Source organism: Streptomyces sp. NPDC051172 (assembly GCF_040682555.1).
Taxonomy (GTDB): domain Bacteria; phylum Actinomycetota; class Actinomycetes; order Streptomycetales; family Streptomycetaceae; genus Streptomyces.
In genome coordinates this window covers 87061-142654 of the sequence record NZ_JBFBBE010000014.1, presented here as the reverse complement: position 1 = coordinate 142654, position 55594 = coordinate 87061, and the positions used below count along the sequence as shown (strand labels likewise).

55 protein-coding genes and 1 pseudogene (1 of these 56 cut by a window edge) are annotated in these 55594 nt (G+C 71.5%); 22 read left to right on the top strand and 34 right to left on the bottom strand.

Annotated elements, in window-relative coordinates; translation table 11 throughout:
* The 5 genes in view from AB0N07_RS11600 to AB0N07_RS11580 are tightly spaced (at most 5 nt apart) and all read right to left on the bottom strand, a layout consistent with a single transcriptional unit that may run on beyond the window.
* On the bottom strand, positions 1 to 292 hold the start of the coding sequence (locus tag AB0N07_RS11600) for a cytochrome P450 (RefSeq protein WP_365834044.1). 956 nt of this gene lie to the left of the window's left edge; 292 of the gene's 1248 nt are visible here — the first part of the coding sequence; it begins with the start codon at positions 290 to 292; the stop codon falls past the left edge of the window.
* Positions 289 to 894 (bottom strand): ATP/GTP-binding protein, encoded by a 606-nt coding sequence (locus AB0N07_RS11595; protein WP_365834043.1) that lies wholly within the window; start codon positions 892 to 894, stop codon positions 289 to 291. Before AB0N07_RS11595 ends, AB0N07_RS11600 begins: the two co-directional genes overlap by 4 nt.
* On the bottom strand, positions 875 to 1246 hold the full coding sequence (locus tag AB0N07_RS11590) for a DUF742 domain-containing protein (RefSeq protein WP_365834042.1): 372 nt from the start codon (positions 1244 to 1246) through the stop codon (positions 875 to 877). The genes AB0N07_RS11595 and AB0N07_RS11590 overlap by 20 nt, the downstream gene beginning before the upstream one ends.
* Entirely contained in the window at positions 1243 to 1653 is a 411-nt protein-coding gene (locus AB0N07_RS11585) for a roadblock/LC7 domain-containing protein (RefSeq protein WP_099933429.1), read from the bottom strand. Before AB0N07_RS11585 ends, AB0N07_RS11590 begins: the two co-directional genes overlap by 4 nt.
* Before the next feature lie 5 nt (positions 1654 to 1658).
* Positions 1659 to 3395: an ATP-binding protein gene (locus AB0N07_RS11580; protein WP_365834041.1), complete on the bottom strand. Its 1737-nt coding sequence runs from the start codon at positions 3393 to 3395 to the stop codon at positions 1659 to 1661.
* A 318-nt stretch (positions 3396 to 3713) separates the two neighbouring features.
* On the opposite strand from AB0N07_RS11580, the gene AB0N07_RS11575 reads away from it, so the two are divergent.
* Entirely contained in the window at positions 3714 to 4940 is a 1227-nt protein-coding gene (locus AB0N07_RS11575; protein ID WP_365834040.1) for a helix-turn-helix domain-containing protein, read from the top strand.
* On the opposite strand, the gene AB0N07_RS11570 is transcribed toward AB0N07_RS11575, so the two are convergent.
* The gene (locus tag AB0N07_RS11570) at positions 4918 to 5394 is read right to left on the bottom strand and encodes a GNAT family N-acetyltransferase (RefSeq protein ID WP_365834039.1); all 477 of its coding nucleotides are present in this window, start codon (positions 5392 to 5394) and stop codon (positions 4918 to 4920) included. The two genes, AB0N07_RS11575 and AB0N07_RS11570, sit on opposite strands and share 23 nt — an antisense overlap.
* 106 nt (positions 5395 to 5500) lie before the next feature.
* Here AB0N07_RS11570 and AB0N07_RS11565 point away from each other — a divergent pair, with 106 nt between their 5' ends.
* Together AB0N07_RS11565 and AB0N07_RS11560 are read left to right on the top strand one after the other, a co-directional pair.
* The gene (locus AB0N07_RS11565; RefSeq protein ID WP_365834038.1) at positions 5501 to 5863 is read left to right on the top strand and encodes a DUF1304 domain-containing protein; all 363 of its coding nucleotides are present in this window, start codon (positions 5501 to 5503) and stop codon (positions 5861 to 5863) included.
* Positions 5860 to 6423, top strand: coding sequence for a TetR/AcrR family transcriptional regulator (locus AB0N07_RS11560; protein WP_365834037.1), 564 nt, complete (start codon positions 5860 to 5862; stop codon positions 6421 to 6423). The genes AB0N07_RS11565 and AB0N07_RS11560 overlap by 4 nt, the downstream gene beginning before the upstream one ends.
* 348 nt (positions 6424 to 6771) lie before the next feature.
* Here AB0N07_RS11560 and AB0N07_RS11555 read toward each other — a convergent pair whose 3' ends face one another.
* The gene (locus tag AB0N07_RS11555; RefSeq protein ID WP_365834036.1) at positions 6772 to 7731 is read right to left on the bottom strand and encodes a helix-turn-helix domain-containing protein; all 960 of its coding nucleotides are present in this window, start codon (positions 7729 to 7731) and stop codon (positions 6772 to 6774) included.
* A 71-nt stretch (positions 7732 to 7802) separates the two neighbouring features.
* Between AB0N07_RS11555 and AB0N07_RS11550 the strand changes: the two genes are divergently transcribed.
* Positions 7803 to 8753, top strand: coding sequence for an NADP-dependent oxidoreductase (locus AB0N07_RS11550; RefSeq protein WP_365834035.1), 951 nt, complete (start codon positions 7803 to 7805; stop codon positions 8751 to 8753).
* Between the two features lies 1 nt (position 8754).
* Here AB0N07_RS11550 and AB0N07_RS11545 read toward each other — a convergent pair whose 3' ends face one another.
* Both AB0N07_RS11545 and AB0N07_RS11540 read right to left on the bottom strand, forming a co-directional pair.
* A complete protein-coding gene (locus AB0N07_RS11545) occupies positions 8755 to 9861 on the bottom strand; it encodes an NAD(P)-dependent alcohol dehydrogenase (protein ID WP_365834034.1) in 1107 nt (368 codons plus the stop codon).
* A 50-nt stretch (positions 9862 to 9911) separates the two neighbouring features.
* Positions 9912 to 11366 (bottom strand): aldehyde dehydrogenase family protein, encoded by a 1455-nt coding sequence (locus tag AB0N07_RS11540; protein ID WP_365834033.1) that lies wholly within the window; start codon positions 11364 to 11366, stop codon positions 9912 to 9914.
* Between the two features lie 103 nt (positions 11367 to 11469).
* Between AB0N07_RS11540 and AB0N07_RS11535 the strand changes: the two genes are divergently transcribed.
* Together AB0N07_RS11535 and AB0N07_RS11530 are read left to right on the top strand one after the other, a co-directional pair.
* Positions 11470 to 11907, top strand: coding sequence for a MarR family transcriptional regulator (locus AB0N07_RS11535; protein ID WP_365834032.1), 438 nt, complete (start codon positions 11470 to 11472; stop codon positions 11905 to 11907).
* A 229-nt stretch (positions 11908 to 12136) separates the two neighbouring features.
* The gene (locus tag AB0N07_RS11530; RefSeq protein ID WP_365834031.1) at positions 12137 to 12517 is read left to right on the top strand and encodes an anti-sigma factor antagonist; all 381 of its coding nucleotides are present in this window, start codon (positions 12137 to 12139) and stop codon (positions 12515 to 12517) included.
* 6 nt (positions 12518 to 12523) lie between these two features.
* Here the strand turns inward: AB0N07_RS11530 and tuf are convergent, their stop codons facing one another.
* Both tuf and AB0N07_RS11520 read right to left on the bottom strand, forming a co-directional pair.
* Complete coding sequence (tuf, locus tag AB0N07_RS11525; protein ID WP_365834030.1) at positions 12524 to 13717, bottom strand: elongation factor Tu; 1194 nt, start codon at positions 13715 to 13717, stop codon at positions 12524 to 12526.
* Positions 13718 to 13771: 54 nt separating this feature from the next.
* A complete protein-coding gene (locus tag AB0N07_RS11520) occupies positions 13772 to 14725 on the bottom strand; it encodes a ribose-phosphate pyrophosphokinase (protein ID WP_365834029.1) in 954 nt (317 codons plus the stop codon).
* A gap of 194 nt (positions 14726 to 14919) precedes the next feature.
* Here AB0N07_RS11520 and otr(A) point away from each other — a divergent pair, with 194 nt between their 5' ends.
* Both otr(A) and AB0N07_RS11510 read left to right on the top strand, forming a co-directional pair.
* Positions 14920 to 16782 carry a tetracycline resistance ribosomal protection protein Otr(A) gene (gene otr(A) / locus AB0N07_RS11515; RefSeq protein WP_365834028.1) on the top strand — a complete coding sequence of 621 codons (1863 nt, stop codon included), beginning with the start codon at positions 14920 to 14922 and terminating at the stop codon, positions 16780 to 16782.
* Positions 16783 to 16820: 38 nt separating this feature from the next.
* Positions 16821 to 17213: an LUD domain-containing protein gene (locus tag AB0N07_RS11510; protein ID WP_365834027.1), complete on the top strand. Its 393-nt coding sequence runs from the start codon at positions 16821 to 16823 to the stop codon at positions 17211 to 17213.
* A gap of 21 nt (positions 17214 to 17234) precedes the next feature.
* Here AB0N07_RS11510 and AB0N07_RS11505 read toward each other — a convergent pair.
* Positions 17235 to 18426 (bottom strand): annotated as a pseudogene (locus AB0N07_RS11505) (cytochrome P450).
* Between the two features lie 143 nt (positions 18427 to 18569).
* Between AB0N07_RS11505 and AB0N07_RS11500 the strand changes: the two are divergent.
* A complete protein-coding gene (locus tag AB0N07_RS11500; protein ID WP_365834026.1) occupies positions 18570 to 19232 on the top strand; it encodes a DUF4230 domain-containing protein in 663 nt (220 codons plus the stop codon).
* Here the strand turns inward: AB0N07_RS11500 and AB0N07_RS11495 are convergent, their stop codons facing one another.
* Genes AB0N07_RS11495 through AB0N07_RS11470 form a run of 6 tightly spaced genes read right to left on the bottom strand, consistent with a single transcriptional unit; the run spans position 19233 to position 22976 of the window.
* Positions 19233 to 20999: a complex I subunit 5 family protein gene (locus AB0N07_RS11495; protein ID WP_365834025.1), complete on the bottom strand. Its 1767-nt coding sequence runs from the start codon at positions 20997 to 20999 to the stop codon at positions 19233 to 19235.
* The gene (locus AB0N07_RS11490) at positions 20999 to 21346 is read right to left on the bottom strand and encodes a sodium:proton antiporter (RefSeq protein WP_365834054.1); all 348 of its coding nucleotides are present in this window, start codon (positions 21344 to 21346) and stop codon (positions 20999 to 21001) included. Before AB0N07_RS11490 ends, AB0N07_RS11495 begins: the two co-directional genes overlap by 1 nt.
* Positions 21347 to 21354: 8 nt before the next feature.
* Complete coding sequence (locus AB0N07_RS11485; protein ID WP_365834024.1) at positions 21355 to 22095, bottom strand: MnhB domain-containing protein; 741 nt, start codon at positions 22093 to 22095, stop codon at positions 21355 to 21357.
* The gene (locus AB0N07_RS11480; RefSeq protein WP_365834023.1) at positions 22092 to 22352 is read right to left on the bottom strand and encodes a hydrogenase subunit MbhD domain-containing protein; all 261 of its coding nucleotides are present in this window, start codon (positions 22350 to 22352) and stop codon (positions 22092 to 22094) included. The genes AB0N07_RS11485 and AB0N07_RS11480 overlap by 4 nt, the downstream gene beginning before the upstream one ends.
* Positions 22345 to 22797, bottom strand: coding sequence for a monovalent cation/H+ antiporter complex subunit F (locus AB0N07_RS11475; RefSeq protein ID WP_365834022.1), 453 nt, complete (start codon positions 22795 to 22797; stop codon positions 22345 to 22347). The genes AB0N07_RS11480 and AB0N07_RS11475 overlap by 8 nt, the downstream gene beginning before the upstream one ends.
* On the bottom strand, positions 22794 to 22976 hold the full coding sequence (locus AB0N07_RS11470; RefSeq protein WP_365834021.1) for a hypothetical protein: 183 nt from the start codon (positions 22974 to 22976) through the stop codon (positions 22794 to 22796). Before AB0N07_RS11470 ends, AB0N07_RS11475 begins: the two co-directional genes overlap by 4 nt.
* A gap of 249 nt (positions 22977 to 23225) precedes the next feature.
* Here AB0N07_RS11470 and AB0N07_RS11465 point away from each other — a divergent pair, with 249 nt between their 5' ends.
* The gene (locus AB0N07_RS11465; protein ID WP_365834020.1) at positions 23226 to 23876 is read left to right on the top strand and encodes a VanZ family protein; all 651 of its coding nucleotides are present in this window, start codon (positions 23226 to 23228) and stop codon (positions 23874 to 23876) included.
* A gap of 138 nt (positions 23877 to 24014) precedes the next feature.
* Positions 24015 to 25244, top strand: a complete 1230-nt coding sequence (locus AB0N07_RS11460) for a family 16 glycosylhydrolase (protein WP_365834019.1) — start codon at positions 24015 to 24017, stop codon at positions 25242 to 25244.
* A gap of 9 nt (positions 25245 to 25253) precedes the next feature.
* Here AB0N07_RS11460 and AB0N07_RS11455 read toward each other — a convergent pair whose 3' ends face one another.
* The 3 genes from AB0N07_RS11455 to AB0N07_RS11445 all read right to left on the bottom strand — a co-directional run bounded on the left by AB0N07_RS11455 (position 25254) and on the right by AB0N07_RS11445 (position 27128).
* Positions 25254 to 25490 carry a hypothetical protein gene (locus tag AB0N07_RS11455; RefSeq protein ID WP_365834018.1) on the bottom strand — a complete coding sequence of 79 codons (237 nt, stop codon included), beginning with the start codon at positions 25488 to 25490 and terminating at the stop codon, positions 25254 to 25256.
* Positions 25491 to 25534: 44 nt separating this feature from the next.
* Positions 25535 to 25663, bottom strand: a complete 129-nt coding sequence (locus AB0N07_RS11450) for a hypothetical protein (RefSeq protein ID WP_365834055.1) — start codon at positions 25661 to 25663, stop codon at positions 25535 to 25537.
* Between the two features lie 661 nt (positions 25664 to 26324).
* Positions 26325 to 27128, bottom strand: a complete 804-nt coding sequence (locus AB0N07_RS11445; protein ID WP_365834017.1) for an SDR family oxidoreductase — start codon at positions 27126 to 27128, stop codon at positions 26325 to 26327.
* Between the two features lie 110 nt (positions 27129 to 27238).
* Between AB0N07_RS11445 and AB0N07_RS11440 the strand changes: the two genes are divergently transcribed.
* The 3 genes from AB0N07_RS11440 to AB0N07_RS11430 all read left to right on the top strand — a co-directional run bounded on the left by AB0N07_RS11440 (position 27239) and on the right by AB0N07_RS11430 (position 30248).
* Positions 27239 to 28279, top strand: coding sequence for a PHP domain-containing protein (locus tag AB0N07_RS11440; protein ID WP_365834016.1), 1041 nt, complete (start codon positions 27239 to 27241; stop codon positions 28277 to 28279).
* A 38-nt stretch (positions 28280 to 28317) separates the two neighbouring features.
* Complete coding sequence (locus AB0N07_RS11435) at positions 28318 to 28974, top strand: HAD family hydrolase (RefSeq protein WP_365834015.1); 657 nt, start codon at positions 28318 to 28320, stop codon at positions 28972 to 28974.
* Between the two features lie 311 nt (positions 28975 to 29285).
* Entirely contained in the window at positions 29286 to 30248 is a 963-nt protein-coding gene (locus tag AB0N07_RS11430; RefSeq protein ID WP_365834014.1) for an SDR family NAD(P)-dependent oxidoreductase, read from the top strand.
* Here the strand turns inward: AB0N07_RS11430 and AB0N07_RS11425 are convergent.
* Positions 30245 to 30901, bottom strand: a complete 657-nt coding sequence (locus tag AB0N07_RS11425) for a M15 family metallopeptidase (RefSeq protein WP_365834013.1) — start codon at positions 30899 to 30901, stop codon at positions 30245 to 30247. The genes AB0N07_RS11430 and AB0N07_RS11425 overlap by 4 nt on opposite strands.
* Positions 30902 to 30945: 44 nt before the next feature.
* Entirely contained in the window at positions 30946 to 31782 is an 837-nt protein-coding gene (locus AB0N07_RS11420) for an alpha/beta hydrolase (RefSeq protein WP_365834012.1), read from the bottom strand.
* A gap of 167 nt (positions 31783 to 31949) precedes the next feature.
* Here AB0N07_RS11420 and AB0N07_RS11415 point away from each other — a divergent pair, with 167 nt between their 5' ends.
* Positions 31950 to 32978, top strand: a complete 1029-nt coding sequence (locus AB0N07_RS11415; RefSeq protein WP_365834011.1) for an SDR family oxidoreductase — start codon at positions 31950 to 31952, stop codon at positions 32976 to 32978.
* 11 nt (positions 32979 to 32989) lie between these two features.
* Here the strand turns inward: AB0N07_RS11415 and nrfD are convergent, their stop codons facing one another.
* The 8 genes from nrfD to AB0N07_RS11375 form a co-directional block, all read right to left on the bottom strand.
* A complete protein-coding gene (nrfD, locus tag AB0N07_RS11410; RefSeq protein ID WP_365834010.1) occupies positions 32990 to 33961 on the bottom strand; it encodes an NrfD/PsrC family molybdoenzyme membrane anchor subunit in 972 nt (323 codons plus the stop codon).
* Positions 33958 to 34800 (bottom strand): 4Fe-4S dicluster domain-containing protein, encoded by an 843-nt coding sequence (locus AB0N07_RS11405; RefSeq protein WP_365834009.1) that lies wholly within the window; start codon positions 34798 to 34800, stop codon positions 33958 to 33960. Before AB0N07_RS11405 ends, nrfD begins: the two co-directional genes overlap by 4 nt.
* On the bottom strand, positions 34797 to 38042 hold the full coding sequence (fdh, locus tag AB0N07_RS11400; RefSeq protein ID WP_365834008.1) for a formate dehydrogenase: 3246 nt from the start codon (positions 38040 to 38042) through the stop codon (positions 34797 to 34799). Before fdh ends, AB0N07_RS11405 begins: the two co-directional genes overlap by 4 nt.
* Positions 38043 to 38060: 18 nt before the next feature.
* The gene (locus tag AB0N07_RS11395) at positions 38061 to 38294 is read right to left on the bottom strand and encodes a hypothetical protein (RefSeq protein WP_365834007.1); all 234 of its coding nucleotides are present in this window, start codon (positions 38292 to 38294) and stop codon (positions 38061 to 38063) included.
* Between the two features lie 175 nt (positions 38295 to 38469).
* Positions 38470 to 39753, bottom strand: coding sequence for an ROK family protein (locus AB0N07_RS11390; protein ID WP_365834006.1), 1284 nt, complete (start codon positions 39751 to 39753; stop codon positions 38470 to 38472).
* 91 nt (positions 39754 to 39844) lie between these two features.
* Positions 39845 to 40810, bottom strand: coding sequence for an aminoglycoside phosphotransferase family protein (locus AB0N07_RS11385; RefSeq protein ID WP_365834005.1), 966 nt, complete (start codon positions 40808 to 40810; stop codon positions 39845 to 39847).
* Positions 40811 to 40833: 23 nt separating this feature from the next.
* The gene (locus AB0N07_RS11380) at positions 40834 to 44001 is read right to left on the bottom strand and encodes a cytochrome P450 (protein WP_365834004.1); all 3168 of its coding nucleotides are present in this window, start codon (positions 43999 to 44001) and stop codon (positions 40834 to 40836) included.
* A 128-nt stretch (positions 44002 to 44129) separates the two neighbouring features.
* On the bottom strand, positions 44130 to 45182 hold the full coding sequence (locus AB0N07_RS11375; protein WP_365834003.1) for a LacI family DNA-binding transcriptional regulator: 1053 nt from the start codon (positions 45180 to 45182) through the stop codon (positions 44130 to 44132).
* 211 nt (positions 45183 to 45393) lie between these two features.
* On the opposite strand from AB0N07_RS11375, the gene AB0N07_RS11370 reads away from it, so the two are divergent.
* Genes AB0N07_RS11370 through AB0N07_RS11350 form a run of 5 tightly spaced genes read left to right on the top strand, consistent with a single transcriptional unit; the run spans position 45394 to position 50898 of the window.
* Positions 45394 to 46683: an ABC transporter substrate-binding protein gene (locus AB0N07_RS11370; RefSeq protein WP_365834002.1), complete on the top strand. Its 1290-nt coding sequence runs from the start codon at positions 45394 to 45396 to the stop codon at positions 46681 to 46683.
* A gap of 11 nt (positions 46684 to 46694) precedes the next feature.
* Complete coding sequence (locus tag AB0N07_RS11365; RefSeq protein WP_365834001.1) at positions 46695 to 47684, top strand: sugar ABC transporter permease; 990 nt, start codon at positions 46695 to 46697, stop codon at positions 47682 to 47684.
* Positions 47681 to 48523 (top strand): carbohydrate ABC transporter permease, encoded by an 843-nt coding sequence (locus tag AB0N07_RS11360; RefSeq protein ID WP_365834000.1) that lies wholly within the window; start codon positions 47681 to 47683, stop codon positions 48521 to 48523. The genes AB0N07_RS11365 and AB0N07_RS11360 overlap by 4 nt, the downstream gene beginning before the upstream one ends.
* Positions 48524 to 48577: 54 nt before the next feature.
* On the top strand, positions 48578 to 50221 hold the full coding sequence (locus AB0N07_RS11355; protein WP_365833999.1) for a glycoside hydrolase family 13 protein: 1644 nt from the start codon (positions 48578 to 48580) through the stop codon (positions 50219 to 50221).
* A gap of 53 nt (positions 50222 to 50274) precedes the next feature.
* Complete coding sequence (locus tag AB0N07_RS11350; protein ID WP_365833998.1) at positions 50275 to 50898, top strand: PAS domain-containing protein; 624 nt, start codon at positions 50275 to 50277, stop codon at positions 50896 to 50898.
* On the opposite strand, the gene AB0N07_RS11345 is transcribed toward AB0N07_RS11350, so the two are convergent.
* Both AB0N07_RS11345 and AB0N07_RS11340 read right to left on the bottom strand, forming a co-directional pair.
* Entirely contained in the window at positions 50850 to 51752 is a 903-nt protein-coding gene (locus AB0N07_RS11345; RefSeq protein ID WP_365833997.1) for a DUF3626 domain-containing protein, read from the bottom strand. The two genes, AB0N07_RS11350 and AB0N07_RS11345, sit on opposite strands and share 49 nt — an antisense overlap.
* Before the next feature lie 69 nt (positions 51753 to 51821).
* On the bottom strand, positions 51822 to 52820 hold the full coding sequence (locus AB0N07_RS11340; protein ID WP_365833996.1) for a zinc-binding dehydrogenase: 999 nt from the start codon (positions 52818 to 52820) through the stop codon (positions 51822 to 51824).
* Positions 52821 to 52958: 138 nt separating this feature from the next.
* On the opposite strand from AB0N07_RS11340, the gene AB0N07_RS11335 reads away from it, so the two are divergent.
* Positions 52959 to 53552 carry an ABATE domain-containing protein gene (locus tag AB0N07_RS11335; protein WP_365833995.1) on the top strand — a complete coding sequence of 198 codons (594 nt, stop codon included), beginning with the start codon at positions 52959 to 52961 and terminating at the stop codon, positions 53550 to 53552.
* Between the two features lie 275 nt (positions 53553 to 53827).
* Here the strand turns inward: AB0N07_RS11335 and AB0N07_RS11330 are convergent, their stop codons facing one another.
* Entirely contained in the window at positions 53828 to 54421 is a 594-nt protein-coding gene (locus AB0N07_RS11330; protein ID WP_365833994.1) for a TIGR03086 family metal-binding protein, read from the bottom strand.
* Between the two features lie 128 nt (positions 54422 to 54549).
* On the opposite strand from AB0N07_RS11330, the gene AB0N07_RS11325 reads away from it, so the two are divergent.
* Positions 54550 to 55594 (top strand): FUSC family protein (locus AB0N07_RS11325; protein WP_365833993.1); only part of this gene is annotated, 1045 nt, incomplete at its 3' end.

Genomic DNA, 55594 nt, shown 5'->3' with positions numbered 1-55594 from the left:
GCGTCTCCGGGATGTGGCCCTCCCGCCAGTCGCGCCAGATCCGCGCGTCCCGGCTGAACTGGCGCGGATTGTCCAGTACCCGCCGGTTGTCGCGGTAGCCGAGGACCAGCCAGGCGGGGACGTCGCCCTCGAGGAGCACCGGCGCCACCGACCCGTGTTCCTTGCGCAACCGCTCGTAGATGGCGTACGGGTCGGTCGACGCCTCCGGCCCGAACAGCCGGGTGAGGTCGGCCCCGTGGGCGACCGGGCAGCCGCGCGGGGCGTCGGGATCGTTTAAGGGCTGGGCGTTCATCGGGACTCCAGTGCGACGGCGGAGCGGTCCTTCAGGTGGCGTATCAGCGCGACGAGCACGTCACGGCTGGAGGCACGGTCGCGGGCGTCGCAGGCCACGACCGGGATGCTGTCGGGAATGTCCAGGGCGTCGCGGATCTCCTCGACCGGATAGTCCTTGGAGTCGGGGAAGACGTTCAGGGCGACGACGAACGGGACGTTCTGCCGCTCCATCTCCTCGATGGCCCGGAAGCTGGAGGCCAGGCGCCGCGTGTCGACCAGGACCACCGCGCCGAGCGCGCCCTTGAACAGTCCGTTCCACAGGAACCAGAAGCGCTCCTGCCCCGGCGTGCCGAACAGGTACAGCATCAGGCTCTCGTTGAGGCTGATCTTGCCGAAGTCCAGGCTGACGGTGGTCTCCGTCTTGTCGGCGACGCCGATGAGATGGTCGACGTCGGCGCTTGCCTGCGTGAGCGTCTCCTCGGTGGTCAGCGGCTTGATGTCGCTGACCGAGCGGACCATGGTGGTCTTCCCGGTGCCGAAGCCGCCGGCGATCATCACCTTCACCGAGCGGGTGCCGCCGGCTGCCGGGCGGCCGGGGTGATCAAAGCCGTTCAAGTCCACTGAGTACCTCCTCAAGGAGCGCGAGGTCGGGCCCGCGACCGGCACCGTGCGCCGGGATGGGGTCACGGGCTTCGACGCGGCCTGCCTCGAGCAGATCCGCCAGCAGCACCGCAAGAATGTTGAAGGGCAGTCCCAGATGGGCGCCGAGTTCGGCCACCGACAGCGGATCGCGGCAGCGCCGGAGGATGTCCTCGTGTTCGTGCTGCATACCCGGTGCGGGGGCGGTCAGGGAGACGATGAGGGTCGCCACGTCGAGACTCGACGCCGAACCGCCCGGTCCGCTGCGCCCCCCGGTGAGGACGTAGTAGCGCTCGAGACCGGACGGGTCCGTGGGCCTGCGGGGAGCACTCATCCAGAGTGCTCCTCCAGGCGCGGAGTGGTGCCGAGGAGCTCGCCCATCCTCCGGGCCAGGTCCCTCATCTGGTGACCGAGCAGCCCCTGGTCGAGGCCTTCGCGGGCCAGCACCCCGAGATATGTCTCCACACCGGCCCGTACGACGAAGAGGTGGCCGCCGTCGACCTCGATCATGGCCAGCCGCAGTTGCCCGGCGTACCTGGGGAACTGCTCGGCGACCGGCTGGGCCAGCGCCTGCAGGCCGGCCACCACGGCCGCGAACCGGTCCACGTCGTCGGGGTCTTCGGCGCCAAATGAGGTGATGGCCTTGCCGTCGCTGGAGGCCACGAGGGCGAAGCGGATCTCCGGGATGGACTCCACCAGATCGCGCAGCGCCCAGCTCACGTCGGTTCCCTGTTGCGTCATGTGGACTAGTCGCTCTCTTCAGTGCGGTGCTCGGTGGACCGGCGGCCGAAAGAGGCCGTGTCCTCCGTGGTGGACTCCTCGTCTGCCTCGCGGCCGGCGGTGGCAAAGGCAGCCAGGCCGGTGAACGAGGCGTCCGGCGGGACGGCGGAGACCGTGGTCTCCTCGCTGCGCTCGACCGGCTGGGGCCGCGCCGTGCCCTCCCCCTCGTGCCGTTTGCTGCGGCGCCGGGGCAGTCCGCCGGGAGTGGTGTCCACCGCCTCGGAGGGCTCGGCCACCGGCTGGGCGGACGACGCCGCCGACACCGGCGCAGCCGCCGTGGGCGGGGCCGCCGAGGTCGACGCCGTGGTCGTGGCAGTGGTCGCAGCAACCGTGGGAAGCGGGCTGAAGTACTTGTGCGGGACCACGACCACCACCGAAGTGCCGAGCCAGGGCGAGTCCGCGAAGGTGACGCGGATGCCGTAGCGGCGAGCGAGGGCGCCCACCACGCGCAGACCGATGTTGGCGTCCTCGGAGATTCCGCCGATGCCGGGTCCGGCCGCGGTGCCGGTGAGGGCCTCCTCGGCCTCGCGCTTCTTCTCCTCGCTCAGGCCCTTGCCGGAGTCCTGGATCTCGATGCCGACGCCGTTGGGCACCTCCTTGCCGGAGACGAGCACAGGCTCGCTGGGCGGCGAGTAGCGGGCCGCGTTGTCCAGCAGCTGGGCGAAGATCAGCGTCAGGTGGTCCACCAGGCCGCCGTCGACGCCGAGTTCGGGCAGATGACGGACCTCGACGCGGTGGAAGTCCTTGATCCGGCCGATACCACCGCGCACCACGCTGAGCAGGCGCTGCGGCTCCTGCCACTGCCGGCCCGGGCGGTCCGAGCCGCCGAGCACGCCGATGCTCGCGGCGAGCGAGTCGGCGGGGCCGAGTTGCTGGTCCAGCTCCATCAGACCGCGGGCGACGGCCGGCAGCCGGCCGTGCTCGCCCTGCATCTCGTGCAGCCGGCCGCGGAGCTTGCTGGTCAGCACGTGGATGCGGTTGCCGATGCTGATCACGGCCTGCTCGGCGGTGGTGGAGCGGTTGAACTCCTCCTCGACGCCGATCAGAGCGGTGCGCAGCACCTTGCGCAGTTCGGCCTGCAGGTCGGCGCTGACCTTGGCGCACTGGCCGGGCTCGGGCAGCAGGTCGTCGATGGCCTCACCGGCGCGCAGCTGCTTGAGCGCGTCGGGCAGCTGCTCGTTGGCGAGCCGGGCCACCGCGTCGTGCTGGTGGGCGAGCTGCTCCCGCCAGACCTCGGCCTGGTCGGCGAGCTGGGCCTCGTACGACTTGGCCTGGTCGGCGAGGCGTCCCTCGAAGGCCCGTGCCTGTTCGGTCAGTTGGGCCTCGTACGTCGAGCTCTGTTCCGCCAGCCGCGCCTCGTAGGCGCCGGACTGGTCGCCCAGCTGGGCCTCCAGCGAGCCGCGTTCGGCGGCGTACTTCCGCTCCAGGCCCGCGACATGCTGCTGCCACTGCTGCGAGTGCTCGGCCTGCGTGGCCCGGAAGGAGCCCTCGCTGGCGCTCAGCTGCGTGCGGGTGCGGATCAGCAGCCGTACGCACACGGCGCTTGCGGCAGTGGCCGCGACGCCCGCGACACCGGCGGCGATTCGCTCGGAGCTCATGAACGTGGCGGCAACCGTCCCGCCTCCTAAGGCCAGCGGCATCAGCCACCAGCTGTACCAGGCGACAGGGGCCCGCGCCGCCGGCGGCGGAGTGGCGAGTTCCATCTGCATCCTTACAAGCAACACGAACGAACAGGGGGGTGTGCCAAGGGGGAGCGCACTGATGCATGAAGCACCACGGGACGACCGATCGCGATCGAGTCAACTCGCAGCGCCGCACAGGAGCTTATCGGGTTTGAACCCGAAAGGATCAACCTCGAACACCGGGCGGAAGTGAGGGTTCCATCACTCTCAGCCAGCGGCCCACACGTCGACAAATCCCTTTGCGGACCTGCGATCTTGTCAGGTGATGACAATTCACCTGTCCATGACTGTCCGCCGTTGATAAGCCCTGACGGATTACCGACGGGTATCGTCGCGGCCGTGCCGAAGAGAGCCGCTGTGCCGGTGGAGGAGCCGGGCGGTCCGTTCAATGCGTTGCCGACGGGCCTGCACCACCACCTCAGACCGTTCTTCGCCGACATCACCGAGGAGGTCGTACGGGCGATCAGGACCGAGATCCCCGAGTACGCGCGCCCCGCGGACGACACGTACATGCAGGGTGTGCACCGCGGCGTGGACCATGCGCTGCAGGGCTTCCTGGAGCGGATGGCCAAGCCGGACACGGACTGGGAGCCGGTGAAGGCGACGTATCAGCGCATCGGCCGCGGGGAGGCCGAGGAGGGGCGCAGCCTCGACTCGTTCCAGTCGGCGCTGCGGCTGGGTGCGCGGGTGACATGGCGTCGGGTGAACGCGCTGGTCGACGCGGATCTGCTGCCGCGCAATGTGCTGGCGGCCTTCGGCGAGGCGCTGTTCCTGCACCTGGACGAGATGGCGGCGGCGACGACCGCCGGCTACACGGAGGCGCGGCTGCACGCGGCCGGTGAGCTGCAGCAGCGGCGTACCCGGCTGCTCGACCTGCTCACCGCGGATCCGCCCGCATCCGCGGAGGCCATCGCGGAACTGGCGCACAGCGCACGCTGGCCGGTGCCGCGCGCGCTCGCGGTGGTGGCGATCGACCACCGCCCGCAGGCGGACGGGCAGCCGATCGTGGCGCCGGAGTTCCTCGCCCGCTTCGACGTCCAGCCGGCCGTGCTGGTCGTGCCGGACCCGGAGGGTCCCGGCCGGGCGCGGGCGGTGGCCGGGACGCTGCACGGACGACGGGCCGCGATGGGCCCGACGGTGGCCCTGCAGCAGGGGGCGCGGTCACTGCGCTGGGCGTCCGAGGCGCTGGACCTGGTGCGGCGGGGCGTGCTTCCGGGAGGTGAAATGGCGCGCTGCCAGGACCACTTGGCCACGCTGCTGCTCCTGCGCGACGACGCCCTGATCGACGCCATGACCGAACATCGGCTGCGCCCGCTGGAGCAGGTGCGGTCACCGCAGCGCGAACGCCTGGCGGAGACCCTGCTGAGCTGGCTGCAGTGCGGCCACAACGCCAGCGAGGTCGCCGTCCGGCTGGCCGTGCACCCCCAGACGGTGCGCTACCGCATGCGCCAGCTGGACGAGCTGTTCGGCTCCCGACTGCACGACCCGGCGGCCCAGTTCGAGATGCAGCTGGCCCTGCGCGCCCTGGAGCTGCGCCGCGGCGCTACAGGGACTGGCGCAGGGTGACCGTCATGACCGTGAAGCCGCCCCGCTCGTAGAACCGGAGGGCGTCCGCGTTCGCCGCGTAGGCGGTCACCTCGGCGTGCTCGGCTCCCTGCCGCCTGGCCCAGTCCAGGAACTCCTCCACCAGCCGGTCCCCGGCCCGGGCGCGCCGGCGCTCGGGGCGGACGTAGATGCTGACCAGGGTCGCGGAGGTGACGGTCCGCTTCTCCGTGGGCCCGGTGACGGATCCCGTCAGGTGTCCGACGACCTGTCCGTCGTGCTCCACCACGAGGACGAGTCGTGCCGGGTCCTCCAGGGCCGCGGCGAACGACTGCGCGCCGTGCTCGCGCGGCCAGTCGACGTTCACGCTCCTGTCCCGCGTGCCGCCGTCCTCGGCGAACAACCCGGCGCTGGAGGCGACGAGGCCCGGTATGTCCTCGGCGCGGGCGCGTCGCACGATCACCTGTCGATCAGTCATGCGCGCAGGCTACCGGCGGGCACTGACAGTGACACTTCCTGGACACCTGTCCCGCTATAGTGGACACCTGTCCAGGAAATCGAAACAAGAATGACGGAGCCCTGCAATGGAGACGCTCGCGAACGTACTGGTCGGCCTGGTGGCCGCCCTGCACGCCTACATCCTGGTGATGGAGATGTTCCTGTGGCAGAAGAAGCCCGGCCGGGCGCTGCACGGGTTCGACCAGGAGATGGCGCGGGCCACCGCGCCGATGGCCGCCAACCAGGGCCTGTACAACGGCTTTCTCGCGGCCGGTCTGGTCTGGGGCCTGATCGCGGCGGACCCGACCGGCTTCCGTGCCCAGGTGTTCTTCCTGTGCTGCGTCGTGGTCGCAGGCGTCTACGGCGCCGTGACAGCCAACCGTCGCATCCTGTTCGCGCAGGCACTGCCCGGCGCGCTCGCCCTGGCCGCAGTCCTGATCGCGCAGTGACCCGCCGCGCGCCCGATGACCCGCGGGCCGCGCGCACCCGGGCGCGGCTGCGGGAGGCGCTGCTCGCGGAGTGCGCCGAGCGGCCCCTCGCGGAGGTGGGGGTGGCGGCGCTGGTACGGCGGGCCGGGGTCGGACGGGCCACCTTCTACGTCCACTACGCCGACCTGGAGGCGCTGGCCGTCGACGCCTGCGCGGACGTCGTCCGGGAGGCCGTGGAGGCGCTGCACTCGTGGCAGGGCCGCCCCGACCCGGTGCACGCACCACCCGCGCTCGCCGAGTTCTTCGCCTCGCTCTCCCCGCACGCCGGCCTGTATCGCGAACTCCTGACCCCGGGCGGCGGCGGCCCCCTCGGCCGGGTGCTGCACCGGGACCTGCGCGCCTACAGCCTCCGCGAGCGCGAGCGGGCGGGCGCCGCGGACGCACCGCTGGTCGCGTCGGCCGTGGCCGCCACCTTCGCGGGCGTGCTGGCCGACTGGCTGCACGGCCTGTTGGCGGGTGACGCGGCTCACATCGCCGACGAGGTCTGGCAGTTGCTGGTGGCCCTGCACGCGAGCCGGTGACGGCGGAAGCGGTATCCGGTGTCGGGGGCGTCGGCGGGCCTGCGGACGGCTCCGTCGTACGGGGAGGTGAGCATGCCCTCGGGGAGCACGCCGTCGGGATCGCGGGTGTACAGCCTGCCGCGTCGGCCCTCCTTCGGAGACAGGAAGTGCGCCTTCCGCCGGTCGCAGTGGGCCGCGCCGTCGCTGCTGTTCCCGGGGTCGCAGGAGAAGCCGGTCTCCGGGCAGCACCCGGACCACGGCGCCCGACGCTATCCGCACAGCACGGACGCCGTCCGCGCATCCCCCACCCCCCGCTCCTCTCTCGGGTCTACGGTCCTGCGACGCGGCGGCCGTGCGGAACGTTCTCGTCTAGCGGGCGGTCGTCTGGAACGTGCGTCGGTAGGCCTGCGGAGAGACGCCGATCGCGGCGTGCAGGTGCTGGCGCAGTGAGGCCCCCGTCGCGAAGCCGACGCGGCCCGCGATCTGGTCGACGGACAGATCGCTGGACTCCAGCAGGTGCCGGGCGCGGCTCACGCGCTGCTGGACGATCCAGCGGCCGGGGCTGAGGCCGACCTCCTCATTGAAGCGGCGGGCGAAGGTGCGCAGGCTCATCCGGGCATGCGCGGCCAGGTCGGACAGGGTGAGCGGTTCGTCGAGGCGTCCGAGGGCCCAGGCGCGGGTGGCGGCGGTGCTCGCGGCCCCGCTCTCCGGGACCGGCTGCTCGATGTACTGGGCCTGACCGCCGTCCCGGAACGGCGGTACGACACAGCGGCGGGCCACGGCGTTGGCCAACTCGCTGCCGTGGTCGGTGCGCACGATGTGCAGGCAGACGTCGACGCCGGAGGCGGCACCCGCCGAGGTGAGGATCCGGCCGTCGGCGACGAAGAGGACGTCCGGGTCGACGTCCACGTGCGGGTAGCGCCGCCGGAACTCGTCGGTCACCTGCCAGTGCGTGGTGGCCCTCCGGCCGTCCAGCAGACCCGCCGCCGCCAGGACGAAGGCGGCCGTGCAGATGGAGACGATCCGCGCCTGGGGCCGGATGCGGGCGAGGGCGGCGGCGAGCTCCGCGGGCAGTTCGGTGGGGATGCGCGAGGGGGTCATGGAGGCGACCACCACCGTGTCGGCCGTGGCCAGGATCTCCGGACCGTGCTCCACACCGATGGTGAAGTCGGCGCAGGAACGTACCGGTTGGCCGTCGACGCTGCAGGTCAGCACCTCGTACCGGCCGTCGGCGGCGCCGAGGATCCGGCTGGGGATACCCAGCTCGAAGGGGTACACGCCGTCCAGGGCCAGCACCACGACCCGTTCCACCTGCCGCTCACCAGTCATGGCACGATCTTATCGAAGGTTGGCAATCGTGCCATTTTCTTCGGGGGCGGACCCCGGCAGGCTGGGTGACCATGAGCGATGTGAACACGATGCGAGCCATCAGCCAGGACGTCCTCGGCGGTCCCGAGGTCCTCAAGGAAGTGCAGTTGCCGCGCCCCGAGCCGCGCACCAACGAGGTGCTGGTCCGCGTGCGCGCCGCCGGCGTCAACCCGACCGACTGGAAGCACCGCACGAATGGCGGTTTCCTGGGCGAGCCGCCCTTCGTCCTGGGCTGGGACGTCTCCGGGGTCGTCGAGGCGGTCGGGATCGGCGTCGCCCGGTTCAAGCCCGGCGACGAGGTCTTCGGCATGCTGTCCTACCCGTTCGGCCACGGCTCGCACGCCGAGTACGTCACCGGCCCGGCGCGCTGGTTCGCCCACAAGCCGGCCTCGATCGACCACACCCAGGCGGGCGCGCTGCCGCTGGTCTCCCTGACCGCCTGGCAGGCCCTGGTGGAGTACGCCGACGTCCAGCCGGGACAGCGGGTGCTGATCCACGCGGCGGCCGGCGGGGTCGGGCATGTGGCCGTGCAGATCGCCAAGGCGCGTGGCGCGTATGTGATCGGCACGGCGAGCGCCGGCAAGCACGACTTCCTGCGCGAGATCGGGGCGGACGAGGCGATCGACTACCGGGAGACGGACTTCACCGAGGCCGTGAAGGACGTGGACGTCGTCCTGGACACGATCGGCGGGGACACCTCGACGAACTCGCTGCGCGTGCTGCGCCCCGGCGGGATCGTCGTCTCGATCCTGCCCGTCGGTTCGAAGGACTTCGACGAGGAGGCGGAGCGGCTCGGTGTGCGGGCGCTGCGCATGCTGGTGGACGCGTCGTACAGCGGTCTGAAGGCGATCGCGGAACTGGTGGAGACGGGGAAGCTGCGCCCCGCGATCGCCGGTACCTTCCCCCTGGCCGATGCCGCCGAGGCACACAGGCTCGGCGACACCGGCCGGACCACGGGGAAGCTGGTCCTGACCGTCGACTGACTCAGAACGTCAGCACGGGCTTGATCGCCTTGCCCGCACCCATGTCCCGCACCGCCTGGTCGATGTCCGCGAACGGATAGGTGCTGATCAGGCGGTGCAGCGGGAGCCGTCCCTCCTTCACCAGCTGGACCAGGGACGGGATGAACGACTGTGTCTCGGCGTCGCCCAGGGTGAGGCCGACGACCTGCTTGCCGCCCAGCAGCCCGTTGACGTCCAGGGCGACCTCGCTGCCGAAGGGCGGCGCTCCCACGACGACCAGCGTGCCGCGGGCGGCGAGCGCGTCGACGCCCTGCCGCAGCACGGCGACGCTGCCGGTCGTCTCGACGACACCGTCGGCGCCCCGGCCGCCGGTGATCTCCGCGAGCGCCTCGCCGAGGTCGGCCTCGCCGACGTTGACGGTGTGGGTGGCGCCCAACTCCTTGGCGAGGGAGAGGCGTTCGCCGACCTTGTCGACGGCGACGATCCGGGTGGCGGGGGTGAGCGCGGCGGCCATCACGGCGGACAGGCCGACGGCGCCGGCGCCGAGGACGACGATCGTGCTGCCCGTCACGGGCTTCAGCACGTTCCAGACGGCGCCCACGCCGGTCTGCACACCGCAGCCCAGTGGTGCGATCGACTCCAGCGGTACGTCCGCGTCGACCTTCACGAGGCTGCGCTCGTCCACCAGCGCCCGCTCGGCGAAGGAGGACTGGCCGAAGAAGTGGCCGCCGAGCGGGGTGCCGTTCCGGCTGATGGTGGAGGTGCCGTCGGCGCGGCTGCCGCCGATCAGGTTCAGCGGCAGCCAGGTCGCGCAGTACGCGGGGTGGCCGCCGTGGCAGTTGCGGCACTCCCCGCAGGAGGTGAAGGACAGCACGACGTGGTCGCCGGGCGCGATGCCGGTGACGGCGGATCCGACGGCCTCGACGACACCGGCACCCTCGTGGCCGAGCACGCCGGGCAACGGGAAGGGCAGACCGCCGCTCGCGACGCCGAGGTCGGTGTGGCACAGACCGGCCGCTACCACGCGGACGACCGCCTCATGGGGTCCCGGCTCGTCGAGCTCGACCTCGGAGAGGGTGAAGGGTGCCCCGCCGGACTCGACGACAGCGGCGCGGGTGGTGATGGACATCGTACGAACTCCCTTGATGTTCGGGCGTGTTCGGGCGTGTTCGGCCGAGCTCAGTCGAGCGAGACGACGACGGACTTGACCTTGGTGTAGGCGGCGAGGGCCTCGGGCCCGTACTCGCGGCCGAAGCCGGAGTCCTTGACGCCGCCGAAGGGCACCGCGGGGTCGAGCATGGCCCAGTCGTTGATCCAGACGATGCCGGCCTGGAGGCGGTCGGCGATGCGGTGGGCGCGGGCGAGGTTGCTGGTCTGGATGCCCGAAGCCAGGCCGTACGGCGTGGAGTTGGCGAGCTCGACCGCCTCGTCCTCGGTGTCGAAGGGCTGCACGGTCAGAACGGGGCCGAAGATCTCCTCCTGGACGACGCGGGAGTCGTTGGAGAGGTCGGCGATGACGGTGGGCTCGTAGTAGTAGCCGCCGTCGAGGTCGAGCCGTTCGCCGCCGCACACGATGCGGCCGCCCTCCTTGCGGGCGATGTCTACGTATTCCTCGACCTTCTTCAGGTGCTTCTCCCCCGCCATGGGTCCGACGACGGTCTCGGGGTTGCGCGGGTCGCCGACCGGGACGCCGGGCACGGCCTCGGCGAGGATGCCGAGCACAGTGGCGTACACCGGACGGGAGACGAGCAGGCGCGGGCCGCCCATGCAGAACTGGCCGGTGTTGAAGACGAAGGCCTTGATGATCGCGCCGACGGCCTTCTCCAGGTCGGCGTCCTCGAAGACGATGTGGGCGGCGTTGCCGCCGAGTTCCATGGTGACGGGCTTGAGGGCCTCGCCGGCGGTGGAAGCCACGTGGCGGCCGACGGCGGTGGAGCCGGTGAAGGCGACCTTGTCGACACCGCGGTGGCGCAGCAGCGCCTCGCCGGCGACCGGGCCGGTGCCGGTGACGACGTTGACCACGCCGTCGGGGACTCCCGCCTGCTGGAGCAGCTTGGCCATGTACAGGGCGCTCAGCGGGGTCTCGTCGGCCGGTTTGTGGACCACCGTGTTGCCGGCCGCGAGCGCTGGGCCGATCTTCGAACCGGCCAGGATCAGCGGGAAGTTGAAGGGTGTGATCGCGGCGACCACGCCGATCGGCTCGCGCTTGGTGTACGCGAGGGCGTTCATCGGGGTGTCGCGGACGGCGCCGTCCAGGGAGTGGGCGAGGGCGGCGAAGTGCTCGTAGTCGTTGGCCGCGTTGGTGATGTCGACGGCGTGGCACAGCGAAATGGGCTTGCCGACGTCGAGGCTCTCCAGGCGGGCGAGTTCGTCGGCGTTCTCGCGGATCAGCTCGGCGACGCGGTGCAGGATCCGGCCGCGCTCACGGCCGCTCAGCCCGGACCAGGCGCCACCGTCGAAGGCCTCGCGGGCGGCGCGCACGGCCGCGTCCACGTCGGCGGCGCCCGCCTCCGCGACGGTGGTGACGACCGCGCCGCGGGACGGGTCGACCACCTCGGTGCGAGCTCCGTCGGCGGCCTCGCGCCACTGGCCCCCGACAAACAGCCGTCCGGGTTCGATCTCGAAGGCGGTCATCACCACTCCTCAGCCTCATTGCCAAGTTTTCAACCAACAGGATTCCTGTTGGTTCGCAGTCTCATTACAGACAGGTTTCCTGTCAATGCTCTAGGCTGAACTCATGCTCGACACCCAGGCGACCAAGACATCTCCGTCCCTGCTCTACATGGTGAAGCAGGTGGAGCTGGTGGTGCGCTCACACCTGGACGAACTGGTCAAGCCGTCCGGGATCACCGCGCTGCAGTACACCGCGCTCACCGTCCTGGAGCGGCACGACGGGCTGTCCGCCGCACAGCTCGCCCGCGACTCCTTCGTCACCGCCCAGTCCATCGCCGATCTCGTACGGTCCCTGGAGGGCCGCGGGCTGGTGCGCCGGGAGCGCAATCCGCGCAATCGGCGCGAGCTGCTGATCCTGCTGACGGGCGCCGGACGCGAACTGCTGGAGCAGTACGCGGCACCCGTGCGGGAGCTTGAGGAGCGGATGGTCCGCGATCTCACGGCGCACCAGACCGAGCAGCTGCGCCAGGCACTCTCCAAGGCCTGGCACGCACTGTCGTAGGCAGGTCACGCCTACCACAGGAGTGCTTCATCGCAATTCGAAGACATATGTCAATCGAACATGCTCAAATTCACTCCATCGAGGGTAACTTGCAGGGCGGAGAACGGATTTGCGCTCACCAGGGACCCGGGGAACCTTCTGCGCTCGTACGCTCGCTGCACGATGTCACCCCGGCCCCCGGTGACCTGCAGCCCTGCAGCGGACGGAGCAGGTTGGAGGCGATGTCGTCGTGCACCAGGAGCCCGCACCGCCGACCCGGCATCTGCATGTCCACCAGGACCGGGGCCATACGGTGGTGGAGTTCCACGGCGAGATCGACATCGCCGCGGCCCTGGAGATCGCCCCCGTTCTGGACCGGGTGACGGCACGCCCCGACGTCCGCCTGGTGATCGACCTGCGGCCGGTCGACTTCTTCGACTGCTCCGGGTTACGTCTGCTCTACCGGGCCCGCGCCCGGGTCCTCGACCAGGACGGCGAGCTGCGGCTCGTCTGCACACACCCGCTCACCCTGCGCATCATGCGGGTCACCGGACTGACCCGGCTGCTGCCCGCGCACCCGACCCTGGACGCGGCCCTGGGACAGCCCGAGGCCACGTCCGGGTCGTTGTGAGGCTCCCTACTTGAGGATCTTGGTGACCTGACCCGCGCCGACCGTCCGGCCGCCCTCGCGAATGGCGAACTTCAGGCCCTCCTCCATGGCGATGGGCTGGATCAGCACGACATGGATGCTGGTGTTGTCGCCCGGCATGACCATCTCGGTGCCCTTGGGCAGGGTCACCACACCGGTGACGTCCGTGGTCCGGAAGTAGAACTGCGGGCGGTAGTTCTCGAAGAACGGCGTGTGCCGACCGCCCTCGTCCTTCGACAGGATGTACGCCTGCCCCTCGAACTCCGTGTGCGGGGTCACCGTGCCGGGCTTGATGACGACCTGCCCGCGCTCCACGTCCTCGCGCTTGACACCGCGCAGCAGCAGTCCGACGTTCTCCCCGGCCCGGCCCTCGTCGAGCAGCTTGCGGAACATCTCGATGCCGGTGACGGTGGTCTTCGTCTTCTGCTCGTGGATGCCGATGATCTCGACCTCGTTGTTGACGTGCAGCACCCCGCGCTCGATCCGGCCGGTGACGACGGTGCCGCGGCCGGTGATGGTGAAGACGTCCTCGATCGGCATGAGGAACGGCTTGTCCACGTCCCGCTGCGGCTCGGGGACCGCGGTGTCGACGGCGTCCAGCAGGTCCAGCACCGACCGGGTCCACTGCTCGTCGCCCTCCAGGGCCTTCAGTGCGGAGACCTTGACGACCGGGACGTCGTCGCCGGGGAACTCGTACTCACTGAGCAGCTCGCGCACCTCCAGCTCGACCAGTTCCAGGATCTCCTCGTCGTCCACCATGTCGGTCTTGTTGAGGGCGACGACGATGTACGGCACGCCCACCTGCCGGGCCAGCAGCACATGCTCCTTGGTCTGCGGCATGGGTCCGTCCGTTGCCGCCACGACCAGGATCGCGCCGTCCATCTGGGCCGCGCCCGTGATCATGTTCTTGATGTAGTCCGCGTGTCCGGGGCAGTCGACGTGCGCGTAGTGCCGGCGCTCGGTCTGGTACTCGACGTGGGCGATCGAGATCGTGATGCCGCGCTGCCGTTCCTCGGGCGCCTTGTCGATCTGGTCGAACGGCGTGAACGGGTTCAGGTCGGGAAACCTGTCGTGCAACACCTTGGTGATGGCCGCCGTGAGCGTCGTCTTGCCGTGGTCGATGTGACCGATCGTGCCCATGTTCACGTGCGGCTTGGTCCGCTCGAACTTCGCCTTCGCCACTGCAACCCCTCCTGAGCATCCCTGTGATGCCGAGCGTTGCTCGCTACCTCATGTCTATTCGCTTCGCGGCGCGTCGAACAGTGCGCTGACGGACTCCCCGTTGTGAATGCGTCGTACGGCCTCGGCGAGGGCGGGGGCGATGGACAGGATCCGCAGCTTCTCGGTGCGCTCCTCCTCCGGGACCGGCACGGTGTTGGTGCACACGATCTCCAGTACGTCGGGCTGCTCGCCGATCCGCTTGAGCGCCCCGGCCGCGAACAGGCCGTGCGTACAGGCCACCCGGATCGACCGCGGCCCCAACTCCCGCAGACGGTGGAGGAGTTCGAGGACGGTGCTGCCCTTGGCGATCTCGTCGTCCAGGACGATGACGTCCCGGTCGGTGACCTCGCCGATCACCGAGCTGATGGAGACCCGGTCGTCCGCGTACCGCTGCTTGGCGCCGGCGGCGACCTGGGCACCGATCATCCGGGCGAAGGCGGCCGCCTCCTTGGCGTTGCCGAGGTCCGGCGAGACGACGGTCGTGCGGGACAGGTCGTACTGCCGGAAGTACGCGGCCAGTTCGCGCCGGGCGTGCAGATGGTCGACCGGTACCGAGAAGAAGCCGTGCACCTGCGGCGAGTGCAGCGTCATGGCGAGGACTCGGCTCGCGCCCGCCGCGACCATCAGGTCCGCGACGAGCCGGCCGCCCAGGGAGATCCGGGGCGCGTCCTTCTTGTCGGAGCGGGCGTAGGAGTAGTGCGGCATGACGACGGAGATCCGCGCCGCCGATGCGCCGCGGGCCGCGTCGCACATCAGCAGCAGTTCCACCAGGTGCTCCTGGACCGGCCGGACCAGCGGCTGGATCAGGAAGACGTCGCGCTCTCGGCAGTTCGCCTCGAGCTGCACCTCCAGACAGTCGTTGGCGAAACGGCTGACCCGGGTGGGGCTGAGCGGCACGCCGAGATGCGCACAGACCTCCGCGGCCAGGTCGGGGTGGGCGCTGCCGCTGAACACGGAGATGTCTCGCACGATCCGCTCCTCGCGTGATCATTCCGGGGGACGGGTTCATGCTACTGACCGCGGAAATTCGGTTGCGGTGCACCACCGGCCGCGCGCCATGATGTCCCGGTCCGAGCCCCTCACCTCAGGAGATCCCATGCGCCGACTCCTCGGAATCGACCAGCGCCCCCATCGGCCCACGGTTCTCGAGGACTCGACCCCGCATGAACACCCTGAACATCGGCATTCTCGCCCACGTCGACGCCGGTAAGACCAGCCTCACCGAGCGGCTGCTGTTCGACCACGGAGCGATCGACCGGCTCGGCAGCGTCGACGGCGGTGACACCCGCACGGACGACGGCGCCATCGAGCGGCAGCGCGGCATCACCGTCCGCTCCGCCGTCGCCGCGTTCACCGTCGGTGACACCCAGATCAACCTCATCGACACCCCCGGTCACTCCGACTTCATCGCCGAGGTCGAGCGCGCCCTGAAGATCCTCGACGGGGCGGTTTTGCTGCTGTCCGCCGTGGAGGGCGTGCAGGCGCAGACGAGGGTGCTGATGAGGACGCTGCGGCGGCTGCGGCTCCCCACGCTCGTCTTCGTCAACAAGATCGACCGCGCAGGCGCCCGGTCCGCGGGCCTGCTGGCGGACATCCGGCGCAGGTTGACGCCGTACGTCGCACCGCTCTCGGACGTGACGGGCATCGGCACCGCCGACGCCCGCGTGACCGTACGCCCGCCCGGAGATCCGCAGCTGGCCGAGGCGCTCGCCGAGGTCGACCCGGAGGTCCTCGCGGCGGTCGTCGACGGCCCCGCGCCGACGCCCGACGACCTGCGCAAGGTGCTCGCCGCGCGGACCGCCGACGGCTCTTTCCACCCCGTCTTCTTCGGCTCGGCCCTCGGCGGACAGGGCGTCACCGAGCTCGTCGAGGGCGTGATCGGGCTGATCCCGCCGGCACCGCTGGCCGAGGGCACCGGCCCGCGCGGCACGGTGTTCGCGGTACGCCCCGGACCGGGCGGCGAACGGACGGCGTATCTCCGGCTCTACGACGGTGAGGTGACACCGCGTCAGCGCGTGACCCTGCTGCGGCGCGAGGCCGACGGCCGCACCACCGAGGTCTCCGGACGGGTGAACCGCCTTAAGGTCATCGGCCGGGACGGGCCGCTCACCGCGGGGAACATCGCGGCGATCGGCGGCCTCGGCGGGGTGCGGGTGGGTGACCGGCTCGGTGAACTTTCGGACCGTGCCCCGCAGTTCGCTCCTCCGACGCTTAAGACAGTGGTCCGGGCCCGCCGCCCCGCGCAGGCGGCGCACCTGCGCAGGGCCCTCCTCGCCCTGGCCGACCAAGACCCGCTGATCCACGCCGGGCCGGCGCCCTCGGGGGCCACCGCGCTGCTCCTTTACGGCGAGGTCCAGATGGAGGTGATCGCGGCGACGCTCGCCCAGGACTTCGGCGTCGAGGCCGACTTCGAGCCGGGCCGGGTACGGTTCCTGGAGCGGCCGCGAGGAGTGGGCGAAGCCTGCGCGGAGATGCCGTGGCATCTGGGCACGCGGTACTGGGCGACCATCGGGCTGCGCGTGGAGCCCGGCCCACGCGACTCGGGTGGGGTGTTCACGTACGAGACAGAATTCGGCGCACTCCCCCGCGCCTTCCACCAGGCGATCGAGGACATGGTGCACACGACCATGCTGACCGGGCTGTCCGGGGCGCCGGTGACGGACTACCGAGTGACGCTGATCCGCTCCGGCTACTGCTCGCCGATCAGCACGGCGGCCGACTTCCGCGGCCTCACCCCGATCGTGCTGCGCCGCGCGCTGGAGGCGTCGGGAACCCGTCTGTACGAGCCGTACCACGCGTTCGAGACGGAGGTCCCGCTCGACGCGCTGGCTCCGGTGACCGCCGAACTCGCCTCGTATGCAGCGGAGTTCACCGGCACCACGGCCGGCTCGTCGTCCTGGCTGATCACCGGTGAACTGCCGGCCCGCCGGGTGCGCGAGGTCGAGCTACGGCTGCCGGGCCTCACGCACGGCGAGGGCGTGTGGTGGTCGCGTCCGTCGGGTGACCGGGAGCTGCGGCCGCACTGAGCTGTGGGATCGGTGCTTGTCGCGGTCCGGACACTGCGGTGTTCCGGACCGCTCGTGGTTCGCCGAGCGGGTGTGTCAGTGGCGCCGACGAGATCCGCAGGCTCGTCGCCGCTCCCGATGTCGTCGTCAACAGTGTCGCCGCCGTCACCGAGACCGGCTCGCTCGTTCTTGCCTCGGGCAGCGGCAGCCAGATCCCTGCCAACGCGGGTGGCGCCGGCCAGGCGGTCTGGATCGTCGGCGCGCAGAAGGTGGTGCCCGACCTGAGCACAGCGCTGCGCCGCGTCGAGGAGTACGCCCTCCCCCTGGAGGATGCCCGCGCCCGGGCGGCGTACGGGATGCGCAGCGCGGTCAACCGCCTGCTGGTCCTCAACGCGGAGCCCCGCCCGGGGCGCGGCACTGTGCTGCTTCTCCGGGAGGCCATCGGATTCTGACCCGGCCCCCTCAGGACCCGTTCACCACGACACCGGCAGCCGACTCGGGCTTCGTGTCATCTGGCCTTCCCGCCACTCGATCGTCGTGGGTGTGAACTCGGGGCGCAGACCGGGGAAGCGGGCTGCGAGGCGGTGCAGGGCGAGGCCGAGTTCCAGCCGGGCCAGCCAGGCGCCGAGGCAGTGGTGGGGGCCCGCGCCGAAGATGATGCCGGGTGCGGCCGGCGGGGTGAACAGCTCCGGTGGGCCGGGCGGGAAGACGTCGGGGTCGCGGCTGGCGGCGTTGGTCTGGACGGCGACCACGCTGCCCGCCGGGATCGTCACGCCGCCGACCTCGGTGTCCTCGACGGCGCGGCGGATCAGGCCGGGCAGCACCCGCCCCTCGCTGAGCGGGACGGCCCGCAGCAGCTGTTCGGCTGCGACGGCCGCCGTCTCCTCGTCCTCGGCGAGTCCGGGCCAGGCCTCCTGACGGTCGGTGAGGAGGTAGACGACGATGTTGCCGAGGGCCGTCATGGTGGTCTCGTGCCCTGCGACCACCAGCCCGCACACCAGCATCACCAGTTGCCGTTCGTCGATGTCCAGGCTGTCGCCCGCCGCCACCAGGCCGCTCACCAGGTCGTCGCGGGGGGTCTTGCGCCGCTGGTCGACCAGCTCGGCGGCGAAGGCGCCGAACTCGTGCATGGCGGCGACGACTTGCTCCCGGGTGTGCGCGCCGCCGGAGAGCGCGTGGTCGGCCCAGTGGCGGATGCGTTCGCGGTCGACGTGGTCGAGGCCCATCAGCCGGGAGATCACGGAGACGGGCAGCGGGCGGGTGAAGCCCTCGATGATGTCCGCGGGACGGCCCTGTGCGGCGAAGTCGTCGAGAAGTGCTTCGACCACCGAGGGCCACCCAGGGCCGCCAGCGGGCGATCGCGCGGGGCGTGAACGCCCGCTGGACGGTGCCGCGCAGACGTTGGTGGGCCTCGCCGTCCTGGTTGAGGAGCCCGTTGGGGTCGTCCAGCAGGTTCGGTACGACGAGCAGCGGCGGAGCGTCCTCGGCGTGCAGGGAACTCCTGTTGAACCGGGGGTCCATGAGCACCTGACGTACGTCGGCGTAACGGGTCACCAGCCACACCGGGGTGCCGGTGGCGAGGGTGGCATGACGGGGCGGTCCGGGTTCGGGGAGGTCGATGCGGTGCATGGGGCAAAGGGGCCGGGACGTGCTGTGTGTACTCATCCGGGACTCCAGGCGCGCCGGTACGGAGAGTTCTCCACGCTAGTGCGCCCCGCATGCCCCCGTCAGCGGTGCCATTCGGCCAACGGTCAGGTCTGGCAAGGGCTTTGGAGGGCATGCGGAGTCTAGGAAGGAGGGCCGTCGCCATGACGACTCCCATCAGGCGCGTGTCCAGGCGCATGCCCGGCTGGGCGAAGGCGGTGAGCGCCGTCGTGCTGGTGCTCGTGGTGTTCTTCGCCGGGATCCGGCTGAGTGTGCTCCCTGGTCTCAAGGACCTGTTCGGCACCGAAACGCACGACCGCTCGGGACCCGCACTGCTCCAGTCCATCCAGGACATGAGCCGTTACGACGCCGCCTCCGGCAACTTCCAGGTCGTCGTCGACCTGGAGAAGGACACCAAGTACCTGCCCGACGCGATCCGCGGCTCCCGCACGCTGTACATCGGTGCGGGCACCGTCGACGCGTACGTCGATCTCGGCAAGGTCGGCAAGAACGACGTCACGGTCAACGGCGACCGCACGTCCGCCACGCTCCGGCTGCCGCACGCGGCGCTCGGCAAGCCGGCCCTCGACCCGGACCGCTCCTACGCCGTCTCAAAGCAGCGCGGGCTCCTCGACCGGCTCGGTGATCTCTTTTCGGACAATCCCAACAGCGAACAGGCCGTGCAGAAACTCGCGGTCGAGCACATCGGTGACGCGGCCAAGGACAGCGGCCTGACCCGGCGCGCCGAGACCAACACCACGACCATGCTCGACGGCCTGCTGCGGTCCCTCGGTTTCAAGGAGGTGCACGTCAGCTACGGCAGCTGATCAGCCGCCCCCCGACACCCCTGGCAGGGCCAGCGCACCGAGCAGTGCGGTGCCCACCAGCACCCAGGCCACATAGTCCCCGACGTGCCCGGACTGCAGGCGCCGCAGCGGCAGCGCCCAGTCCGGGGCGGCGAGCAGCCTGGGGCGGGTGACGGCGACGGCGGCGAGGCCCAGGGCGAGCAGGGTCGAGGCCAGGCCCAGAAGGACGCCGGGCAGGGTCCACTGCGGGGTGGAGACCACCACCCCGCCCGACACCGCCTCGCTCATCCCGTGCGCCACGAGCCCGGCGAAGCCGGGGACCACGCCGACGGCCAGCGCGGCGGCGAGCAGCACGGTGGGTACGACCGTCATCGGGCCGGGGACCCGGCTGACGCGGTGGCCGGTCTCGGGCTCCTCGCCGGAGCCGGTCGTCTCGTACTCACCGTGGTCGGGCGGCATGGGCCCGAGCCCGAGGAAGACGCGGGCGGTGACCCGCAGCACCGCCCCGGCGGTGACCGCGCTCGCGGCGACGTACACGACCGTGAGGGGGCCGCCCACGGCCTCCTCCACGACGGACTTGCCGAGCGCCGTGCCGAACGGGGGCAGCCCGGCGAGACCGAGGGCCCCGGCGGCGTACAGGACGGCGACCCCGCGCAACCGTCGGGCGCGCCCGTGCAGCGCGTGCTCGTCGACGCTGCCGTACCGGTCGAGGAGGACGCCGGTGCAGGCGAACAGGGCGGCCTTCACACCGGCGTGGCCGAGGACGTACAGCGCGACCCCGTCGTCCGCCTCCGGGGTCAGCACACCGATGCCGATGAGGAAGAGGCCGGTGTGGGCCACCGTCGAACAGGCGAGCAGCCGTTTGAGGTGCCGCTGGTACCAGCACATGACGGCGCCGATCAGGGCCGTCAGCACGCCGAGCACCACGAGCGCCCGCGTCAGTGCCTCGGCGGGCACCCCGCCGGGTCCGGAGAACACGCTCCCGTACACCCGCCAGACGCCGAACGTGCCGAGTTCGACCATCACGCCCGACAGCAGCATGCACACGGGCGTCGGCGCGACGGCGTGGGCGTCGGGCAGCCAGAAGTGGAAGGGCACGGCGGCCGCCTTGACCAGCAGTCCTGTGACGACCAGGACGAACCCGGCGAGGACCAGCGCGTCGGTCCCGCCGTGCCGGTCCAGGCCGCGCCCGATCTGGGTCATCGCCAGTTCGCCGGTGCGGGCGTACAGCAGCCCGATGCCCATCAGCATGGCGTAGGCGCCGAGCGAGGTGACGACTGCGAAGGTGAGCGAGCCCTGGACGGCCTTGGCCTCCTCGACACGGGTGCCCGTCAGCGCGTAGGCGACGACGCTCATCAGCTCGAACCAGACGAACATGTTGAACAGGTCGCCGGCGAGGGTGAAGCCGCACATGCCGCCCTGGAAGAGCAGCATCAGCGCGGGGAAGGAGCCCGCGTGGCGGCGGGGCGGTTCGTCGAAGTAGTGCCAGGAGTACGCCAGTGCGGCCAGGGTCAGCAGTGAGGCGAGCGCGGCCATGCCGAGGCCGGGCCCGTCGCCGGTCAGGACGATGCCGACGCTCTCGCCGTTCACGGGCTGCCAGCCGCCGACCCACTCGGTCATGGGCGGTGAGGAGTTGAGCAGGAGCACGATCGCGAGTCCGGCCGTGGCGGCGGAGACGGCCAGACCGGCGGACTCGGCGATCACCCGGGGCAGCCGGCGGCCCGCGGCGACCAGGAGGGCGGCCCCCAGGAGGGGCACGGCGACGACGAGGGGCAGCAGGTCGTTCATCAGCCGCGCAGCTCGGAGAGTTCGTCGGGGTCGACGGTGCCGTGCCGCTTGGCGATCTGCATGACGAGCGCGAGCAGCAGCGCGGTGACGGTGGCGCCGACGACGACGTCGGTGAGGGTGAGTGCCTGCACCACGGGGTCCACGACCGGCCGGGAGCCGGGTTTGATGTCGGAGAAGACCGGCGCGGTGGCGCCGTCACGGTAGCCCACCGACAGCAGCAGCACATAGGTGCCGGCCTGGCACACGGACAGGCAGCCGACGGCGTGGATCAGGTTGCGGCTGGTGGCCAGGCCGTAGCAGCCGGCCAGGAAGACCCAGGCGGCGACCAGGTACGGCAGGACGTCCATCACGGCTCTCATGTGCCGCTCTCCTCCTCGATCTCGACGGCCTGGTCCAGGAAGTGGGCGAGCAGCACGACGACCGCGCTGGCGACCTCCATGCCGATGGCCGCGTTCAGCAGCGGGACGGTGCCGCCGGAGGACAGCGTGTTGAAGGTGCCGTACGGCAGCAGGGTGTTGGCGAGGAAGGCGGTGCCTCCGATCAGGCCCGCGATGCCCATGACGAGGTAGCCGGAGGCGGCGAGGGCGTCGGCGACCTCGTAGGCGCCGATCGGCCTGATGCGTTCCAGGGCCGCGTAGTCGGCGCCCAGGTAGAGCAGGTGCAGGGCGGTCGCGGCGACCACTCCGCCCTGGAAGCCGCCGCCGGGGCTGAGTTGGCCGTGGGCGATGACGTACAGGCCGCTGAGCAGGGCGACGGGCAGGACGACGAGGGCGTAGCGGCGGACCGGCAGGGCGACCTCGGCCGGTTCGGGGCGGGCCCGGTGTTCGTCGCGGGTCTGGCGCAGCAGCATCACGCAGCCGAGGACGGCGGAGAACAGGATGGTCATCTCGCCGAGAGTGTCGAAGGCGCGCTGGTCGAAGTTGACGGAGGAGATGGTGTTGGCGGTCTGCCGGGCCAGGGAGGCGTGCACGGCCCGGTCGCCGTAGGGGTGGCTCTCGCCGCCGAAGTGCGGCAGGTCCAGGCAGGCGGCGACGAGCAGGGCGGCCAGGCCCGCGCCCCCCACGAGCAGCACCCACAGGCGGGCGCGCCGGGTCACCGCTCACGCTCCTTGCGCTGTCCGCGCCGCCTGACCTTGCGGACGGTGAGCATCAGCAGCAGCGGTGTCAGCGCGGAGCCGACGGCCAGCTGGGAGAGCCCGACGTCGGGTGCCTGGTCCACCGTGAACAGGGCGGCGAGGACGATGCCCAGGAGGGACAGGACGAGGGCCTGGCGCATGGGGTCGCGGGTGGCCACGGCCGCGGTCGCGCAGGCCGCGACCAGCAGCAGTGTCACGACGATCACCGCGTCAGCCACCGCGGACCCCCCGGAATCCGCCGGCCAGGGCCCGCGAGGCGATGATGTTCCCGCTGACCAGCAAGGCGCCGATGACCAGCAGTTTCACCATGGCGCGGCCGGGCCCGGTGGCGACGCACAGGGCGGTCACGGCGGCCGCGCCGAGCCCGGCGACCGTCAGGGTGGGGCCCCAGGCGCGCGGCGGGTCCTCGGCGAGTTCCTCGGCGAGCAGCCGGGCGAAGACGAGGGTGCCGACGGGGCCGAGCAGGGCCAGGAGGAGGCCGAGGTCGACGTAGGAGGGGCGGTTGTAGGCCTGGGACAGGAGCAGCAGGCTCGGGCAGGCGAGTGCGGTGGACAGGTTCTGGGCCACGACCCGTCGGCGCAGCGGACCGGTGGTCACGCCCCACAGTGCGGTGCCCAGGCCGCCGGCGAGGCCGATGGCGGCGGCGAGCGCCCAGCCGTTCATGTCCCGCTCACCGCCCGTCGTGCGCCCCGGGCCGCGAAGGCCGCCACTCCGGCGCAGCTCGCGCCGACGACGAGTTCCAGGGTGTCGACGGTGCTGATGAGGACCAGCCACAGCAGGCCGAGCGCGATCCACCAGCCCAGCAGCTCGGCCACGGTGAACAGGGCCGTTCGCGGGGTCATGCGCCACCTCCTCGGGCTCTGCTCGCACACCGTCACGGGCGGGATGTCCGGTACGTCCGTCCCGCGGCATCCAAACATCGCGGCGGGCGCCCCGGGCGGCGGCGCGCTGGCTTCCACCGCCGGAGTGCCCCTACGGCAGGAAGGGAAACCGCGGGGGCGCCTGGGCGGAGTCGACCTGGCGGGGGCATTCTCGGCCGTTGAGCGGGTAACCGCCTTACAACGCAGGGAAGTTGAAGACTGGAGGACCTGATGGCCCGTGCAGCCTTACGACCACGTTCAGCATTGCGCCTGCGTACGACCAAGACCGACGCGTCCGAGAAGCCGAAGAAGTCGGCGAAGGGGAAGAAGCCGGAGAAGGCGAAGAAGTCCGCGAAGCCCGGGGCCAAGTCGCAGTCGGCCCCTCGTGAGCGGCGTGGCCTGGCCCTGCCGATCCGCCTGCTGGCGATGGTGTGCGCCTTCGGGTTCATGGTGGCCTTCGCCGCGGTGCTGGCCCGGCTGACCCTGGAGCCCTCCCCGGCCTCGGCGGGGATCGCTCACACGAACTTGCATCCGGGAACCACTCTGCGTCTCTATTTGGACCAGCCGGCGTTCCAGGACGCCGTGAAGCAGATCGGTGGCAATGTGCTGCTGGGTGTGCCGTTCGGCATCCTGGTGCCGGTCGTCGCGCCGCGGGCACGCGGGTTGCTGCAGGTGCTGATGCTGACCGCAGTGGTGATGCTGCTGGTGGAGTTCGCCCAGGGAGCGCTGATCGTAGGCCGGGCCTTCGACATCGACGACGTCATCCTCAACACGACCGGTGCGCTGGCGGGTTACGTCCTGCTGGGGCGGCGGCTGGGCCGGGCGGTGCATGCACGGGAGCGGCTGCCACGGCGGGCGGCGAAGCGGGCAAAGGACGCATAGACACACCGCTCGACTCCTGGTCCGTACCAAAGTATTGACGACCCCTTATCTCACTCCTTAAATCAAGAGGCGACGCCTTCACCCCCACCTCGGCCGGACGCCCTCCCTGCGCCCGGCCGCCGTACGGAAGGAAGTCCCGTGGCCTCCCCACGCCTGCTGCGCAGATGTCTGTTCGCCGCCCTGTCCGCCGTACTGGTCGCGTCCGCCGCGACCGGTGCGGCACAGGCGGATCCGCCCGGGGCGACCACCGCCACGGTGGCGTTCTCCGACACTTTCGACGGCCCGGCAGGAGCTGCGGTCGACTCGTCGAAGTGGCAGACCGAGACCGGAGACAACGTCAACAACCACGAGCGGCAGTACTACACGTCGGGCACCAAGAACGCGGCCCTGGACGGCCAGGGCCATCTGGTGATCACGGCGCGGCGCGAGAACCCGGCCAACTACCAGTGCTGGTACGGGACCTGCCAGTACACCTCGGCGCGGCTGAACACCTCGGGGAAGTTCAACGCCCAGTACGGGCACGTCGAGGCGCGGATGAAGATCCCGCGGGGTCAGGGCATGTGGCCCGCGTTCTGGATGCTCGGCACGCCGGTCAACTGGCCGGATTCGGGCGAGATCGACGTCATGGAGAACGTCGGGTACGAGCCGTCCACCGTGCACGGCACCATCCACGGCCCCGGCTACTCCGGGTCGGGCGGCATCGGCGCCGCCTACTCCCTGCCGAACGGGCAGGACTTCGCGGACGCCTTCCACACCTTCGCCGTCGACTGGGCGCCCGACTCGATCACCTGGTCCGTGGACGGCACCGTCTACCAGCGGCGCACACCCGCCGATCTGGGCGGCAGGACCTGGGTGTTCAACAAGCCGTTCTTCCTGATCCTGAACCTGGCGGTGGGCGGCTACTGGCCCGGCGACCCGGACGCCTCCACGTCCTTCCCGCAGCAGTTGGTGGTGGACTCGGTGTCGGTCACGACCAGCGGCTCGGCCACCGGGGCGGCGATCAGGGGACTGGCCGGAAAGTGCGTCGACGTGGCCGGGGCGAACTCCGCCAACGGCACCCCGGTCCAGCTCTACGACTGCAACGGCACCGCCGCCCAGCAGTGGACCGCGGGCTCCGACGGCACCCTGCGTGCGCTCGGCAAGTGCCTGGACGTCGCCGGCAACGGCACCGCGGACGGCTCGACCGTCCAGCTGTGGGACTGCACCGGCGGCCCGAACCAGAAGTGGACGGTCACCGGGGCGAACGACATCGTCAATCCGCAGGCGGACAAGTGCCTCGATGCGACCGGGAACAACTCGGCCAACGGCACCCGGCTGCAGATCTGGACCTGCTCGGGCGGCGCCAACCAGAAGTGGACGGTCGGCTGAGCCGGGCTGTCAGTGCAACTTCCAGGTGAACTTGTCGCCGCCGACCCAGCGCACCACGTCCGGGTCGTCCATGTCGTGCACCGTGATACCGAAGGCGGCGGCCGCCTCCAGGACGTCGGTGACGGACTTGGCCTCACCGATCACTTCGCCGTCGATCTCCACGATCCGGAACGGCGGTGTTCCCGGCTGCACACCGAGGACCATGATCCGCGGATTGGAGATGTAGGGAGCTGCTTGTTCGGTCATGCAATAGAGCGTAGGACGCATCGGGCCCAGGTTGCTCGGGGGTGTCAGCGCCGCAGCAGCTCGAGCACCGCCGCCTGGACGGCGCCCCGCGTCGCGGGACGGCCGAAGCCCCCGTGTTCGCCCAGCCGGGTGAGCACGGGGGCGATGGTCCCGCCCTGCTCGAAGAACTCCACGACCCGGGGATCGATGGTGCCTCCTCGGTGACGACGGCGAGGGCGACGGCGGCGAGGACCGTGGCGTGCCAGGTGCGGAAGGCCTTGGCGGTGGTCTGGGTGCCGGACAGCCGGCGCAGCGCCTCGTCGAGGTCGTCGCCGTGCTGGTCGGGCCAGGCGTGCCGGTCCCAGTACACCAGCAGCCGCTCACCGCCGCTGCGGCGGCGCAGCAGGGCCCGTACGACGGGCCGCAGGTCTCGCTCCCACGGGTGTGCCGGTCGCTGCCGATACGGAAGAAGCCGAGGTCGAGCAGGCGCACGGCGCAGGCGGTGACCCGGGAGCGGGACAGGTCGCGACCGGCGAGGTCCAGAGCGACGCTGGCGCGCCTTTCGGGCAGGGCGCGGGCGGCCTCTCGGACGTGTTCGCGCTCGGCCTGTTCCTGCTGGGCGCGGAACTGCTCCTGGTAGAGGTGCCGGGCGGTGCCCTGCGTCGTCGGTGCCGACGGCCTCGAGGTGGCCGCCCGGCCGGGGACAGATCCACACGTCCCGCCAGGCGGGCGATACGACCAGCACCCGGATACGGGCCAGGTGCCCGGGGACCTTCAGCGGCACGGCCGGTCTCGCCCAGGCAGCGGAAGCCGGGGCCGTCGCAGGAGCTGGTGCGCAGTCTCACGGCGGCGGGCTCAGGGGCGACGCCAGTCGTCGCTCTGGAGGTGGGAGCCGGCCTGCGGGCCCATCCGGAGCATGCCGCCGTCCACGCTCCAGGAGGCGCCGGTGACGTAGGAGGCGTCGGGGCTCGTGAGGAAGGCGATGACGGCGGCGACCTCGCGTGCGTCGCCGGGGCGTCCGGCGGGGATGCCGGGGCGGGGCTCGGTGTGCACGTCGGTGTCCTCCTGGCCGGTCATCGGGGTGGCGATCTCGCCGGGCGCGACCGCGTTGACGGTGATGCCGTACTCGGCCAGCTCCAGGGCCATGACCTGGGTGAGCAGTCCGAGGCCGCCCTTGGCGGCGCAGTACGGGGCGGCGCCGACCCGCGGCTGGTGTTCGTGGACGGAGGTCACGTTGACGATCCGGCCGCCGTCGCCCTGCCGGATCATGTGCCGCGCCGCCCGCTGCCCGCACAGGAACGGGCCGATCAGGTCGACCTCGACGACCTCGCGCACCGTGTCGAGCTCCAGGTCGAGGAAGGGCGTCATGGTGCCCGTACCGGCGTTGTTGACCAGCACGTCGAGGCGGCCGAGCCGGTCGCAGAGCTCGTCGACGGTGCCGGCGGCGGTGGGCAGCCGGGTGAGGTCCATCTGGGCCACGGCGGCCCGCTGCCCGTGGGCGCGGACCTCCTCCGCGGTCTCCTCGGCGCCCTTGAGGTCACTGTGCCAGGTGATGCCGACGTCCATGCCCGCCCGGGCGAGCCGGACGGCAGTGGCGCGGCCGATGCCGGAGTCGGAGCCGGTGATCACGGCGACCTTGGCGGGAGCTGATGTGGACATCGCCGACCTCCTCCTGGGCGCTGCAGGGTGCGCATCGCAGTACCCGGATGCGGGCGGGACAAACCGTGCGGGGTGCCCGGGGCTGGGGAACCCTGGAGGTGGAGGTCACCATGGATCCCGTCGAGGCACTGGAGCGGATCGCCTTCCTGCTGGAGCGGTCCCTGGCGCCGACGTACCGCGTCCGCGCCTTTCGTACGGCGGCCCGCGTGCTGACGCCCCTGCCCGCTGACGAGGTGCGCGAGCGGGCGGCTGCCGGGTCGCTGGAGTCGCTCAAGGGCGTCGGCCCGAAGACCGCTCAGGTCGTCCGGGAGGCGCTGGCCGGAGAGGTGCCCGGCTATCTGCGCAAGCTGGAGGGCGAGGCGGGGGCGCCGAGCGAGGACCAGGCCGGTGCGGGGTTGCGGGCCAGGCTGCGCGGGGACTGCCATCTGCACTCGGACTGGTCGGACGGCGGCAGCCCGATCGAGGAGATGGGCCGGGCCGCGCAGGCCCTCGGGCACGAGTGGGCCGTGCTGACGGACCACTCCCCGCGGCTGACCGTGGCGCGCGGCCTGTCTGCCGAACGGCTGCGGGAGCAGCTGGAGGTGGTGGCGGAGCTGAACACCACCTGGGCACCGTTCCGGCTGCTCACCGGTATCGAGTGCGACGTCCTCGACGACGGCTCGCTGGACCAGGAGCCGGAGCTGCTTGAGCGGCTCGACGTGGTCGTGGTGTCGGTGCACTCCAAGCTGCGCATGGACACCCGCTCCATGACCCGCCGGATGGTGGCCGCCGTACGCGATCCGCACTCCGACGTGCTCGGGCACTGCACCGGGCAGCTGGTGACCGGCCGGGGGCGGCCCGAGTCGGAGTTCGACGCCGACGAGGTGTTCGCCGCGCTGGCCGAGACGGGCACCGCCCTGGAGATCAACAGCAGGCCCGAGCGGCTCGATCCCCCACGGCGGCTGCTGCGCCGGGCGGTCGAGGCGGGGGTGCTGTTCTCGGTCGACACCGACGCGCACGCGCCCGGCCAGCTGGACTGGCAGATCCTCGGCTGTGCCCGGGCCGAGGAGTGCGGGGTGCCGGCCGAGCGCGTGGTGAACGCCTGGGGCCTGGACGAGCTGCTGGCCTGGACCCGCTCGCGGCGCACGCCCGCAGGAGTGACAGGAACCTGACGTGGTACTCGGGGCAGCGGAAGAGCAAAGGAGCGCGCATGGAACGGGCGGCCGTGTTCGACGTCGACGGAACCCTCGTCGACACCAACCACCTGCACGTGGCGACCTGGTGGGAGGCCTTCCGGCAGGCCGGGCACAAGGTGCCCATGCACGCCATCCACCGGTCCGTCGGCCTCGGCTCCGAGGACCTCATCGCCCGGCTGCTGGGACATCGGCGGGACCCGGACCGGGACGCCGAACTCAGCGCCGCGCACAAGGCGTTGTACGGCCAGTACTTCGACCGGCTGCCCGCGTTCGAGGACGCCGGCCGGCTGCTGCGGCGCCTCGACCACGACGGCTGGACGGTGGTGCTGGCCACCTCCGCGAGCGGCCCGGAACTCTCCGCGCTGCGCCGCGCGATCTCCGCCGACGACGCGATCACCGGCACCGCGAGCGCGGAGGACGTAGAGAAGGGAAAACCGGCCCCCGAGCCCGTCGAACGCGCCCTGGAACTGGCCGGGGTGCCCGCCGAACGGGCGGTCTTCGTCGGTGACACCGTGTGGGACATGCGCGCGGGCAGCAACGCCGGCGTGCGCTGTCTGGGCGTGCTGTGCGGCGGCATCCCGCGCGCCGATCTGAAGGAGGCCGGAGCCGAGGCTGTGTACGACGACCCCGCGCATCTGCTGTCCGACTTGAAGAACAGCCCGCTGGCCTGAGCGGCCCAAGCGGGTGACGCAGATCACCACACACGGTGCCGAACACCGGAACACCCAGCGGTAGTTCGCCGTTGAACAAACCGTGGGTGCGGATGGGACAGTGTCCCCGGGCCTCACCATTCGCCCACAGGGACGATCGTTCGGCCGAAGCCCTGTGGAGCCCTTCGCCGAGAGGCGACCGCCATCCGTGCCCACCACCAGCCGAGCCCCGACCGGCCTCCCCCGTCCGGTCGGGGCTCTTTCCTGTCCGCGCCCGACCGCATTGGTCAGCGCTTGACTTCGAGAGCACTCCAATCCGTAGCGTTCTCGGCATGAGTACTGGCACTGCACAGCACAAGATCGGATCCGGTTTCGGCGCCACGAGCACGGCCGACGACGTCCTTCAGGGCGTCGACCTGACCGGCAGGCTCGCCGTCGTCACCGGCGGCTACTCGGGGCTCGGCCTGGAGACCACGCGCGCCCTGACCAAGGCGGGCGCCCGGGTCGTCGTCCCGGCCCGCCGCCGGGCCACCGCCGAGGAAGCGCTGGCCGGCCTCGACGGCGTCGAGGTGGACGAGCTCGACCTCGGCGACCTGGAGAGCGTGCGCGCCTTCGCCGAGCGCTTCCTGGCCTCCGGGCGGACCCTCGACATCATGATCGACAACGCCGGGATCATGGCCTGCCCGGAGACCCGGGTGGGGCCCGGCTGGGAGGCCCAGTTCGCCACCAACCACCTCGGCCACTTCGCCCTGGTCAACCGGCTGTGGCCGGCGATCGCGCCCGGTGGCGCCCGCGTCGTCTCCGTCTCCTCCCGCGCCCACCACTTCTCGGGCATGCGCTGGGACGATGTCCACTGGACGCAGGGCTACGACAAGTGGCAGGCCTACGGGCAGGCCAAGACCGCGAACGTCCTGTTCGCCGTCCACCTCGACAAACTCGGCCGCGACACCGGCGTGCGCGCCTTCTCACTGCACCCCGGCGGCATCATCACCCCGCTCCAGCGGCACATCCCCAAGGCCGAGATGATCGAGCGCGGCTGGATCGACGAGGACGGCAACGTCCTCAACCCCGAGGGCTTCAAGACCCCGCCGCAGGGTGCGGCCACCCAGGTGTGGGCGGCGACCTCGGCGCAGCTGGACGGCCTCGGCGGCGTCTACCTGGAGGACTGCGACATCGCCGAGCTCGCGGTCGACGGCTCGACCAGCGGCGTCAAGGACTGGGCGATCGACCCCGAACAGGCCGCTCGGCTGTGGGAGTTGTCGGCGGAGCTGACGGGCGTGAACGCCTTCGCCTAGGAGTCACCACGTTCCCTGGGCCCGTACAGGGCGGCGGGTGCGCCGGTCGCCAGGGCCCAGTAGCGGTCGCCGTAGGACCAGTGCCACCACTCGGTGGGGTAGTTGACGAGCCCGCAGGCCGTCAGCGCCCCGCCGAGCAGGGCACGGTTGGCGCGGGCCTCGTCCGTGATGTTCGGGGCATCCGTGTAGCAGGCGCCGTCGCTCTGCTCCGGGTTGGCGTTCATCTCGGTGCCCAGGTCCAGTTCGCGGCCCTCGGTGTCGGCGAGCGTCAGATCGACGGCCGCGCCCGCGCTGTGCGGAGCGATCTCGGGCGGGGAGACGTAGCGGCTGGCGGCGGTGCGGATGCGGTCGGCCGGCCAGTCCGGGTTTGCGGCGCGCAGTTCGTCGGCGTACCGCTCGAAGTAGCGGCGCTGGAGGGCCGGCGGCCGGTATCCCTCCACGAACAGCAGGCGCAGTCCCTCGGGGAGCAGTGCCTGTGCGGCGAGGAGGCGGTCGAGGACGCCCCGGCGCAGCTGGACCTCGGCGCCGTGCGAATCCGTGTGCTTGCGGTCGTCGACCAGGAGTTCCTCTCGTACGTCGACGAGGGGTTCGCCGTTCTCCGCGACGGGGACGGCGGCGACCCGGGCGTCGGACATCAGGATGATCTCGCTCATGTCTTGATCATCTCCTGGCCGCGCGGCCCGGAATCGCCGCGGTTTCAACCGGTCATGAACTCCCTCAGGTCTGCGGTGAGTTGCTCGGCGTGGGTGACGAACAGTCCGTGGCCCGCGTTCTCGTAGACCTTGAGCGTGGCATCGGGGGCGAGGGCGGCGGCTCGACGGCCCGTCGCCTCCAGGGGTGCCGAGACGTCGTGCGTGCCGTGCACGACGAGCAACGGCACCTCCAGCTCGGCCAGTTCGGGGGCGACGTCGAGGGTGACGATGGTCTCCTGGACGGCGCTGGAGGCCCGCGCGGTGGACACCAGGCAGCGGTCGCTGAGGTAGCGCACGTAGGCGGGCGAGACGTCGTTGCCCGGCCGGTGCAGGGCGAAGAAGTCGCGCAGTGCGTCGGGGTCGCTGAAGAACGCCGCCCGGTCGCGCAGGAAGACCGCGTTGCCGGCCCGCATGACCGCGGCGTCCCAGCCGTCCGGGTTGCCCTCCGTGCGGACCACGCCCGGGGCGATGCCCGCCACGAGCGCGACACGGGTCACCCGGCCGCTGCCGTGCCGGGTCAGGCAGCGCACGATCTCCGCGCTGCCCACGGAGTGGCCGATCAGCGTCACCGCGCGCAGATCCAGGTGGTCCAGCAGGCCGTGCAGGTCGTCGGCGAGGGTGTCGAGGTCGTAGCCGTTCCACACGTCGTCGGAGCGTCCGTGCCCGCGCCGGTCCAGGCCCACGCAGCGGTAGCCCTCGCCCGCCAGCGGCAGCATCTGGAACTCCCACATCTCGGTGCCCAGGTAGGCGCTGCTGACGAAGACGGCCACGGGGCCGTCGGCCGGTCCGTAGTCGACGTAGTGCGGCCGCGCGCCATCGGCGGGGCCGGCGAAATACGGCATGGGACGTCCTCCTGCGATCCGGTGGGGTGGGTGCGTCCTCCATGGTTCCGGGGGCCGGTACGGGCGTCGATCACGTCCGCGGTCATTCGGCCGCTTCCGCGTGTCCTCGCCCCGGGCCGGGTACTCGGTCACTCCGTTTCGGACGGTGCGGCCGGAAGGAGACGAAGGTGAGCAGCGCAGTGGGCAGCAGGATCGTGGTCACGGGTGCCACCGGCAACGTCGGCACCAGTGTGGTGCGCCTCCTCTCCGAGGAGGCGCAGGTGGGGTCCGTGCTGGGTCTGGCCCGGCGGATTCCCGAGTGGTCGCCGGCCAGGACCGAGTGGTCCGCGGTCGACCTCGCGTCCCAACAGGCCGATCTGGTCAAGGAGTTCGAGGGCGCCGACGCGGTCGTCCATCTGGCGTGGGCGTTCCAGCCCACGCATGATCCGGCGGCGACCTGGCGCACGAACGTGCTCGGGAGCATCCAGGTGTTCGAGGCGGTCGCGGCGGCCCGGGTGCCGACGCTCGTGCACGCGTCGTCGGTGGGCGCCTACTCTCCGGGGCCGAAGGACCACGCGGTGGACGAGTCGTGGCCGACCCACGGCTGGCCGGATGCCGCGTACTGCCGGGAGAAGGCCTATCTGGAGCGCACCCTGGACACCTTCGAGCGTGACCACCCGGAGGTGCGGGTGGTCCGGATGCGGCCCGCGTTCCTCTTCAAGCGCACGTCGGCGAGCGAGCAGCGCCGGATCTTCGGTGGCCGCTTCCTGCCGGGCCCACTGGCGCGCCCGGAGCTGCTGCCCTTCCTCCCCGACATTCCGGGTCTGCGGGTGCAGGCGCTGCACACCGACGACGCGGCCAGGGCGTACCTCCTCGCGCTCGGCTCCGAGGTCCGCGGCGCCTTCAACCTGGCGGCCGAGCCCCCGGTCGACGCCGAACTCCTCGCTCAGCTGCTGGACACCCGCCCGGTCCGCCTCCCCCGCGTCGCGGCCCGCTCGGCGATCGCCGCCGCCTGGGGCCTGCATCTGCTGCCCGCGTCGCCGCATCTGTTCGACGCGGTGCTGCGGCTGCCCCTGATGGACTGCACCCGCGCGCGTGCCGAGCTGGGCTGGCACCCGGAGCATGAGGCGACCGAGGTCCTGGAGGAGTTCCTGCACGGCCTGCAGCACGGGGTGGGGGCGCGGACCGAGCCGCTGCGGGGGCGCAAGGCGGGCTGACGGTACGAGGTCTATGTGGTCTCGGTGGTCTCGGTGGTCTCGGTGGTCTTGTCGAGACGTTCGCGCTGCGGCACCACCGTGTACTTGGGGTCCTCCGCCGAGGCGATGCCCGCCGCGAAGACGCCGAAGCGGGTGCACGCCGATCCCGCGAGCAGGGCGAGCCCGGAGGCGACCGCGGCGCCACGCCGTCCGCCGAAGAGGGCGGCGGTGACGGCACCACCGGCGGTGAGCAGCTGCGCCGCCCGGAGCAGTGCGCCCGCCCGGTCCTCCCGCCAGGTCTCGGCGACCATGCCCAGGCGCTGCTCGGCCGCCTTCGTGACCACCGCGTCGGCCAGCGCCGCCAGCCCGGCGGCGCACCGGGCCGGGGCATTCTCGCTCGTGGGTCCGACGACGAGGGCCATCCCGGACGCGGCCGCGGTGGCGGACGCCGCGAACAGGTACGGCAGCTCCCGGTGGACGCCGTGCCAGGCCGGTACGGCGGTGTCGGCGGCCAGCACCCCGGTGTAGGTGGCGACCGCGGGGCCCAGGAGTGCGGCGGCGCCGGTCGCCGCGCCCCCGAGACGCGGCGCCCGGCCGGTCACTGCGCTCGCGGCGGCCGCACCCGCCACGGGCCCGTAGGCGCCGAGCAGCCAGGACCCCACGCTCATGGGCGAGGTGGGCTTGAACACCCGCAGCATGTTCGCGAACCGGCTCGGCTTGCCCAGGTCGTGGATCAGGGCGGCGGCCGACAGGGAGACGGAGGCCAGCGAGGAGACCTTCAGTGCCGTCGCGGTCGTCGTACGCCCGGTCACGTGCGCCCCCGCCGCGAGCACCGACCCCGCTCCGGCGAGCCCGCCGAGGAAGAAGTACCCGGCGATGTCGGGAGCGGCCCAGGAGGGCGCCTTGATGACCGGACGGCCGTAGTAGGACTCGAACTCGGCCCGGGGAACGACGGGTTGCTCACCCCGCCGCCGCCTGCGTCCCGCACGCACGGTGGTGCTCATCGCCGACCCCTTCCCGTGAGCGCGAAGCAGGCCGCGAGGCCGCCCAGCAGGGACAGGGCCGCGGCCCCCGCGTGCTTCCACATCTCCGGCAGGTCCCGGGTGGTGACCACGGGGTCCGGTGGCAGCCCGTACACCTCGGGCTCGTCCAGGAGCAGGAAGAAGGCGCCGTCGCCGCCCACGCCGTCGTCCGGGTCGTGGCCGTAGAGCCGGGCGTCGGTGACGCCCGCCTCGTGCAGCTGGTCGACGCGCAGCGCGGCCCGCTCGCGCAGTTCGTCGAGCGGGCCGAACTGGATGGACTCGGTGGGGCAGGCCTTGGCGCAGGCCGGTTCCTGTCCTGCACCAAGGCGGTCGTAGCACATCGTGCACTTGAACGCGCGTCCGTCGTGCGGGCGCTGCTCGATGACGCCGTACGGACAGGCGGGCACGCAGTAGCCGCAGCCGTTGCAGATGTCCTCCTGGACGACGACCGTGCCGAACTCGGTGCGGAAGAGCGAGCCGGTGGGGCAGACGTCGAGGCAGGCCGCGTGGGTGCAGTGCTTGCACACGTCGGAGGACATCAGCCAGCGCAGCTCGCCGTCGCCGCCGACCGGTGCCTCCTGCGCGGTCGACCCGCCCTCGACCAGCGGGAGTTGAGTACGGCCGTCCGGGCGCGGCTGCTCGATGAAGGCCACGTGCCGCCAGGTCGAGGCGCCGAGCGCCTGCGTGTTGTCGTACGACATGGCCGTGAGCGACAGCCCGTCCTGCGGGATGGCGTTCCACTCCTTGCAGGCTACCTCGCAGGCCTTGCAGCCGATGCAGACGGAGGTGTCGGTGAAGAAGCCGACGCGGTCCTCGCTCACTTGCGTGCCTCCGTTCCGGTGTCCGGGGTGATACCGGCCCGCGCGCGGTACTCGGCGACCAGCCTCGGCAGGTCCGGGCCGCGCGGGCGGCGGCCGACGCGGATGTCGGCGGTCAGCGCCTTGTCCTCCTGGATGTGGGCGTTGGGGTCGAGGGCGATGGCCAGCAGTTCGTTGGCTGCATCACCCTTCGCGACACCGTTGGGCCCCCAGTGGAAGGGCAGGCCGATCTGGTGGACCGTGCGGCCCTGCACCCGCAGCGGCCGGATCCGGTCCGTCACCAGCACGCGTGCCTCGACGGCGTTGCGGGCGGTGACGATCGTCGCCCAGCCGCCGTTCTCCAGGCCGCGCTCATGGGCCAGCGCGGGCGAGACCTCGCAGAAGAACTCCGGCTGCAGCTCGGAGAGATACTCCGACCAGCGGCTCATGCCGCCCGCCGTGAAGTGCTCGGTCAGGCGATGCGTGGTGACGACGTACGGAAAGACTTCGGCGCCCTTGTCGTCTCCGCTGGGGTGGTAGCGGTTGCCCTCGCGGGGCAGCAGCCGGCGCACCGGGTTGCGCGGGGTCGAGGGGTGCAGGGCGTTGGGGAACGGCGAGTCCTGCGGCTCGTAGTGGGTGGGCAGCGGGCCGTCCTCCAGGCCTGCGGGGGTGAACAGCCAGCCCTTGCCGTCGGCCTGCATGATGAACGGGTCGTCGCCGCGCAGCGCGTCGGAGCCGACCGCGTCCTCGTCCGGCACGAAGTCCGGTGCACGGTCGGGGACGAAGTCCGGAACGTCACGCCCGGTCCACTTCCCCTCCTCCGCATCCCACCAGACGTACTTCTTGCGCTCGCTCCAGGGCGTGCCGTCGGGGGCGGCGGAGGCGCGGTTGTAGAGGATGCGGCGGTTGGCGGGCCAGGCCCAGGCCCATTCGGCGGCCACCCAGTCCTGCTCCCAGTGGGGTTTCCTGCGGGCGGCCTGGTTGACGCCGTCGGCGTAGACACCGCAGTAGATCCAGCAGCCGCAGCGGGTGGAGCCGTCGTCCTTGAGTTCGGTGTAGGCGCTCAACGGGGTGTCGTCGGGCCCATGGCCGCTGATCTCGGCGAGCACGGCGTCGGCGACGGGCTCCTCGATGTCCCCGGTGACCGGGTAGTCCCAGGTCAGGTCGAGGACCGGGCGGTCCATGGGGTCGGTCGAGCCGGCCAGCTTCTCCTTGATGCGGCGGCCCAGGTGGTACATGAACCACAGGTCGCTGCGGGCGTCACCCTCGGGTTCCACGGCCTGGTGGTGCCACTGCACCCAGCGGTTGGTGTTGGTGAAGGAGCCGGACTTCTCGGTGTGGGAGGCGGCCGGGAAGAAGAACACCTCGGTCCCGATGTCCTCGGTGCGCAGCTCACCGGTCTCGATCTCGGGCCCGTCCTTCCACCAGGTCGCCGACTCGATCAGGGAGAAGTCGCGCACGACCAGCCAGTCCAGGTTGGCCATGCCCAGGCGCTGCAGGCGGGTGTTGGCGGAGCCGACGGCCGGGTTCTCGCCGAGCAGGAAGTAGCCCTTGCAGTCGCCGTCGAGCTGGGCCATGACCGTGTCGTAGGTGGAGTGGGAGCCGGTCAGCCGCGGGATGTGGTCGAAGCAGAAGTCGTTGTCGGGAGTGGCGGCGTCCCCGTAGTAGGCCTTCAGCAGACTGACGAGGTACGCCCGCATGTCGGCCCAGAAGCCCTTCACCGTGCGGGTCGTCTCGACGAAGTTGTCGAGGTTCATGTCCTCGTGGGCGTGCGGCATCGGGATGTAGCCGGGCAGCAGGTTGAAGAGGGTGGGGATGTCGCTGGAGCCCTGGATGGAGGCGTGGCCGCGCAGGGCCTGGATGCCACCCCCGGTGCGGCCGATGTTGCCGAGCAGGAGCTGGAGGACGCAGGCGGCGCGGATGAACTGGGCGCCGGTGGTGTGCTGCGTCCAGCCGACGGCGTAGCAGAAGGCGCTGGTGCGCTCGGGCCCTGAGTTGGTCGTCAGCGCGTCGCAGACCTGCCGGAAGGTCTCGCGGGGGATGCCGCAGACCTCCTCGACCATTTCGGGGGTGTAGCGGGCGTAGTGCCGCTTGAGGATCTGGTAGACGCAGCGCGGATGCCGGAGCGTCTCGTCCGTCGGGGCGCGGTGCCCCGTACGCGCTCCGCCGGAGCCGTGCGCCTCGGCGCCGGCGGACTTGCGGGTGCGCTCCTCGTAGAGTTCGTCGGCCTCGCCGGCCGGCTGCTGGATCTCGACGCCCTCGTACTGCCAGCTGGCGGGGTCGTAGTGCTTCTTCTCCTCGTCGAGGCCGGAGAAGACGCCGTCGAGGTCCTCGGTGTCGCGGAAGTCCTCACCGACCAGGGTGGAGGCGTTGGTGTAGTTGAGGACGTACTCGCGGAAGTCCTTCTCCTCGGTCAGGACGTGGTTGATGATTCCGCCGAGGAAGGCGATGTCGGTGCCCGCGCGGATGGGCACGTACAGGTCGGCGAGCGCGCTGGTGCGGTTGAAGCGCGGGTCGACGTCGATGATGGTGGCGCCGCGCTTCTTGGCCTCCATCACCCACTGGAAGCCGACCGGGTGGCACTCGGCGAAGTTGGAGCCCTCGATGACGATGCAGTCGGAGTGCTGCAGGTCCTGCATGAAGGTGGTGGCGCCGCCACGGCCGAAGGAGGTGCCGAGCCCGGCGACGGTGGAGCTGTGGCAGACCCGGGCCTGGTTCTCCACCTGCACCACGCCCAGGCCGGTCAGCAGCTTCTTGATGAGGTAGTTCTCCTCGTTGTCGAGGGTGGCGCCGCCGAGACTGGCGATGCCCAGGGTGCGCGCGGTGCGCATCCCGTCGCGCTCCCACTCCCAGGTCTCACGCCGGGTGCGCAGGACCCGCTCGGCGACCATGTCCATGGCCATGTCCAGGTCGAGCGGCTCCCAGTCGGTGCCGTGCGGGCGGCGGTAGAGCACCTGGTACTCACGGGCCGGCCCGGTGGTCAGCTGCAGGGTCGCCGACCCCTTGGGACACAGCCGCCCGCGGCTGACCGGGGAAGCTGGGTCGCCCTCGATCTGTACGACCTTCTCGTCCCGCACATAGACCTGCTGGCCGCAGCCGACCGCGCAGTAGGGACACACGGACTGCACCACGCGCTCCGCGCTGTCCGTGCGGGGACGCAGGCCTTCGGTGTACGAGGATTTCGCAGCGCTCCCCCGGCCCGTACGGTCGGTGCCGGTGAGCTGCCGATAGACGGGCCATGCGCGGACCCGGTCGCCGATACCCATGGTGGCTCCCTGTCGCGGTCAGGCCGGGGACTCGTCCGGAGTGGGGTGCTCGGGATGGACGGTGGCCGATCGGGGCCCGTCCCGCCGCCCGGTACCGGCCTCGTCGGTGTCCGGCACCTCGTCGTCGGACTCATCGGCTTCCATGTCCGGCACGGGGATGTCCAGCGGGTCCTCGCCCTCGGCGACCTGCTGGTCGGGCAGATCCCGCGGCACGGGCTCGCCGCCCTGGCCTGCGTCATGCCGTTCGGCCACGGCGCACTCCCTTCACGTCGTTCGAGCGAGACGCGAGTACCTCCGCCGGTGACCTACGAAACCTGGGGGTGCGTCCCGAAAGGGACGCGGGGTTGTGTCGATATGCGGCTCCGCCGCGTGGGCGCGCTCAGCCACAAACGGCGCTACAGACGACCGACTGCATACCGTGGCACTCTCAGAGTCGCTCCTCCAACGCCGTCTGCCAGGCCGGCACCGGCCCCTCGGGCACCGGCTCCAGCCGCCGCCCGCCCCGGGCAAAGAAGTCGGCCAGAGGCAGAATCGCCGCACCGACGGTCACCGCGTCCGGCCCCAGCCGCCCAAGCTCAATGCTCACCTTCTCGGCCGGATGCCGCAGCGCATACGAGGCCGCATGCCGCCGCACCGCGGGCAGGAACCGCGCGCCCAGCTGAAGCCCCGCCCACCCCCCGATGAGAATCCGCTCGGGCTGGAACAGGTTGATCAGGTCGGACAGCCCGGCACCGAGATACTCGGCGGTCTCCTCCAGCACGGCCAGGGCAACCGGGTCGGCCTTGCCCCCCTCGGCCGGGTAGGCCGAAGCAAGCATCGACGTGAGCGCCGTCTCCTCGTCCACGCCCTCGGGCGGTCGCCCACCCTCCTCCCGCCACCGCTCCAGCAGGGACTCCGCCCCCGCATACGCCTCCAGGCAGCCCAGCGCACCGCACCGGCAGCGGCGCCCTCTGACCCGTACCGTCAGATGGCCCCACTCGACCGCCCGCCCGTTCTCCACCTCCGGCGTGACGAGGCACGCGCCGACGCCGGAGCCGAACAGCACGACGATCGCGTTGCGCGCCCCGCGCCCCGCGCCGAACCACATCTCGGCCTGGCCGAGGGTCTTGGCTCCGTTGTCGATGAAGTAGCGGACTCCGTCGGGGAGTCGGGAGGACGAGCGGAGCAGCTCCTCCAGCGGGACAGCGTCCCAGCCGATCGTCTGCCCGTGCACGACGGCGCCGCGCTCCGGGGTGCGCTCCACGATGCCGGGGACGCCGATGCCGACGCCGAGGAGCTGGTCGGGGCCGATACCGGCGCCGGCGAGCACTTCGGCGATCCCGTCGCGGATGTGGCCGACGATGACCTCGACGTCGTAGCGCTGCTGTTCCAAGGGCCGCTCGGCGCGGGCGAGTTCGGTGAGGGTGAGGTCGAACAGCTCGATGCGCACCCGGGTCTCGCCGACGTCGACGCCGATCATGTGGCCGGCGCCGGGCGCCACGCGCAGCAGGGTGCGGGGGCGGCCGCCGTCGGAGTCGACGCTGCCGGCCTCCTCGACCAGGGCGTCGGCGACCAGGTCCGCGACGACGTTGCTGACCGAGCCGGAGCTCAGCCCGGTCACCGGACCGAGCTCGAAGCGGCTGAGGGGTCCGTCGAAGTAGAGCCGCTGCAGCACGACCGCGCGGTTGGCCCGCCTGAGGTCGCGCACCGTGCGCCCGTTCCGCCCCGCCATGTGGTTCCTTTCGTGCCCTGTCCGACCTGCAACATACCTCTGCGGGCAGGCCCCGCGCGACATTCCTCCAACCCTTAGTTCACGATGTGAGCTAAGAGGTGGCCTCCTCGACCTCGTCCAGGGCGGCCACGAGCTCCGGCGCGACCGCCTCCTCGCGCCACCGGATGTCTCCCTCTCCCATCGCCCGCGGCACGGTCTCCACCAGCATGATCAGGTAGAGATAGGAGCGGTAGAGGGCCAGACGGAGGAGGGCCGGGCGGTCGAACCCGGCGCGTCCACCGCCCTCCCGGTAGCCCGAGAGGAACGCCTCGTCCTTCCTGATGTCCCCCAGCAGCGCCAGGGAGACGAACTCGGCCAGCGGGTCGCCCCAGAACATGCGCTCGCCGTCGATGAGCCCGCCGATGCGGACGGAATCGGCCGAGCGTTCCACGAGGATGTTGCCGTCCCACAGGTCGAAGTGGACGAGCGCGGGGACGGTGACCTCGTCGAGGGCGTCGTACGCGGCGCGGAGGGTGCCTGCGATCTCGCCGACGGGTCTGGGCAGCCGGGCCGAGAAGCGGCGGGCGTCGTCGAGGATAGCCTCCAGCATCCCGCTGAAGGCGGTCCGCCAGTCGGGGGCGAGGGGGCCGAGCGCGCCGGACGGGTAGCCGAAGGCGGTTCCGGTGACGCAGTGCAGTTTGGCGACCTGACGGCCCAGCTCCGCGCGCAGACAAGCCCGTTCTTCCTCGGTGAGGGATCCGTCCCACGGGTCGCCGGGACATGCGGTCATCAGGAGTACGGAGCTGTCGTCGTCGAGGGTGACGAGCCGGGGGGCCGGCACCCCGGCCGTCTCGGCGCCGCGGTAGAACTCCGCCTCGGCGACGAGGAGCCGGCTCTCGTAGCGCAGTCCCGGGGTGTCCGGCGCGACCTTCAGTACGTAGCGGCTGCCGTCGGTGAGCCGGAGTTCCTCGACGGTGTTGTAGGTGCCACCGGTGAGGGGGCGCAGGTGGGCCAGCCGGTCGGGATGGATCGCCGCGCCCTCCAGGACACGTCGAGCCCTCTCCCAGGAGTCCACCACCGTGCGCCCACCTCTCCCCTCGGTCAGCCGGCCGCGTACACGTCCTCGATGTAACGGCCGTCCGCGATCAGTGCGTCGAGCCACTCCTCGGCCGCCGTGTGGTCGGCCCCGGACGTGCGGTCCCGGTACAGCGTACGGAACGCGTCCCGCACGCCCGGCGCCATTTTCGAACCGTCGCCGCAGACGTACACCCGGGCCCCGGCGCCGAGCAGCTGCCAGACCTCGTCGGCCTCTGCGGCGATGCGGTGCTGCACGAAGGTCCCCGCGGTGCTGAAGGCCGGGCGGAGCGACACCGCCCCGACGGCTTCGGCAGTGCGCAGTTCCTCGGCGTGCAGGAAGTCCGCGTCGGGTGCGTCGCAGCCGAAGTAGCACAGGGCGGGGGCGAGTTCGGTGCGCGCGGCGAGAGCCGCCGCGCGGTCGGCGACGGCTCCTCGGAAGGGAGCCAGGCCCGTGCCCGCCGCGATCATGATCACCGGGGCGGAATGGTCCACCCGAAAGGCCTCCCGGCACGGCTGGACCCGGGCGAGGATCGTCTCGCCGGGAGCGACGGTGGCGAGGTGCCCCGACCCGGTGCCCCGGTAGACGCCCTTGCCGGAGCGTGCAGGGGCTTCGAGCAGGGAGACCATGAGGTCCACGTGGTCCGCGTCGACGGCCGGCGAGGAGGAGATCGAGTAATGACGCGGCCGCAGCGGGGTCAGGATCTCCAGGAGTTGCGGCCAGTCGAGGGCCCCGCGCAGGGCGGGGTGGTCCTCGATCAGGTCGACGAGGGTGCGTAGGTCGTAGGCCGGGAGGGCGGCCAGGGTCGCGCGCTCGGGCGGGCAGGGGTTGGCGGCGGCCAGCACGGCCAGCTGGTCGGGCGTCGGCCGCTCCTGCAACTCCACGTGGTGTGCGAACAGTTGACGCACCGTCAAGGGCCTGTCGATCGCCAGGCCGTCGCGGCGGGGACGGGCGGCGCGGATGTCGAGGACGGTGTCGGGGTCGACGCCGAGTGCGGCGGCGGCGCGGTCGACGAGGGCGGGGGCGTTGACGGGCAGCACGGTGAGGTGGTCGGCGGTGCGGTAGGTGGTGCCCTCCGGCAGGGCGACGCGGACGAAGCGCTTGCGGCGCGGGTGGCCGGGGGCGGTGAGGTCGTACGCCTCGGTGACGGTCATGGGAAGGAGCCCGTGCCGTTCGGCGAGGGCGTCCAGGGGGCCGCCGGTGAGGGTGCGGACCTCATACGCCGTGGCGGGCTCGTCGTCGGCCGGGGCGGTGGCGTCCGGGTCGCCGTACTCCTCGAGGAGGGCGCTGCGCAGGCGGGCCGTGAAGTCCCTTACGGCGCCGGTGAGATCGCCCGAGGCGTCGGCGGCGGCGCGGTCGACGAGGCGGGTGGCGCCGAGTTCGGCGAGGCGGTCGTCGATGCGGGTGGGGACGTGCTGGTAGGTGGCGGCCCAGTTGCGGTCGCCGACGCCCAGGACGGCATAGGTGACGTCCGTCAGGTCGTGGGTGTCCTCCAGCCAGGTGGCGAACGCGGTGGCGTCGTCGGTGGGTCGGCCGTTGTAGGAGGCGGCGGTGATGACGACGGGCCGGTCGGTGGGCAGGCCTCCCGCGTAGGCGTCCAGCGGTGCGACCTCGGTCTCGCAGCCGATCTCGGCGGCCTCGTCGGCAAGCCCCGCCGCGAACGCGCGGCAGGTGCCGTAGTTGCTGCCGTGCAGGAGGAGGACGCCGGTGCCGGGGCGGACGCGGGCCGGGAGGGTGTGCGGGTCGGGGCTGTGCGGGGTCGAGGCCGGGCGGGTTCCGGGGAGGACGCCGTGTTCGCGGTCGGCGGTGGTGCGCGGGGTGAGGGTCAGGGTGAGGCCCTCGGGCTTGAGGGTGAGGGTCTCCTTGACGTGGAGCGCGTAGTCGGCGTGGTCGTGCAGGCGGTAGCGGTGGACCAGCATCGCCAGCAGCATGGTCGCCTCGTGCAGTGCGAACTGCCGCCCGATGCAGGCGCGTTCACCAGTGCCGAACGGCTTGAAGGCGTGCACCGGGCGGGCCGCCTCCGCCTCGGCGGTGAACCGGGAGGGGTCGAACAGCTCGGGGTTGTCACCCCAGACGGGCTGGCGGTGCAGCATCGGGGCGAGCACGGTTACGGCCTGTCCGGCGCGCAGCGGGATCCGGCCGCCCAGCAAGGTGTCGTGCAGGGCGTGCCGGCTGAAGGCGGCGGCTGTGGGCCACAGCCGCAGGGCCTCGTTGAGGACCTGGCGGGTGTAGGTCAGCCTGCCGATCTCGTCGTACGTCGGCTCGGGGTCGGCCCGGTCGCCCCACAGGGCGTCGGCCTCGCGCTGGACGAGCTGGAGCGCGGTGGGGTGCTTGGCGAGGTAGTACAGGGCGAAGGACATCGCGCCGGAGGTCGTCTCGTGGCCGGCGATCAGGAAGGTGATGACCTGGTTGCGGATGTTGGCGGTGTCCAGCAGGGCGCCGTCGGCCGGGTGCGCGGCGGTGAGCATGAGGCCGAGCAGGTCCTCGGCGCCGGTCTGGTCGGTGCCGGCGCGGGAGGCGATGACGTCGTCGACGACCTGGGCGAGGTAGGCGGAGTCGTCGCGGAAGGCGGCGTCGGCGGCCGAGCAGTCCTCGCCGGGGGTGCGGGCGAGCCGGGTCATGCTCCACTCCAGGCAGCGGACCATGGACTCGACGAAGGGGTGGGGTTCGTCCCGTCCGAAGGACCCGAAGTCGTAGCCGAATCCGGCGAGTCCGATGGTGTCGAGGGTCATCCGGGTCATGTCGTCGGGCACGTTGACGGGCTGCCCGTCGCGGGCGGCCCGGTCCCAGGACGCGATGAGCCGCTGGGCCACCTTGAGCATCACGGGGTGGTAGGTGCGCATCGAGCCGAGCGCGAAGGCGGGCATCAGGATGTCGTGCGCCTTGGCCCAGTTGGGCTCGTCGTTGTATGCGGTGAACAGGCCGTCGGCGGTGAACTCGCGGACGTTCTGCAGCGCGGGGCCGACATGCTTGGCGAACCGGGTCTCGTCGGCGAGGTCGGCCACCAGGTCCAGGTCGCCGACGAACAGCGTGTCGCGTCCGTGCAGCCGCCGCACGAGGGCCGGCCCGTGCTCGCGCATGAGGTCCATGACCTGCTGGATGGGTGTGCGGCCGGGTCCGGTGGCGGTGATGTCGACGAGGGGGACGCCGGGGAGGGGGGCCGCGGTGTGGGGGTGGAGGGCGGTGGGGGGCATGGCGCGACAACTGCCTTTCGCGGTACGGAAGTACTGCGATCAAGGTTGGTCGAGCGGATCCGGCCGTCCGCGCCACCGGACTACATGATCGTGTAGTCAAGAACGTGCCTGGGGGCTTGCGGAAGCCCTCAGGAGTGGTTCTCGTCCTCCGCCGCGGGACCGGGGGGCCGGGCGGTGGTGCCTCGCGGGATCAGACTGGTCGGCAGGACGAGGTGCCGCTCGTGGTCCGCCTCGGGGTCGTTGATCAGTCGCAGGACCAGCTCGCCGGCCACGCGGCCCATCTCGGAGGGCGACTGGGCCACCGTCGTCAGGTCGAACCACTCGGCCAGCGGCTGGTCGTCGAAGCCGAGGACGGACATCGCCTCGGGCACCTCGATCCTGGCCTTGCGCAGGGTCGTGATGAGGGTGGCGGCGAGCTCGTCCTGTTCGGCGAAGACCGCGGTGGGCGGCTCGCGCAGTCCCAGCAGCTGTCCGAGCGCTTCGGCGACGGCGCGCTTGTCCTCGGCGGGAGCGGCCACCACGAGCGAGTCGTCCACGCCAATGCCCGCCTCGGCGAGCGCCTGCCGGTAGCCGTTGAGCCGCGCGTGCGAGCTGAAGGAGAAGCCGGTGGCGCCCGGGCTCTGCATGAAGGCGATGCGGCGGTGGCCCAGGTTCAGCAGGTGCCGGGTGCCGCTCAGGGCGCCGGCCGCATCGTCGACGTACACGCTCGGGCGTCCCTCGGCGTGCTGGCTGACGTAGATGACCGGCATTCCGAGGTCGTCGAGCCGGGTGCTCTCCTCCTCGGTGAGGTCGAAGCAGTGCACGAGCAGAGCGTCGGCGTTGCGCCGGGCCGGCAACTGTTCGAAGAACGAGGCGCGTTCGGCCAGGTCGGGTATCACATAGAGGGCCATTTCCATGTCCGCGGCGCGCAGCAGCGGGCCCAGGCTGGACAGGGCCGAGCCCATGAACCACGACTTGAGGGTGGGCACGAGCACCGCCACCACGCCTGTCCTGCCGGTCACCAGGCTGGAGGCCTGCCGGGAGACGGCGAAGTTCAGCTCGCGTGCGGCCTGTTCGACGCGGGCGCGAACGTCCGGCGAGACGCTCGACAGTCCGCGCAGCGTGCGGGAGACGGTGGACGTGGAGACCCCGGCCCGTTCGGCGACATCGGCCATCGTGGGGTGCCGTTGAGCTGCTGGCATGGGCGGACGTTAGCACAAGCGTGCACGGGCCCGCCCGTCTGTGTGACAGCGCTGTCACGGCATTACTTGCGCGTAACGCATTGACGTGCCAGCCAGCTTGCTCCTAGCTTGCAAGCGTTGTCACGACGGGAACCAATTACCTGAACATATCTCACCTCTATGTTATCTGACCTGCATATTCTTATCTGCAATCGCTGCCCTTGGAGTGACTTTGAGGAACAGGAAGACCAGAGCGCTGCGGCGCTCCGGTGCGCTGTGCGCGGGGCTGGCCGCCGTTGCCGCGTGCGGCATCGGCGGCGGCTCCGTGTCGAGTACGGGGCGCGGCCCCATCACCTATGTCGCCGGCGCCGACAACACCGGGACCGTGCAGGCGGTGCTCGACCGCTGGAACAGGCTGCACCCGGGCGAGAAGGTCACCTTCGTCCAACTGCCCACCGATCCCGATGCCCAGCGGCAGCAGATGATCCAGAACGCGGCGACGCGGTCGGACGCCTTCACCGTGCTGTCCCTGGACGTCGTGTGGACCTCGGAGTTCGCGGCGCACCGCTGGGTGGACCGGCTGCCCGAGGACCGCTTCCCGCTGGGCAGGATGCTGAAGCCGATCGTCGCGACCGGCATGTACCGCGGCGGCCTGTACTCCGTCCCGGCCAGCTCCGACGGCGGCATGCTGTACTACCGCACCGATCTGCTCCAGCAGGCGGGCATCACTCGACCGCCGGTCACCTGGGCCGAGTTGAAGGCGGACTGCGCCAAGGTGCGCAGGCTGTCCGCGGCCAGGGGCATGTCCTGTTACGCGGGCCAGTTCCAGAAGTACGAGGGCCTGACGGTGAACTTCGCCGAGGCGGTGAACTCCGCGGGCGGGGTCGTCACCGACGCCCAGGGGCGCCCGCATCTCGACACCCCGCAGGCCAGGAAGGGCCTGGACTTCCTGGTCGGTTCCTTCCGGGACGGCACCATCCCCAAGGAGGCCTCCACCTACCAGGAGGAGGACGCCCGCCGCGCCTTCCAGTCCGGCAGGCTCGTCTTCGAGCGGCAGTGGCCGTACATGTATCCGCTGGCGAACAAGAAGGACGGCTCCAGCAGGGTCGCAGGCAAGTTCGCCGTCGCACCGCTGCCCGGTCTGAACGGGCCCGGCGCGTCCAGCCTGGGCGGCCACAACCTGGCGCTGTCCGCCTCGGCGCGGAACAGGGCCACGGCACTCGACTTCATGCGGTTCTTCACCAGCCAGGACACGCAGCGCTTCTCGCTGGCCTACGCGCCGGCGGCGCCCACGTACCAGGCCCTGTACCAGGATCCGCGCCTGGTGAAGAAGTATCCGTACCTGCCCGTCCTCAAGCAGTCGATCCTGCATGCGGTGCCGCGGCCGCGGGTCTTCGGCTACGGCGATGTCACCGCGGCCGTGCAGCGGGAGGCGTTCGCCGCGCTGACCGGGGTCAAGAGCAGCGCGAGCGCGCTCAGGGACCTGCAGAAGGACCTGCAGCAACAGGCGGCGGGGCAGTGAGGAGACACGACATGGTGACCACCCACAACCCGCCGGACAGCCTCGACCGGCCGGAAGCGAAGGCATCCGGCAGCAGGGCCCTTTGGGACCGCCACCGCAGAGCCACTTCCGGAGAGGGCGGGCTCGGCGCCCTGCTCGTCTCGCCGACGCTGCTGGTCCTGGCGGTCGCCGTGCTCTATCCGACGATCGTGGCGCTGAAGGACTCCTTCTACGGCACCCCGGGGCTCGACCCGAGGACGGGGTTCGTGCGCGAACACGACCCGTTCGTCGGCGCCGACAACTACACCGCGGTCTTCGGGGCGGCGGGCGACCGCTTCTGGAACGCCTTCTGGAACACGACCTTCCTGGCCGTCACCACGGTCGCCCTGGAGACCGTGCTCGGCATCGCGATGGCGCTGATCATGCACCGTGCGCTGCGCGGCCGGGCGGTCGTCCGCGCGTCCATCCTGGTGCCGTGGGCGATCCCCACCGCCGTCACGGGTCTGCTGTGGCGCTGGATCTTCAACAGCGACGGAGTGGCCAACGCCCTGATCGGCCGGCAGATCCTTTGGACCACCGAGGGGTTCCACGCCAAGGTCGCGGTCATCGTGGCCGACGTGTGGAAGACGGCTCCGTTCATCGGGCTGCTGGTGCTGGCCGGGCTCCAGGTGATCTCCAAGGAGGTGTACGAGGCGGCCCGGATGGACGGGGCGGGCGCACTGCGCCAGTTCTGGAGCATCACGCTGCCGCTGGTCAAGCCGGCACTGCTGGTGGCGGTGCTGTTCCGCACGCTCGACGCGCTGCGCATGTTCGACCTGCCGTACATCCTGATCGGCGCGCAGAAGTCGTCCGTGGAGACGCTGTCCATGCTCGCTCAGGACCAGGCCGCGAACGTGCGGTTCGGGCCGGCCGCCGCCTACGCGGTGATCCTCTTCGTCTACGTCTTCCTCATCGCGCTGGCGTTCGTGCGACTGCTGGGCGCCGACGTGGTGCCGCGCCGCCACAAGGAGGTGGCCGCATGAACTCCGCCGCCCTGCACCCGTTCCTGCGCAGAGCACTGCTCTGGCTCGGGGTCGCCTCGGTCGTCGCCTACTGTCTGGCACCCTTCTACTGGATGCTGGTCTCCAGTCTGCGCCGCACCTCGGACATCTTCGACAACTCCCTGTTCCCGGCGCGGATCTCGTTCGAGAACTACCGTGCCGTGCTCGACCCGTCCGAGAACTTCACCCGTGCCCTGTTCAACAGTCTGGTCGTGGCGGGCATCACGACCGTATGTGCACTGCTGCTGGCGACGTTCACGGCGTATGCGATGGCGCGGCTGGAGTTCCGCTTCAAACGGTTCGTGCTGACGCTGATCATCGCCACGGCGATGTTCCCGGTGGTGTCGATCGTGGTGCCGCTGCTGAAGATGTTCGTCGGCTTCGGCTGGATCAACACCTACCAGGCGATGATCGTGCCGAGTCTGTCCTTCACGCTGCCGCTCGCGGTGTGGAACCTGACGGCGTTCTTCCGGCAGATGCCCGACGAGCTGGAGCACGCGGCCATGATCGACGGCTGCACCCGCGCCCAGGCCTTCCGCCGCGTCATCGTTCCGCTCGCCGCGCCCGGCATCTTCACCACCGCGATCATCACCTTCATCGCCGCCTGGAACGAGTTCCTGATCGCGCTGTCGATGACGAACAAGCCGGACATCCAGACCGCGCCCGTCGCGATCTCCAAGTTCGCCGGGGCGACCCAGTTCGAGACGCCGTTCGGCAGCCAGATGGCCGCCGGAGTCCTGGTCACCGTTCCGCTCGTGGTGGTGGTGCTGCTGTTCCAGCGCCGGATCGTGGCCGGCCTCACGGCGGGCGCGGCGAAGTAGCCCCCTTTTCCCCACTGATGTACCCCCACCGATGTACGAGGAGTACGCACCCATATGTCCACCAGCACCGCATCTTGGTGGCGCGACGCCGTCATCTACCAGGTCTACGTCCGCAGTTTCGCCGACGGCAACGGCGACGGCGTCGGCGACATCGCGGGCATCCGCTCCCGGCTGCCGTATCTGAAGTCGCTCGGCGTGGACGCGATCTGGATCAACCCCTGGTACAAGTCACCGATGGCCGACCACGGTTACGACGTCGCCGACTTCCGTGAGATCGATCCGCTGTTCGGCACGGTCGCCGAGGCGGAGCAGCTCATCGACGAGGCACACCGGCACGGCATCCGCGTGATCCCCGACATCGTGCCCAACCACACCTCCGACCAGCACGCCTGGTTCCAGGCGGCGTTGGATGCGGGCCCCGGCAGCCCGGAGCGTGAGCGCTACGTCTTCCGGGCCGGCCGTGGGGCGGGCGGCGCCGAGCCGCCCAACGACTGGGTGTCCTGCTTCGGCGGCCCCGCCTGGACCCGGCTGCCCGACGGGGAGTGGTACCTGCACCTGTTCGCTCCCGAGCAGCCCGACCTCAACTGGCAGCACCCACAAGTGCGGGCGGAGTTCGAGTCGATCCTGCGGTTCTGGTTCAGCCGGGGCGTGGACGGCTTCCGTATCGACGTGGCGCACGGGCTGATCAAGCATCCCGAGCTGCCCGACCTGCCGCCCCGCCCGGAAGTGGCACCCGACGGCCCGCGACGGCATCTGGACCATCCGCACTGGGACCGGGACGAGGTGCACGACATCTACCGCGCCTGGCGCCGGGTGGCCGACGAGTTCCCCGGTGACCGCTCGTTCGTCGCCGAGGCATGGGCGGACACCCCGGAGCGGCTCGCCGCCTACGTCCGCCAGGACGGTCTGCACACGGCGTTCAACTTCGACTTCCTCATGGCGAGTTGGGACGCGAAGGACCTGCGGGCCGTCATCGACGACTCCCTCGCCATGCTCGGCGCGGTGGGCGCCCCGGCCACCTGGGTGCTGTCCAACCACGACGTGATGCGCCACCCCAGCCGCTACGGCCGCAAGGTGGTCCGGCGGTGGGTCGCCAACGAGCCCTACCGGCCCGAGGGCCCCGTGGATCTGGCCCTGGGCACCCGGCGGGCCCGCTCCGCAGCCCTGCTGATGCTCGCGCTGCCCGGCGGCGCCTACATCTACCAGGGCGAGGAGCTCGGGCTGCCGGAGGTCGAGGACCTGCCCGAGTCCGCCCTCCAGGACCCGGTGTGGGAGCGGTCCGGGCACACCGACCGCGGCCGCGACGGCTGCCGGGTGCCGATTCCGTGGTCGGGGCCCAGTGCCCCGTACGGCTTCAGCCCCAAGGGCACGACGGCCGACCCCTGGCTGCCGCAGCCGGACGGCTGGGCGGATCACAGCGTGGCCGCGCAGGACGGTGTGGAGGGCTCGATGCTGGAGCTGTACCGCGCGGCCCTGCGTCTGCGCCGCGACCACCCGGCCCTCGGCGACGGCGGCCTGAGCTGGCTCGACGCCCCGGCCGGCGTCCTCGCCTTCCGCCGCGAGCCCGGCTTCCTGTGCGTGGTGAACCTCTCGGCCGAGCCGTACCGGCTGCCCGAGCACACCTCGGTCCTGCTGGCGAGCGGCTCACTGGACGATGGCCTGCTGGGACCGGATCAGGCGGCCTGGCTCACCACATGATTGTGTAGTGCACGCAGTGCGTGGCGCCGTCGTGCAGGTGGCAGGAGGTCTTGGTGGAAGAGGGCCGTCGGGAGGCCGTGATGTGGCGCAATCGCGCCCTGACGCTCTTCGACCGGGTCTCCGTGCCCGTTGCGGTGTGCGACGCGCACGGCGCCGTCCTGCTGGCCAACCCGGCGATGGCGGCCGAGTGCGGTACGACTCCGGGGCGGCTGCGCGGCCGTGGTGTGCTGGAGCTGTTCCGGCCGCAGGAGGCCACGCAGGTGGAGCGGATCGCGCAGGCGCTGCGGCTGCGGCACCGCTCGCGGTATCAGGTGTCGGTGTGCTGGGAGGGGCCGGACGGCGGCGAGCGGTTCGGGGAGCTGACCGCCGACCCGGTCAGCGACACGGTGGAGGAGACGCCGGCCCTGCTGGTGATGCTGCGGGTGCGGGGCGAGCGCGAGCCGCCGGGTGCGGATCCCGTGCGGGTGGCGCCGGTGGAGGCCCGCATCCTGGCACTGCTCGCCGGGGGCGCCACCACCGCCAGGGCCGCCAAGGAGACCGGTCTCAGCACGGACGGCGTCACGTATCACCTGCGGCGGCTGTCGACGCGCTGGGGCGCGTCGAACCGTACCGAGCTGGTGGCGCGCGCCTATGCGCTCGGCGTCCTCACTCCCGGGGTGTGGCCGCCGGGCGCATAGGCGGTGCCCGCCCCTTCCGGCGCGCCGAAGCGGGCGAGGGTGTGCCAGATCATCTTCAGGTCCTGCAGTTTGTGGCGGCCGGTGCGGGCGGCGTCACCGATGATCCGCGGATTCACCTGGCCGTCCTGGGCGATCCTGGCTCCCAGCTCCATGTACTGCGCCCCGCGGTAGTCGGCGTGCTCCCGCAGCTCCTGCACGCTGAGACGGTAGCCGGGGTGCCACTCGACGGGGCAGGGCAGCAGGCGGGCGGCGGCCTCGACGGGCGTGCCGCGGTAGCCGGCGTCCAGGACGAGCGCCTCGATGTGCGCGGCGAGCAGTACGCCGCCGTGGATCTGGGCCTCGATGTAGTCGTTGAGGGCGTCCTGCTCGTCGGCCTCGGCGAGCGCGATCAGCGACATGCCGGCGGCCACCCCGAAGTCGGTCGGCTCGGCCGCGCTGTCGGGGTAGCAGAAGGTGGTGCGGGCGAGGGCGTCGGCGGTGAGCCGGAAGTGCGAGGAGCCGAACCGGGGGGCGGCGCCGACCACTTGGCGCCGGAAGTTCAGCGCGCCGTACACGGGCCGCTCGTGCGGGTCGGCGTCGTCGTAGGCGCCGCCGAAAATGCGGCTCTCCCAGCGCCAGCGGTCACCGCCGGGATGTGCGGTGAGCCCGCCGTTGCTGGTGCCGGTGACGAACTGCGAGTGGTAGGCGCCGTCCTGGGCCAGCGCCTGAAGGATGGGCAGCCCGCCGACGAGCCGGTCGGGGTGGAAGTTCAGCGTGATCCGCAGGTCGGGCCCGAGGGCCGGGCCCGTGGAGCGGGCGGCGACATGGCGCAGCGCCCGCCGCGCCCGCGGTGAGCCGACATTCGCGAAATCCACCCGTTCCCCTTCTCGAACCGGTCCAGAAGCACCCCGAGGAACCCCCTGAGACCCCCCTCATGAGATCACTCAGAGGTCGGCCACCGCCAGGACGATTTTGCCGCGGTTGCTGCGCCGCTCCAGCAACTCGTGGGCGGTGCGGGCCTGTTCGAGGGGTACGACGGTTTCGACGGGCACCCGGTACGCCCCGGAGGCGACCCGTTCGGCGAGCTCCCGCAGATCGTTGCGGGGGTCGTAGCCGTGGATCTGTAGGTTGGTGAGCTGGAAGCCGAGGACGGAGGCGTTCCTCGGGTAGAAGTCGCGGGTGTCGACGGTGCTCGGCTCCAGGGCGACGTTGGCGAGGGCCACGACCCGGCCGCCGTGGCCCACTTGGCGCAGACTGCGGGCGAACGCCGGGCCGCCGACGGTGTCGAGGACGACGTCGGCGCCGCGGCCGTCGGTCAGCCGCAGCACCTCTTCGACCTCCGCGTCGTCGGGATGGGCGGAGGTGTCGACGGTGACCTGGGCACCGAACTCCCCCGCCCAGGCCGCCTTTTCGGCCGAGCCGGCGAGCGCGATGACCCGGGCGCCCGCCTCCGCGGCGATCTGGACGGCCGCGCTGCCCACCCCGCTCGCGGCCGCCTTCACCACCACCGTGTCCTCCTTGGCGACCCGGGCGAGGTGCCGCAGGCAGTACCAGGCGGAGAGCCAGGCCACGGGCAGGGTGGCCGCCTCGGTAAGTCCCACGCCCTGCGGCAGGGCGGCGACCTGGGTGGCGGGCACCACCGCCAACTCTGCATAGAACCCTGGGGCGTTGACTCCGTCCAGGGCCATGACCCGCTGCCCGACCTCCAGACCGGTCACCCCCTCCCCCACCGCCGCGACGACGCCCGCCGCCTCCACACCCGGGATCAGAGGAGGGCGTCCGGCCCGGTGGTAGACACCCTTCCTGATCAGTGCGTCGGCGCGGTTCACGCCCGCCGCCGCAATCCGCACCAGCACCTCGCCGGGCCCCGCCACGGGGTCGGGCACCTCGACCGGCACCAGCACCTCGGGGCCGCCGAACTCATCGATCCGTACCGCACGCATACCGCACCCGCTTCCTGCCGCAGCCGCCCGCGCAACTGACACCGGTTGAAGTGGTGTCACCATCCAACACCATTTCAACCGGTGTCAAGGGGCTGCAGCCACAGGTGACACCTCATGAACCGGTGTACGCTGCCTCCTATGACCGGCACCTCCGCGCCGCCCGCCGACCCGGCGCTCGCGTTCCCGTTCATCGGCGGCCGCCCCTGCCTGAACTTCGTCGCGACGCTCGGCCGGCGGCACGCGTCCGCTCCCCTGGAACGGCTCCCGGACCCGGCCGCGCTGGCCCGCTGGTTCACGGAGGCGGAGCTGACCGCGGACGGCGAGCCGGTACGGGTCACCGCCCGGGACCTGACCGGCGCCCGCGACCTGCGGGAAGCCCTCTACCGCCTCGTGCGCACGTCGATGGCCGGGCAGGACCCGGAAACGGGCGACGTGGAGCTGATCAACGAGGCGGCGGCCCGCCCCGACCTCGCCCCGCAGCTGGGCCCCGTGCGCTGGACGGCCCGGCAGCCGGCCCGGGCCGCTCTGGCGACGGTCGCCCGCGATGCCGTCCTCCTGGTACGCAGCCCCTTGCTGGATCGGGTCAAGGAGTGCGAGAACCCGGACTGCTCACTGCTTTTCCTGGACGACTCCCAGGCACGGCGCCGCCGTTGGTGTTCCATGGACCGCTGCGGCAACCTCGCGAAGGTGGCCGGCTACCGCTCCCGGAGCCGGGGCGTCCCCACCCGGTGAAGGTGGTTCAGGACGCCGTGGGTGCGGGCGAGCGCGATGTCGTGGGTGCCGCGCGGGCAGCCGGGGCCGATCCGCAGGGGGGTGCGCTGACGGGGCTGGTCGGCTGCTCGGGTGGTGCGTGTGCGGGGCCTCGGTCTGGTGCGGGCCTCGCTGCTGGTGGATCTGCCCAGCGAGCAGATCCTCGACTTCGTCGTCAACCGGTTCTCGGTGTCACGAACCGGCTGATCGGGCCGCGTCTGCCGGCGGCCGCCTCGGGGGGCGCCGCGCCGGGCGCGTCAGGACGCCGCCGGCGACCAGTGCGGGTCACGGCCCAGGAAGGCGAGCAGCGCCTCAGCGCTGTCGTAGCCCGGCTCCAGCTCCCGCGCAGGCGCGAACACCTGGTACGCGTCCCGGAGACGATCGACGAGCCGATCCGCCGCCGGCCGGATACCCTCGGCGAGCTCACCGTTCAGCCGACGGTCCTGGCCCGTGGCCACCGCGATGTCCCATGCGTGCACCGCCGCGTCCATGGCGGCTGCCGCCGCGGCGAGCGGCACGGGCATGGGGCCCAGCGGAGTCGGCGCCTGTTCGGCGTCGGCGGGCAGTCCCGCGTAGGCGTCCGCCACCGCGCGCAGCACCTTGTCGAGCTCCGCAGCCGGATCTCCGTCGAGGGCGTCGGCCGGATGGAACGGGTCCGAGTCCGGGCGGCCGCCGGTGATCGCCAGACCATAGGCCTGCTGGTCGATCCGCGCATGGTTGAGGACCTGCCGTACCGTCCATTCGCTGCACGGCGTCGGCGCTGACCACGCCGATTCCGGCACTCCGGCGACCACCTCGGCGAGATAAGCGTGCGCCCGCGTGAGAACCTCGATGCCCTGGGTGTGCTCCACGATTGTCCCCCTCCTGTCACCCTTCGACCGACATGAACAATCTAGGCTGCCTTGCGGACAGTTACGGTCCTCAATGACACGGTCCTCCAGGACAGGTCCTCCGGGACAGGAAGGGGCACGGCCCGAGGATGCGAGTGGTACGTGAGTGGACGGCGTCTCTCGTGCGCTTTGTGAAGCGCCGCCGGGACCCGATGGTCGTACAGACCCTGCGGTCGGCTGCCGCGGCGACGATCGCGTACGTCGTCGCACTGCGCCTCAGCCCCGAGCCCGCGCCGCTCACCGCTCCGCTGACCGCACTGCTGGTCGTCCAGGTCACCCTGTACGCCACCATCACCAACGGCATCCGCCGGGTGAACTCGGTCGTGGCCGGTGTCCTCGTCGCGATCGCCTTCAGCCTTCTGGTGGGTCTGACGTGGTGGAGTCTGGCCCTGCTGATCGTGGCCTCACTGGCGGTGGGACGGCTGGTGCGGGTCGAGGAGTACGTGCCCGAGGTGGCGATCAGCGCGATGCTGGTGCTCGGCGTGACGACCCCCGGGGACACGGCCTGGGCTCGGGTGGTCGAGACACTGATCGGGGCGTTCGTCGGGTTCGGCTGCAATCTGCTGCTCGCGCCGCCCGTGTGGGTGGACGAGGCCGGCGAGTCGATCGAGGGTCTGGCCCGCCGGGTGCGGCAGCTGATGCTGCGCATGGGCGAGGAGGCCGCCGGCCGTACGCCCGTCGAGCGGGCGACGGAGCGGCTGTACGAGGCACGCAGGCTGGACCACGACATCGTCGAGGTCGACGCGGCCCTCCGGCAGGCCGAGGACAGCCTGCGGCTCAACCCCCGCGTGCGGGAGGGCCTGCTGCACCGGGTGGTGCTGCGCACGGGCCTGGACACGCTGGAGATCTGCACAGTGGTGCTCCGGGTGCTGGCGCGCACCCTCACCGACCTCGCCAAGGAACGCGATCCCGAGCCGCTGTTCGCGCCCGGGACGGGGGCCGCCGTGGAAGAGCTGCTGTCGGAGATCGCCGACGCCGTGGTCAGTTTCGCGGTACTGGTCACCAGCCACGTCAGTGTGAGCGCCGAGTCGGCGGAGTCTCGGCTGGCCGCGGAGCTGCGGCAGGCCGCGGCCAGCCCCGCCAAACTGGGCCCCCAGCGGGGCGCGGGGGGGCCCCACCAAGCCCCCCACAGGC

Excerpts from the sequence above, each read along its gene's own strand:
- AB0N07_RS11585 (WP_099933429.1), bottom strand. The coding sequence starts at position 1,653 with ATGACGCAACAGGGAACCGACGTGAGCTGGGCGCTGCGCGATCTGGTG.
- AB0N07_RS11360 (WP_365834000.1), top strand. The coding sequence starts at position 47,681 with ATGAACTCCGCCGCCCTGCACCCGTTCCTGCGCAGAGCACTGCTCTGG.
- AB0N07_RS11490 (WP_365834054.1), bottom strand. The coding sequence starts at position 21,346 with ATGGACGTCCTGCCGTACCTGGTCGCCGCCTGGGTCTTCCTGGCCGGC.
- AB0N07_RS11470 (WP_365834021.1), bottom strand. The coding sequence starts at position 22,976 with ATGACCCCGCGAACGGCCCTGTTCACCGTGGCCGAGCTGCTGGGCTGG.
- AB0N07_RS11565 (WP_365834038.1), top strand. The coding sequence starts at position 5,501 with ATGGAGACGCTCGCGAACGTACTGGTCGGCCTGGTGGCCGCCCTGCAC.
- AB0N07_RS11580 (WP_365834041.1), bottom strand. The coding sequence starts at position 3,395 with ATGGAACTCGCCACTCCGCCGCCGGCGGCGCGGGCCCCTGTCGCCTGG.
- fdh (WP_365834008.1), bottom strand. The coding sequence starts at position 38,042 with ATGGGTATCGGCGACCGGGTCCGCGCATGGCCCGTCTATCGGCAGCTC.
- AB0N07_RS11430 (WP_365834014.1), top strand. The coding sequence starts at position 29,286 with ATGAGTACTGGCACTGCACAGCACAAGATCGGATCCGGTTTCGGCGCC.
- AB0N07_RS11445 (WP_365834017.1), bottom strand. The coding sequence starts at position 27,128 with ATGTCCACATCAGCTCCCGCCAAGGTCGCCGTGATCACCGGCTCCGAC.
- AB0N07_RS11340 (WP_365833996.1), bottom strand. The coding sequence starts at position 52,820 with ATGCGTGCGGTACGGATCGATGAGTTCGGCGGCCCCGAGGTGCTGGTG.
- AB0N07_RS11495 (WP_365834025.1), bottom strand. The coding sequence starts at position 20,999 with ATGAACGACCTGCTGCCCCTCGTCGTCGCCGTGCCCCTCCTGGGGGCC.
- AB0N07_RS11545 (WP_365834034.1), bottom strand. The coding sequence starts at position 9,861 with ATGTCCATCACCACCCGCGCCGCTGTCGTCGAGTCCGGCGGGGCACCC.
- AB0N07_RS11570 (WP_365834039.1), bottom strand. The coding sequence starts at position 5,394 with ATGACTGATCGACAGGTGATCGTGCGACGCGCCCGCGCCGAGGACATA.
- AB0N07_RS11335 (WP_365833995.1), top strand. The coding sequence starts at position 52,959 with ATGACCGGCACCTCCGCGCCGCCCGCCGACCCGGCGCTCGCGTTCCCG.
- AB0N07_RS11390 (WP_365834006.1), bottom strand. The coding sequence starts at position 39,753 with ATGGCGGGGCGGAACGGGCGCACGGTGCGCGACCTCAGGCGGGCCAAC.
- AB0N07_RS11365 (WP_365834001.1), top strand. The coding sequence starts at position 46,695 with ATGGTGACCACCCACAACCCGCCGGACAGCCTCGACCGGCCGGAAGCG.
- AB0N07_RS11590 (WP_365834042.1), bottom strand. The coding sequence starts at position 1,246 with ATGAGTGCTCCCCGCAGGCCCACGGACCCGTCCGGTCTCGAGCGCTAC.
- AB0N07_RS11440 (WP_365834016.1), top strand. The coding sequence starts at position 27,239 with ATGGATCCCGTCGAGGCACTGGAGCGGATCGCCTTCCTGCTGGAGCGG.
- AB0N07_RS11535 (WP_365834032.1), top strand. The coding sequence starts at position 11,470 with ATGCTCGACACCCAGGCGACCAAGACATCTCCGTCCCTGCTCTACATG.
- AB0N07_RS11540 (WP_365834033.1), bottom strand. The coding sequence starts at position 11,366 with ATGACCGCCTTCGAGATCGAACCCGGACGGCTGTTTGTCGGGGGCCAG.
- AB0N07_RS11500 (WP_365834026.1), top strand. The coding sequence starts at position 18,570 with ATGACGACTCCCATCAGGCGCGTGTCCAGGCGCATGCCCGGCTGGGCG.
- AB0N07_RS11550 (WP_365834035.1), top strand. The coding sequence starts at position 7,803 with ATGAGCGATGTGAACACGATGCGAGCCATCAGCCAGGACGTCCTCGGC.
- AB0N07_RS11455 (WP_365834018.1), bottom strand. The coding sequence starts at position 25,490 with ATGACCGAACAAGCAGCTCCCTACATCTCCAATCCGCGGATCATGGTC.
- AB0N07_RS11380 (WP_365834004.1), bottom strand. The coding sequence starts at position 44,001 with ATGCCCCCCACCGCCCTCCACCCCCACACCGCGGCCCCCCTCCCCGGC.
- AB0N07_RS11435 (WP_365834015.1), top strand. The coding sequence starts at position 28,318 with ATGGAACGGGCGGCCGTGTTCGACGTCGACGGAACCCTCGTCGACACC.
- nrfD (WP_365834010.1), bottom strand. The coding sequence starts at position 33,961 with ATGAGCACCACCGTGCGTGCGGGACGCAGGCGGCGGCGGGGTGAGCAA.
- AB0N07_RS11475 (WP_365834022.1), bottom strand. The coding sequence starts at position 22,797 with ATGAACGGCTGGGCGCTCGCCGCCGCCATCGGCCTCGCCGGCGGCCTG.
- AB0N07_RS11355 (WP_365833999.1), top strand. The coding sequence starts at position 48,578 with ATGTCCACCAGCACCGCATCTTGGTGGCGCGACGCCGTCATCTACCAG.
- AB0N07_RS11420 (WP_365834012.1), bottom strand. The coding sequence starts at position 31,782 with ATGCCGTATTTCGCCGGCCCCGCCGATGGCGCGCGGCCGCACTACGTC.
- AB0N07_RS11425 (WP_365834013.1), bottom strand. The coding sequence starts at position 30,901 with ATGAGCGAGATCATCCTGATGTCCGACGCCCGGGTCGCCGCCGTCCCC.
- AB0N07_RS11555 (WP_365834036.1), bottom strand. The coding sequence starts at position 7,731 with ATGACTGGTGAGCGGCAGGTGGAACGGGTCGTGGTGCTGGCCCTGGAC.
- AB0N07_RS11375 (WP_365834003.1), bottom strand. The coding sequence starts at position 45,182 with ATGCCAGCAGCTCAACGGCACCCCACGATGGCCGATGTCGCCGAACGG.
- AB0N07_RS11465 (WP_365834020.1), top strand. The coding sequence starts at position 23,226 with ATGGCCCGTGCAGCCTTACGACCACGTTCAGCATTGCGCCTGCGTACG.